43 protein-coding genes (1 of these 43 running past the window's edge) are annotated in these 57,671 nt (G+C 71.5%); 21 read left to right on the top strand and 22 right to left on the bottom strand.

Translation table 11 applies throughout. From position 1 onward, the window contains the following. Both ACIQU6_RS22295 and ACIQU6_RS22290 read left to right on the top strand, forming a co-directional pair. Positions 1–721, top strand: the 3' portion of a protein-coding gene (locus ACIQU6_RS22295) for a TIGR04222 domain-containing membrane protein (protein ID WP_403483402.1). Its footprint begins 92 nt before the window's first position; 721 of the gene's 813 nt are visible here — the last part of the coding sequence; its start codon lies beyond the left edge, outside the window; its stop codon occupies positions 719–721. 127 nt (positions 722–848) lie between these two features. Next, on the top strand, positions 849–2,561 hold the full coding sequence (locus tag ACIQU6_RS22290) for an alpha/beta hydrolase (RefSeq protein ID WP_403483401.1): 1,713 nt from the start codon (positions 849–851) through the stop codon (positions 2,559–2,561). A gap of 86 nt (positions 2,562–2,647) precedes the next feature. On the opposite strand, the gene hemQ is transcribed toward ACIQU6_RS22290, so the two are convergent. Together hemQ and hemG are read right to left on the bottom strand one after the other, a co-directional pair. Continuing rightward, positions 2,648–3,385 carry a hydrogen peroxide-dependent heme synthase gene (hemQ, locus tag ACIQU6_RS22285; RefSeq protein WP_403483400.1) on the bottom strand — a complete coding sequence of 246 codons (738 nt, stop codon included), beginning with the start codon at positions 3,383–3,385 and terminating at the stop codon, positions 2,648–2,650. Between the two features lie 2 nt (positions 3,386–3,387). Next, entirely contained in the window at positions 3,388–4,935 is a 1,548-nt protein-coding gene (hemG, locus tag ACIQU6_RS22280; protein ID WP_403483447.1) for a protoporphyrinogen oxidase, read from the bottom strand. 313 nt (positions 4,936–5,248) lie between these two features. Between hemG and ACIQU6_RS22275 the strand changes: the two genes are divergently transcribed. The 3 genes from ACIQU6_RS22275 to ACIQU6_RS22265 all read left to right on the top strand — a co-directional run bounded on the left by ACIQU6_RS22275 (position 5,249) and on the right by ACIQU6_RS22265 (position 9,501). Next, a complete protein-coding gene (locus ACIQU6_RS22275; RefSeq protein WP_403483399.1) occupies positions 5,249–6,457 on the top strand; it encodes a thiolase family protein in 1,209 nt (402 codons plus the stop codon). A gap of 106 nt (positions 6,458–6,563) precedes the next feature. Beyond that, positions 6,564–8,018 (top strand): aldehyde dehydrogenase family protein, encoded by a 1,455-nt coding sequence (locus ACIQU6_RS22270; RefSeq protein ID WP_403483398.1) that lies wholly within the window; start codon positions 6,564–6,566, stop codon positions 8,016–8,018. A 100-nt stretch (positions 8,019–8,118) separates the two neighbouring features. Continuing rightward, positions 8,119–9,501, top strand: coding sequence for an FAD-dependent oxidoreductase (locus ACIQU6_RS22265; RefSeq protein WP_403483397.1), 1,383 nt, complete (start codon positions 8,119–8,121; stop codon positions 9,499–9,501). A 21-nt stretch (positions 9,502–9,522) separates the two neighbouring features. On the opposite strand, the gene hemE is transcribed toward ACIQU6_RS22265, so the two are convergent. After that, positions 9,523–10,590, bottom strand: a complete 1,068-nt coding sequence (gene hemE / locus ACIQU6_RS22260; RefSeq protein WP_403483396.1) for a uroporphyrinogen decarboxylase — start codon at positions 10,588–10,590, stop codon at positions 9,523–9,525. 102 nt (positions 10,591–10,692) lie between these two features. On the opposite strand from hemE, the gene ACIQU6_RS22255 reads away from it, so the two are divergent. The 6 genes from ACIQU6_RS22255 to ACIQU6_RS22230 all read left to right on the top strand — a co-directional run bounded on the left by ACIQU6_RS22255 (position 10,693) and on the right by ACIQU6_RS22230 (position 17,797). Beyond that, positions 10,693–11,346, top strand: coding sequence for a DUF3000 domain-containing protein (locus ACIQU6_RS22255; protein ID WP_403483395.1), 654 nt, complete (start codon positions 10,693–10,695; stop codon positions 11,344–11,346). Positions 11,347–11,649: 303 nt separating this feature from the next. Next, positions 11,650–12,312, top strand: a complete 663-nt coding sequence (locus tag ACIQU6_RS22250) for a response regulator transcription factor (RefSeq protein ID WP_274912735.1) — start codon at positions 11,650–11,652, stop codon at positions 12,310–12,312. An 81-nt stretch (positions 12,313–12,393) separates the two neighbouring features. Next, positions 12,394–13,668 carry a ribonuclease D gene (locus ACIQU6_RS22245; protein WP_403483394.1) on the top strand — a complete coding sequence of 425 codons (1,275 nt, stop codon included), beginning with the start codon at positions 12,394–12,396 and terminating at the stop codon, positions 13,666–13,668. Between the two features lie 267 nt (positions 13,669–13,935). Next, the gene (locus ACIQU6_RS22240) at positions 13,936–15,156 is read left to right on the top strand and encodes a thiolase family protein (protein WP_403483393.1); all 1,221 of its coding nucleotides are present in this window, start codon (positions 13,936–13,938) and stop codon (positions 15,154–15,156) included. Beyond that, positions 15,153–17,282, top strand: coding sequence for a 3-hydroxyacyl-CoA dehydrogenase NAD-binding domain-containing protein (locus ACIQU6_RS22235; protein WP_403483392.1), 2,130 nt, complete (start codon positions 15,153–15,155; stop codon positions 17,280–17,282). The genes ACIQU6_RS22240 and ACIQU6_RS22235 overlap by 4 nt, the downstream gene beginning before the upstream one ends. Before the next feature lie 116 nt (positions 17,283–17,398). Beyond that, the gene (locus tag ACIQU6_RS22230; protein WP_403483391.1) at positions 17,399–17,797 is read left to right on the top strand and encodes an NTP pyrophosphohydrolase; all 399 of its coding nucleotides are present in this window, start codon (positions 17,399–17,401) and stop codon (positions 17,795–17,797) included. Between the two features lie 72 nt (positions 17,798–17,869). Here the strand turns inward: ACIQU6_RS22230 and ACIQU6_RS22225 are convergent, their stop codons facing one another. The 9 genes from ACIQU6_RS22225 to ngcE form a co-directional block, all read right to left on the bottom strand. Beyond that, complete coding sequence (locus tag ACIQU6_RS22225) at positions 17,870–19,444, bottom strand: amino acid permease (RefSeq protein WP_403483390.1); 1,575 nt, start codon at positions 19,442–19,444, stop codon at positions 17,870–17,872. 217 nt (positions 19,445–19,661) lie between these two features. Beyond that, a complete protein-coding gene (gene dxs / locus ACIQU6_RS22220) occupies positions 19,662–21,629 on the bottom strand; it encodes a 1-deoxy-D-xylulose-5-phosphate synthase (RefSeq protein ID WP_403483389.1) in 1,968 nt (655 codons plus the stop codon). A gap of 393 nt (positions 21,630–22,022) precedes the next feature. Beyond that, on the bottom strand, positions 22,023–23,297 hold the full coding sequence (locus tag ACIQU6_RS22215) for a sugar ABC transporter permease (RefSeq protein ID WP_403483388.1): 1,275 nt from the start codon (positions 23,295–23,297) through the stop codon (positions 22,023–22,025). Beyond that, positions 23,294–24,109, bottom strand: coding sequence for an ATP-binding cassette domain-containing protein (locus tag ACIQU6_RS22210; RefSeq protein ID WP_403483387.1), 816 nt, complete (start codon positions 24,107–24,109; stop codon positions 23,294–23,296). The genes ACIQU6_RS22215 and ACIQU6_RS22210 overlap by 4 nt, the downstream gene beginning before the upstream one ends. A 131-nt stretch (positions 24,110–24,240) precedes the next feature. Further along, on the bottom strand, positions 24,241–25,332 hold the full coding sequence (locus ACIQU6_RS22205; protein WP_403483386.1) for a substrate-binding domain-containing protein: 1,092 nt from the start codon (positions 25,330–25,332) through the stop codon (positions 24,241–24,243). Positions 25,333–25,460: 128 nt separating this feature from the next. Next, entirely contained in the window at positions 25,461–26,669 is a 1,209-nt protein-coding gene (locus ACIQU6_RS22200) for an ROK family transcriptional regulator (RefSeq protein ID WP_274912745.1), read from the bottom strand. A gap of 227 nt (positions 26,670–26,896) precedes the next feature. Next, entirely contained in the window at positions 26,897–27,772 is an 876-nt protein-coding gene (locus tag ACIQU6_RS22195; RefSeq protein ID WP_403483385.1) for a carbohydrate ABC transporter permease, read from the bottom strand. 11 nt (positions 27,773–27,783) lie between these two features. Continuing rightward, entirely contained in the window at positions 27,784–28,707 is a 924-nt protein-coding gene (locus tag ACIQU6_RS22190; protein WP_403483384.1) for a carbohydrate ABC transporter permease, read from the bottom strand. 64 nt (positions 28,708–28,771) lie between these two features. Continuing rightward, entirely contained in the window at positions 28,772–30,205 is a 1,434-nt protein-coding gene (ngcE, locus tag ACIQU6_RS22185) for an N-acetylglucosamine/diacetylchitobiose ABC transporter substrate-binding protein (protein WP_403483383.1), read from the bottom strand. 454 nt (positions 30,206–30,659) lie between these two features. On the opposite strand from ngcE, the gene ACIQU6_RS22180 reads away from it, so the two are divergent. Continuing rightward, positions 30,660–34,097 carry a GH92 family glycosyl hydrolase gene (locus ACIQU6_RS22180; RefSeq protein WP_403483382.1) on the top strand — a complete coding sequence of 1,146 codons (3,438 nt, stop codon included), beginning with the start codon at positions 30,660–30,662 and terminating at the stop codon, positions 34,095–34,097. Between the two features lie 117 nt (positions 34,098–34,214). Here ACIQU6_RS22180 and ACIQU6_RS22175 read toward each other — a convergent pair whose 3' ends face one another. The 4 genes from ACIQU6_RS22175 to ACIQU6_RS22160 all read right to left on the bottom strand — a co-directional run bounded on the left by ACIQU6_RS22175 (position 34,215) and on the right by ACIQU6_RS22160 (position 39,088). Next, the gene (locus tag ACIQU6_RS22175; RefSeq protein WP_403483381.1) at positions 34,215–35,582 is read right to left on the bottom strand and encodes a phosphomannomutase/phosphoglucomutase; all 1,368 of its coding nucleotides are present in this window, start codon (positions 35,580–35,582) and stop codon (positions 34,215–34,217) included. A 115-nt stretch (positions 35,583–35,697) separates the two neighbouring features. Further along, positions 35,698–37,128, bottom strand: coding sequence for a hypothetical protein (locus ACIQU6_RS22170; RefSeq protein WP_403483380.1), 1,431 nt, complete (start codon positions 37,126–37,128; stop codon positions 35,698–35,700). Beyond that, complete coding sequence (locus ACIQU6_RS22165; protein ID WP_403483446.1) at positions 37,125–37,850, bottom strand: polyprenol monophosphomannose synthase; 726 nt, start codon at positions 37,848–37,850, stop codon at positions 37,125–37,127. Before ACIQU6_RS22165 ends, ACIQU6_RS22170 begins: the two co-directional genes overlap by 4 nt. A 155-nt stretch (positions 37,851–38,005) precedes the next feature. Continuing rightward, positions 38,006–39,088 (bottom strand): sugar phosphate nucleotidyltransferase, encoded by a 1,083-nt coding sequence (locus ACIQU6_RS22160; protein ID WP_403483379.1) that lies wholly within the window; start codon positions 39,086–39,088, stop codon positions 38,006–38,008. Positions 39,089–39,203: 115 nt separating this feature from the next. On the opposite strand from ACIQU6_RS22160, the gene ACIQU6_RS22155 reads away from it, so the two are divergent. Next, positions 39,204–39,707 carry a GtrA family protein gene (locus ACIQU6_RS22155; protein WP_403483378.1) on the top strand — a complete coding sequence of 168 codons (504 nt, stop codon included), beginning with the start codon at positions 39,204–39,206 and terminating at the stop codon, positions 39,705–39,707. A 412-nt stretch (positions 39,708–40,119) separates the two neighbouring features. On the opposite strand, the gene ACIQU6_RS22150 is transcribed toward ACIQU6_RS22155, so the two are convergent. After that, positions 40,120–40,497: a hypothetical protein gene (locus ACIQU6_RS22150; protein ID WP_403483377.1), complete on the bottom strand. Its 378-nt coding sequence runs from the start codon at positions 40,495–40,497 to the stop codon at positions 40,120–40,122. A gap of 485 nt (positions 40,498–40,982) precedes the next feature. Further along, on the bottom strand, positions 40,983–43,697 hold the full coding sequence (acnA, locus tag ACIQU6_RS22145; RefSeq protein WP_403483376.1) for an aconitate hydratase AcnA: 2,715 nt from the start codon (positions 43,695–43,697) through the stop codon (positions 40,983–40,985). A gap of 376 nt (positions 43,698–44,073) precedes the next feature. Here acnA and sigJ point away from each other — a divergent pair, with 376 nt between their 5' ends. Continuing rightward, positions 44,074–45,030 (top strand): RNA polymerase sigma factor SigJ, encoded by a 957-nt coding sequence (gene sigJ / locus ACIQU6_RS22140; RefSeq protein ID WP_403483375.1) that lies wholly within the window; start codon positions 44,074–44,076, stop codon positions 45,028–45,030. 127 nt (positions 45,031–45,157) lie between these two features. Here the strand turns inward: sigJ and ACIQU6_RS22135 are convergent, their stop codons facing one another. Beyond that, the gene (locus ACIQU6_RS22135) at positions 45,158–45,517 is read right to left on the bottom strand and encodes a GntR family transcriptional regulator (RefSeq protein ID WP_403483374.1); all 360 of its coding nucleotides are present in this window, start codon (positions 45,515–45,517) and stop codon (positions 45,158–45,160) included. 1 nt (position 45,518) lies between these two features. After that, a complete protein-coding gene (locus ACIQU6_RS22130) occupies positions 45,519–46,502 on the bottom strand; it encodes a DUF1648 domain-containing protein (RefSeq protein WP_403483373.1) in 984 nt (327 codons plus the stop codon). Positions 46,503–46,593: 91 nt separating this feature from the next. On the opposite strand from ACIQU6_RS22130, the gene ACIQU6_RS22125 reads away from it, so the two are divergent. Further along, a complete protein-coding gene (locus tag ACIQU6_RS22125) occupies positions 46,594–48,123 on the top strand; it encodes a helix-turn-helix domain-containing protein (protein WP_403483372.1) in 1,530 nt (509 codons plus the stop codon). Between the two features lie 70 nt (positions 48,124–48,193). Here the strand turns inward: ACIQU6_RS22125 and ACIQU6_RS22120 are convergent, their stop codons facing one another. Both ACIQU6_RS22120 and ACIQU6_RS22115 read right to left on the bottom strand, forming a co-directional pair. Beyond that, positions 48,194–49,384 carry a methionine adenosyltransferase gene (locus tag ACIQU6_RS22120; protein WP_403483371.1) on the bottom strand — a complete coding sequence of 397 codons (1,191 nt, stop codon included), beginning with the start codon at positions 49,382–49,384 and terminating at the stop codon, positions 48,194–48,196. Between the two features lie 195 nt (positions 49,385–49,579). Further along, entirely contained in the window at positions 49,580–50,629 is a 1,050-nt protein-coding gene (locus tag ACIQU6_RS22115; protein ID WP_403483370.1) for a radical SAM protein, read from the bottom strand. 327 nt (positions 50,630–50,956) lie between these two features. On the opposite strand from ACIQU6_RS22115, the gene ACIQU6_RS22110 reads away from it, so the two are divergent. The 6 genes from ACIQU6_RS22110 to ACIQU6_RS22085 all read left to right on the top strand — a co-directional run. Continuing rightward, positions 50,957–52,042 carry a hypothetical protein gene (locus ACIQU6_RS22110; protein WP_403483369.1) on the top strand — a complete coding sequence of 362 codons (1,086 nt, stop codon included), beginning with the start codon at positions 50,957–50,959 and terminating at the stop codon, positions 52,040–52,042. 56 nt (positions 52,043–52,098) lie between these two features. Then, positions 52,099–53,274 (top strand): non-hydrolyzing UDP-N-acetylglucosamine 2-epimerase, encoded by a 1,176-nt coding sequence (wecB, locus tag ACIQU6_RS22105; RefSeq protein WP_403483368.1) that lies wholly within the window; start codon positions 52,099–52,101, stop codon positions 53,272–53,274. Continuing rightward, positions 53,271–53,921 (top strand): histidine phosphatase family protein, encoded by a 651-nt coding sequence (locus ACIQU6_RS22100; protein ID WP_403483367.1) that lies wholly within the window; start codon positions 53,271–53,273, stop codon positions 53,919–53,921. Before wecB ends, ACIQU6_RS22100 begins: the two co-directional genes overlap by 4 nt. Then, positions 53,918–55,468 (top strand): GMC oxidoreductase, encoded by a 1,551-nt coding sequence (locus ACIQU6_RS22095; RefSeq protein ID WP_403483366.1) that lies wholly within the window; start codon positions 53,918–53,920, stop codon positions 55,466–55,468. The genes ACIQU6_RS22100 and ACIQU6_RS22095 overlap by 4 nt, the downstream gene beginning before the upstream one ends. Then, positions 55,465–56,691: a glycosyltransferase gene (locus tag ACIQU6_RS22090; protein WP_403483365.1), complete on the top strand. Its 1,227-nt coding sequence runs from the start codon at positions 55,465–55,467 to the stop codon at positions 56,689–56,691. The genes ACIQU6_RS22095 and ACIQU6_RS22090 overlap by 4 nt, the downstream gene beginning before the upstream one ends. A gap of 18 nt (positions 56,692–56,709) precedes the next feature. After that, positions 56,710–57,671 (top strand): aminoacyl--tRNA ligase-related protein (locus ACIQU6_RS22085; RefSeq protein ID WP_403483364.1); only part of this gene is annotated, 962 nt, incomplete at its 3' end.

Below are 57,671 nucleotides of genomic sequence, written 5' to 3'. Positions count from 1 at the left end.
CCGGCACGGCGGGCCGTCCGCACCGGCGGACGACGCGCCCGCGGACGGCACCCCGGCCGCCGGCGACGGCGGGCTCTCCCTCTACGAGACCGCCTACCTCTCCGGCGGCCCGCACCGCCTCGCCGACGTGGTCCTGGTCCTGATGGCCCAGCAGCGGCGACTGCATCTGGCCCACACCGGCTGGGCCACGGTCGTCGACCCGGTCGGCCTGGACCCGGTCGAGCGCGCCGCCCTCACCGCCATCGGCCCGGAGGGGCAGTGCGAGATACCGGCCGTGCGGCACGCCCTGTCCGGCGCCCAGGCGGTCCACGGGCTGGCCGACCGGCTGACCCTCGCCGGCCTCGCGGCACCCGCCGCGGCCCGTAAGGAGATCGGCGCCGCGGTCCGCCAGGTACAGGGCGCCGCCCTTCTGGTGGCGCTGGCCGCCGGCGCGGCCTACTGGATGGTGCCCTCCGGCGCGCAAGCGGGGCCGGTGCTGGCCTGGTTCGCGCTCCCGCTGGTCCTCACCCTGGGCACCTGGGCCATCGCCCGCTTCGAGGTCCAGCCGTCCACCGGCTGGGCGACCGAGGCCGGCGAGGCGGTGTTGCGGCGCGCGCGTCGGGCTCTTCGGGGCAGGCTCCCGGGGGCGACTTCGGGCGGGCTGACCGGGTTGGCGCTCCATGGGCCCGACGCGCTCGCGGATCCGGGTTTGCGCGCGGCCCTCCACTCTTCCGGGGCATAGCGCCCGACACCGCCGTACGGTGCTTTACTTCGCCACCAATCGGCCCAACTATCCCTTTTGTATGCCCACCGTGCGGCCCGCTGCGGCGGACCCCGCGCGCACCGCGCACCATACGAAGGGACGGCTCGTGAGAGCACTTGCGTTGTACGGCGCCCTCGGGTCGCTGGTCCTGACCGGCCTCGCCGCCCCACCGGCCGGCGGTGCCGTCCACGACCCGGCGGCGCCCCCCGCCCCCGTCCACCCCCTGGCCTTCGGCCGGTGCGCCGCCGGGGAGCACCTCCCGTCCTCCGTCGAGTGCGCCACCCTCACCGTGCCGCTCGACTACGCGCGCCCCAACGGCAAGAAGATCAGGCTGATGGTCAGCCGGGCCCGGGCCGCCGCGCCCAACGAGCGGCAGGGCGCGCTGGTCTTCAACCCCGGTGGCCCGGGCGCCTCCAGCATGCAGTTCCCGCTCTACGGGGCGCTGCCGACCTGGCGCCGGTCCGCCCGCGCCTACGACTTCGTCGGCTATGCGCCGCGCGGGGTGGCGCCCAGCGATCAGCTGTCCTGCCAGGACCCGGAGAAGTACACCCTGGCACCCACCGACAGCCCGCGCTTCCCCAGCGCCACCTTCAAGCAGAAGAAGATCGCGGAGGCGAAGGCGTACGCCCGCGGCTGCGCCCAACGGGCCGGCGCCGACCTGCCGTTCTACAACTCGGTCAACAACGCCCGGGACCTGGACATGCTGCGGGCGGCGCTCGGTGAGAAGAAGCTGACGTTCATGGGCGCGTCCTACGGGACGTACTTCGGGGCGATCTACGCGACGCTCTTCCCCGGCCACGTCCGTCGGATGATCTTCGACAGCGTGGTCAACCCCGAGCCCCGGCAGATCTGGTACCGCAACAACCTCGACCAGAGCAGCGCCTTCGAGCGGCGCTGGGGCGACTGGCTGCGCTGGGTCGCCAAGCACCACGCCACCTACCGCCTGGGCGACACCCCGCAGGCCGTGCAGCGCTCCTACGACAGCGCCACCGCGCGGCTGCGCGACAAGCCGGCCAACGGCAAGATCGGCCCGGGCCAGCTCCAGTCGGCGTTCCTCAAGACCGGCTACAACGACGCGTTCTGGCCGATGCGCGCCGACGCGCTGTCGAAGTACCTGCACGGCGACGCCAAGCCGCTGATCGCCCAGGCCCTGCCCGGCGGCGACGCCAAGGCCGAGGAGAACTCCAACGCCGTCTACACGGCCGTCGAGTGCAACGACGCGGCCTGGCCGCGCGACTGGCGCACCTGGGACCGGGACAACACCCTGCTGGCCCGCACCGCGCCGTTCGAGACCTGGGACAACGTCTGGATGAACCTGCCGTGCGCGTTCTGGCCGGACCGCCGGGAGTCGGCGGCCCGGGGCATCGAGGACGCGGCCCACAACGCGGCCGACCAGGCCGCCAAGGGCTCCCCGTCGGACAGCGAACTGGCCGACGCCTCCCAGCAGGTCGCCGCCACCGACCTGGACGACGCGCTGCAGGGCCGGCGCGGCCCGCTCGACATCCACACCGAGCCGGGCGCGCTGCCGCCGGTACTGCTGCTGGCCGCCGAGCGGGACGCGGCCACGCCGTACACGGGCGCGCTGGAGCTCCAACGGCGGCTGCCGGGCTCGTCGTTGGTCACCGAGCGGGGCGCGGGCACCCACGGCATCGCGCTCGGCGACAACGCCTGCGTGAACACCTACGTCGAGACGTACCTGCTGCGCGGGAAGGTCCCCGGGCACCGGGTGTACTGCGGCCCGCGGGCCGAGCCGGTGCCGGGGCAGGGGCTGCGGCGCTCCCGGCAGGCGCTGGTGCAGCAGGTCAAGGGGAAGAAGTAGCCGGCACCCGGGAAGGCCACGGCCGCACGGGCCGCCCCCTCGTCAAGGGGCGGCCCGTGCGGCCGTGTTCAGGGGCGTGCGGTCGGTCAGGCCAGGCCGGCGATCAGCTCGGCGACCGGCTTGCGGCGGCCCGTGTAGAAGGGGATCTCCTCGCGGACGTGCCGGCGGGCCTCGGAGGCGCGCAGGTGGCGCATCAGGTCGACGATGCGGTGCAGTTCGTCGGCCTCGAAGGCGAGGATCCACTCGTAGTCGCCGAGCGAGAAGGAGGCGACGGTGTTGGCGCGGACGTCGGGGAAGCCGCGGGCCATCTTGCCGTGGTCGGCGAGCATCCGGCGGCGGTCCTCGTCGGGGAGGAGGTACCAGTCGTAGGAGCGCACGAAGGGGTAGACGCTCACGTAGTCGCGGGCGTGCTCGTCGGCCAGGAAGGCCGGGATGTGCGACTTGTTGAACTCGGCGGGGCGGTGCAGCGCCATGTTCGACCACACCGGCTCCAACGCGCGGCCCAGACGGGTGCGGCGGAAGCGGTTGTACGCCTCCTGGAGGTCGTCGGAGTTCTCCGCGTGCCACCAGATCATCACGTCGGCGTCGGCGCGCAGGCCGGAGAGGTCGTAGGTGCCGCGGATGACCACGTCCTTGGCGGCGAGCTGGGCGAACAGCTCCTCGACCTCGTCGGCGTAGCCGGACCGGTCCTCGGGGAGGACGTCGCGCAGCTTGAAGACCGACCAGAGGGTGTAGCGGATGACCTCGTTGAGGTCCTTGGCCTTCTTGCCGGCGTTGGGGATCTTGTCGGAGGCGGGGGCGGAAACGTCTGTCATGTCGTCCATTCTCACTCGCGGCCGGCGGGACCCGGCGTCAGGGTCGGGAGGAGCTCGTCGGCGGCCCGGTGGGCGGAGGAGATGCAGGCCGGGATGCCGACGCCGTCGTAGAGCGCGCCGCAGACCCGCAGCGGGCCGGGCAGGCCGGCGACCGCGGTGCGGATGCGCGCGACGCGGTCCACGTGGCCGACGACGTACTGCGGCAGCCCGCCGGTCCAACGGGTGACGGCGGTGGCCACCGGGCGGGCGGCCAGGCCGACCGCCTCGCCGAGGTCGGTCAGGGAGAGCTTGACCAGGTCGTCGTCGTCGCGGGCCAGGTCGGCCTCGTCGCCGTGGCGGCCCAGGGAGGTGCGGAGCACGAAGAGGTCCGGGTCGGCCTCGGCGATCCAGTTCCACTTGTGGCTGGCGAAGGTGGACGCCTTGATGCGGTGGCCGTCGACGGGCGGGACGAGGAAGCCGCTGCCACTGGGGACGGCGGCCAGGTCGGCGCGCCGGAAGGCCATGGTGACCAGCGCCATCGAGGCGTACTCGACGGGGTCCAGGGCGTCGGCGGCGGCCGGGCAGTCGGCACGGAGCAGGCGGGCCGCGGCCGGCGCGGGCGCGGCCAGGACCACCGCGTCGGCGGTGAGCGTGCGGTCCCCGGCCCGGACGCACCAGCCGTCCGGCCCGGTCCAACGCAGCTCGTGCACGGGCGTGTCCAGCAGGATCTCGCCGCCGGCGCGGCGGACCGCGTCGGCGACCGCGCCGGGGAGGGTCCCGATGCCGCCGGCGATGCCCATGAAGACCGGGCCGGTCGCGGCGGGTCCCCCGGGGACGGCGGCCGCGGCGCGCTCCTGGAGGGCCCGCACGCCCTCGATCAGCGAGCCGCCGCGCCGCGCCGCGTCGAAGAGCTGCGGGACGGCGGCGCGCATCGAGATGCGGTACGCGTCGCCCGCGTAGACCCCGCCGAGCAGCGGCTCGACGAGCCGGTCGACGACCTCGCGGCCGAGCCGGGCGGCGACGTACTCGCCGACCCCGACGTCGGCGCCGGCGTCGGTCGTCGGCAGCGTCCGGTCCTCCTCGATGCGGGCCAGTCCCTCCGGGGAGAGCACGCCGGAGGCGGTCAGCCGCGCCAGGTCGCCGGGGACGCCCATCACGTGGCCCTTGGGCATGGGGCGCAGCGCACCGCGGGTCCACAGGGAGGCGGTGGCGGTGCCGGGCGGCTGGAGCCGGTCGCCCAGTCCCACGGCCCGCGCCAGGTCGACCGCCTCCGGGCGCCGGGCCAGCATCGACTCGGCGCCGAGATCGACCGGGACGCCGGCGATCTCGCCGGCCAGCAGCTTGCCGCCGAGCCGCTCGGACGCCTCCAGCAGGGTCACCCGGGCCCCGCCCTGGAGCAGCCGGTGCGCGGCGGCCAGGCCCGCGATCCCGCCGCCGACGACCAGGACATGACCGGGCGCCCGGTCCGTACCGCTGTGCGCTGTGCTCATGTCCTCCACTCTCTCAGAGGCCGTTCGGCCCTCCCGGAGCCGGGCCGTTCGGACGCCCCTGCCGGACCTCCGGACCGCGCCCCCTTCCAGCCCCCGAACGGCAGCCCGGCTCCGGCGCACCCGTCCAACCGGCGTCGCGTTCAGGCCACTTGGGGCCGCCCGGTTACGGCACGCTCCTACGGGGAGGGAGGTCGGTCATGCTCCTACGGAATCCAGCCGGCACTCCCCTCCCCCGGTCAACGCCGGGCAGGCCCCCCGCCCGCTCCCCCGAGGCTGGCCGGTCACCCCGTTGACAGCGGGCGGTGCCGGGCAAAGACTCGGTGCGGCGGGTGGCGATCTTCGTACCGCCCGGCCGCCGAGCCGGTACCGCGAGGATGAGCGACGACAGCGAGGACACAGCCTGATGACCGAGCCACACCTACCGGACGCCGTGCGGGACGTCTACGTCGTCGACGCGGTGCGGACCCCCGTCGGCAAGTACGGGGGCGCGCTCGCCGGGGTGCGCCCCGACGACCTCGCCGCCCACGTGGTGCGCGCCCTGGTGGACCGCACCCCGGACCTCGATCCGGCGCGGATCGACGACGTCTACTTCGGCGACGCCAACGGCGCGGGCGAGGACAACCGCAACGTGGCCCGTATGGCGGGGCTGTTGGCGGGGCTCCCGGTGAGCGTGCCGGGCGTGACCGTCAACCGGCTGTGCGGGTCCGGGCTGGAGGCCGTCATCCAGGCGTCCCGGGCCGTCGCGCACGGCGACGCCGAGATCGCGGTGGCCGGCGGCGTGGAGTCGATGAGCCGCGCTCCGTACGTGCTGCGCAAGCCGGACCGGGCCTTTCCCGCGGGCCATCAGGAGATGTTCTCCTCGACGCTGGGCTGGCGGATGGTCAACCCCAAGATGGCGCCGGAGTGGACGGTGTCGCTGGGCGAGGGCGCCGAGCTGATCGCCGACCGGCACGGCCTCAGCCGGGAACAGCAGGACGTGTTCGCGCTGGCCAGTCACCAGAAGGCGGTGCGGGCCTGGGCGGCGGGCGACTACGACGCCGAGGTGGTGCCGCTGCCGGGGGTGGAGCTGGCCCGGGACGAGACGATCCGGGAGAACTCCTCCCTGGAGGCGCTCTCCAAGCTGAAGCCGGCCTTCCGCGCCGGGCGAGGCACGGTCACCGCCGGGAACTCCTCCCCGTTGAACGACGGCGCGGCCGCGCTCCTGTTGGTCAGCGAGGAGGGGCTGCGGGCCACCGGGCGGGAGCCGCTGGCCCGTATCCGGGCGAGCGCGGTGTCCGGCATCGAGCCGCAGTTGTTCGGGCTCGGCCCGGTGGAGGCGGTCCGGCGGGCGCTGGGCCGGGCCGGGCGGGGCTTCGGTGAGCTGGCGGTCTGCGAGCTCAACGAGGCGTTCGCGGCCCAGGCGTTGGGCTGCCTCGCCCAGTGGCCGGACCTCGACCCCACAGTGGTCAATCCGCGCGGCGGAGCGATCGCCATCGGACACCCGCTGGGCGCCTCCGGGGCCCGGCTCGCCGGCGCGGTCGCCCACCAGCTCGCCGCGCGGGGCTCGGGCACCGGCCTGGCCGCGCTCTGCATCGGCGTGGGGCAGGGGTTGGCGATGGTGCTGGAGCGCTGACGGGTCGGGCCGCCCGCCCGGATCGCCGTCCGGCGGGCGCGCTCCGCCGCCATGGGGCACACTCGTTGACCACTCAACAGTCTTCGTTCTCCCGGAGGTTGGCGCGATGGCCCTGCTCGATTCCAAGGACTGGCGCTCCCTGCGCGGCGGCCCGGCCGAGGCGGTGGAGCCCGCGACGGGCCGGGCGCTGGCGGAGCTGACACTGGCCGCGCCCGTCGATGTCGCGGACGCCGCCGAGGCCGCCGCGGCGGCCCAGCGGGACTGGGCGCGCAGACCGTACGCGGAGCGGGCCGCGGTGCTGCGGCGGGCCGGCGACCTCGTCCACCGGCACGCCGCGGAGATCACCGAGTGGCTGGTCCGGGAGGCCGGCAGCGTCCGGGGCAAGGCGGAGTTCGAGATCCGCACCACGGCCGAGGAGTGCTACGAGGCCGCGGCGCTGGCCCACCGCCCGCTCGGCCAGGTGCTGCCCTCGGCCGCGCCGCGGCTGTCGTACACCACGCGGGTCCCGGCCGGCGTGGTCGGCGTGATCGCCCCGTTCAACGTCCCGTTGGTGCTCGCCGCCCGGTCCGTCGCCCCGGCGCTGGCGCTCGGCAACGCGGTGGTGCTCAAGCCCGACCCGCGGACGGCGGTGTGCGGCGGCCACGTCCTGGCGGCGGTGTTCGCCGAGGCCGGGCTGCCGGCGGGACTGTTGCACGTGCTGCCCGGGGGCGCGGACGCCGGGCGGGCGCTGGTCGAGGACCCGCGGGTGCGGATCGTCTCGTTCACCGGCTCGACCGCGGCCGGCCGCAGCGTCGGCGCGCTGGCCGCGCGGCACCTCAAGCGCGCCCATCTCGAACTGGGCGGCAACAGCGCCTTCTTGGTGCTGGACGACGCCGATCTGGACGCCGCGATGCCCACCGCCGCCTGGGCCTCGTTCTTCCACCAGGGCCAGGTCTGCATGACCGCCGGCCGGCACCTCGTGCACGCCTCGCTCTACGACGAGTACGTGGCGCGGCTGGCCGCGAAGGCGGACGAGCTGACCGTCGGCGACCCGTTCCGCGCGCAGGTCCACCTCGGCCCGGTCATCGACCGCGGGCAGCTCGACAAGATCGACGCGCTGGTCCGGGAGAGCGCCGCGGCCGGTGTGCGGATCGCCGCCGGCGGCACCCACCAGGAACTGTTCTACCGGCCGACGGTCCTCGCCGACACGGGCGCGTCGGCCGGGCCGAGCCTGGTGGGCGCCTCCCCCGCGTACGGCCAGGAGGTGTTCGGCCCGGTGGCCCCGGTCCGCGCCTTCGGCTCCCTCGACGAGGCGGTGGCGCTGGCGAACGAGTCCTCCTACGGGCTGGCGCTGGGCATCGTCACCCGCGACGTGGCCCGCGCCCTGGAGCTCGCCTACCGGATCCCCACCGGCCTGTTGCACATCAACGACCAGACCGTCAACGACGAACCGGTGGCCGCCTTCGGCGGGTTGGCCGACTCCGGGACCGGCTCCCGCTTCGGCGGCGAGGCCAACCTCGACGCGTTCACCGAGACCCGCTGGACGACGGTGCGCGCGACCCCGGCCCCGTACCCGTTCTGAACCGGCCAGCGGCGCCGGTCCCGCGCCCCGGAGCGCCGCCGCACGATCATGGGCCGAGGACGACAACGCCGACGAGGGCGAGCGAGAGGACGTGGTGAGGATGGCGGAGCGACTGGTGGTCGTCGGCGGCGATGCGGCGGGAATGTCCGCCGCCTCGCAGGCGCGTCGGCTGAAGGGCCCGGACGAGCTCACCATCACGGCCTTCGAGCGCGGCCACTTCACCTCGTACTCCGCCTGCGGCATCCCGTATTGGGTGGGCGGCGAGGTGGCGGGGCCGGACGCGCTGATCGCCCGGACGGCCAAGGAGCACCGGGCCCGGGACATCGACCTCCGGATGCGCACCGAGGTCACCGAACTCGACCTGGACCGCGGCCGGGTGCGCTGCCGGGACCTGGAGGACGGCGGCCGCGAGTCGTGGACCGGCTTCGACGCACTGGTGCTGGCCACCGGGGCGCGCCCGATCCGCCCGCCGCTTCCGGGCGTCGACGCGCCGGGCGTGTACGGGGTGCAGACGCTGGACGACGGGCAGGCGCTGCTGCGGGGCCTCCAGGGGGCCCCGGGCCCGCGGGCGGTGGTGATCGGCGCCGGCTACATCGGCGTGGAGATGGCCGAGGCCCTGATCCACCGCGGCTTCGAGGTGACGGTGCTGGACCAGGCCGCCCAGCCGATGTCCACGCTCGACCCGGACATGGGCGCCCTGGTGCGCGCCGCGATGTGCGAGATGGGCGTCGAGGTGGTGACCGGCGCGCGGGTCACCGGGGTGCTGACCGGCGCGGACGGCCGGGCCCGCGCGGTGGTGACGGAGGACGCCGAGTACCCGGCGGACGTGGTCGTGCTGGGCCTCGGCGTCCGCCCGGAGACCACTCTGGCCGAGGCGGCCGGGCTGCCGCTGGGCGCGTCCGGGGGCCTGCGCACGGATCTGGCGCTACGGGTGTCCGGCCAGGACCACATCTGGGCGGGCGGTGACTGCATCGAGGTACGCGATCTGCTCACCGGCGAGTACCGGCACATCGCGCTGGGCACCCACGCCAACAAGCACGGCCAGGTCATCGGCGCCAACGTGGCCGGCGGCTATGCGACGTTCCCGGGCGTCGTCGGCACCGCCGTCAGCAAGGTCTGCGACCTGGAGATCGCCCGCACCGGGCTGCTGGAGAGCCAGGCCCGGGCCGCGGGGCTGCGGTACGTCACCGTCACCATCGAGTCCACCAGCCGCGCCGGCTACTACCCCGGCGCCCGCCCGATGCACGTCAAGATGCTCGCCGAGCGCCGCACCGGGCGGCTGCTCGGGGTGCAGATCGTCGGGCGCGAGGGCGCCGGGAAGCGGGTGGACATCGCCGCCGTGGCGCTCACCGCGGGGATGACGGTTGCTCAGATGACCGCCCTGGACCTGGGCTACGCCCCGCCGTTCTCGCCGGTCTGGGACCCGGTGCTGGTCGCGGCCCGCAAGGCGGACGCGGCGGTGCGGGCGGCCGGGACCGCCTGACGGGCCCGGCCGCGGCCCGCCTCAGCGCCCGGTCTGGGTGTGGACGTACTCCACGAGCCGGGTCAGGGCGTCCGGGTCGGTGGTGGGCAGCACGCCGTGGCCGAGGTTGAAGACGTGGCCTTCCAGGCCGGCGGCGGCGTCCAGGACCTCGCGGGCCTTGGTCTCGACGGCCTCGCGGGGGGCGAAGAGCACCGCCGGGTCGATGTTGCCCTGGAGCGCCTTGCCGGGGCCGACCCGGCGGGCCGCCTCGTCCAGCGGGACCCGCCAGTCGACGCCGACCACGTCCGCGCCGGCCTCGCCCAGCAGGCCGAGGAGTTCGCCGGTGCCGACGCCGAAGTGGATCCGCGGGACGCCGTAGGAGGCGACCGCGTCGAAGACCTTGGCGGAGGCGGGCATGACGGAGCGCCGGTAGTCGGCCGGGGCGAGCGCGCCGACCCAGGAGTCGAAGAGCTGGACGGCGCTGGCGCCGGCCTCGATCTGCACCTTGAGGAAGGCGGCGGTGATGTCCGCGAGCCGGTCCAGGAGGTCGGCCCACAACTGCGGGTCGCCGTACATCAGGGCCTTGGTGTGCTCGTGGTTGCGGGACGGGCCGCCCTCGACGAGGTAGCTGGCGAGCGTGAACGGGGCGCCGGCGAAGCCGATCAGCGGGGTGCCGCCGAGTTCGCGGGTGAGCAGGCCGATGGCCTCGGTGACGTAGGGGACGTCGCCGGGCTCCAACGGGCGCAGCCGCTCCAGGTCGGCCCGGCTGCGGATGGGGTTCTCGACGACCGGGCCGACGCCCGGCTTGATGTCGAGGTCGATGCCGATGGCCTTCAGCGGCACCACGATGTCGCTGAAGTAGATGGCGGCGTCGACGCCGTGCCGGCGCACGGGCTGGAGCGTGATCTCGGTGATCAACTCGGGCCGCGTGCAGGAGTCCAGCATCGCGATGCCCTCGCGGACCTTGCGGTACTCGGGGAGCGAGCGCCCGGCCTGACGCATGAACCACACCGGCGTGTGCGGCACCGGCTCGCGCCGGCACGCCTTGAGGAAGGCCGAGTCGTACGTCGCGGTCTGCGGGTGGCCCGTAAGGGCGTCGTTGGCACTCACGCGGCAAATCTTCGCACGCGCCCCGGGACACCTCCGAATGGGCGACGCGCGCACCGGGTGTCCTCCCCGTATGAGCGCCGTCTTCCGCCTACCCTTCCGGGCATGGCTGCGGCTCAAGAACACCTCGCGGACAGCGCGGACGAGACCCCGATCCCCTTCCGTCAGGCGGTCGAGGCGCTCCGCGCGGCACGACTGCGGCCGGAGATCGAGACCGGCCCGACACCCGCACCGAAACGGCTCGCCCCGTATGCCTACGCGCTGGAGGCCGCGGTCGTCGAGCGCGGGGCGGGCCCGGACGGCGAGGACCGGGACCTGGCGGACGGCCGGTTGGTGGTACTGCACCAGCCGGCCGGCGACGAGACCTGGCACGGCACGTTCCGGGTGGTGACGCTGGCCCGCGCGGAGCTGGAGCCGGAGATGGGCACCGACCCGCTGCTGCCGGAGGTGTCCTGGTCCTGGCTGACGGGGGCGCTGGAGGCGCGCGGGGTCCACTACGGCGCGCCGAGCGGCACGGTCACCCGGGCCGGTTCGCACTACTTCGGCGAGCTGGCGGCGCGGGAGCCGGCGACCCAGATCGAGATCCGGGCGTCGTGGACGCCGGCCGAGGGGCCGGGCGGGGTGCCCGACCTCGCGGCGCACCTGGCGGCGTGGTGCGACCTGCTGTGCCAGGTGGCGGGGTTGCCGCCGGCCTCGGAGCCGGCGCCGCGGGGCGGGGTGGTGGCGCTGCCGCAGCGCCGCGGCCCGCAGCCCCGCTGACGGGGCGACCCGACGACGAACGACAAGGTGCCGCGCACCCGGACGGTCCGGGTGCGCGGCACCTTGTCGTTCGTCGCTTCCGCTTCCGGACGGCATCGCGTACGCCTGTGATCACCTCGATGCGCACTCGTGCCCACCTTGATCGCTCACGCATCCGATTTGCCCGAATTGCCCCTAACTAAATCGTGATCAAAGTCTAAAGTCCCGCCGGATTGCTGCCGAAGAGGTCAGTGACCCTTCAAACACGGATCATTCCGGCTTTCCCCAGTCGGCTTCCGTCCCCGCCACTCCCCAGGAGGCCCGGTGTCAGTTCTCCTTGAGCAGCCTTCGAGCCTGGTCGCCTACCGCCCGAACAAGCCGACCGCCATGGTCGTCGTGGCCGACCCTCGCGTCCGCTCCACCGTCACCCGTCACCTGTGGGCCCTCGGCGTGCGTGACGTGATCGAGGCGTCGTCCATCGCGGAGGCCCGTCCCCGCGTCGGCAACCCGCGCGACATCTGCGTGGCCGACGTCCACCTTCCCGACGGCTCCGGCCTGACCCTGCTGTCCGAGACCCGGGCGGCCGGCTGGCCCAACGGCCTGGCGCTGTCCGCCGCCGACGACATCGGCGCGGTGCGCAACGCGCTCGCCGGCGGCGTCAAGGGCTACGTCGTCACCGGCACCCGCACCAACCTGGGCCTGCCGGGCCGGCCGGGCGCCACGCCGATCGGCGCCAACGCGGCCCGGATGCAGCGCCGTCCGCCCGGCGCCCCGGGGCACCCCGGCGGCTACCGCGAGCTCTCCGGGCGCGAGGTGGAGGTGTTGCGGCTGGTGGCGGAGGGTCAGTCCAACAAGGCCATCGGCGTCTCGATGGGGCTGTCGGCGCTGACCGTGAAGAGCCACCTCGCCCGCATCGCACGCAAGCTGGGCACCGGCGACCGCGCCGGCATGGTGGCGGTCGCCCTGCGCACCGGCATCATCCACTGAAAAACCGCCGCCCGACCCGTCTCGCCCGTCGAGGGAACATTCCCCCGACGGGCGACGTGCATCCACAGATACCCTTGACTGGTGACCGACGCCCAAAAGACCGCAGCAGACATGACACTGCGAGCACCCGGAGAATCGCCTCCGGATTCCCGACCGGCGCCGGTACCCCTACTGGAACCCCGTGAGGGCATCCCCCCGGTGACCGCCAGCGGCGAGGCGCTCGCCGACATCGTCGCCGCCTTCGCCGCCGGCCGCGGACCGGTCGCGGTGGACGCCGAGCGCGCCTCCGGCTACCGCTACGGACAGCGCGCCTATCTCGTCCAGCTTCGCCGTGAGGGCGCCGGCAGCGTGCTGATCGACCCGGTCGGTTGTCCCGACCTGGCCGCGCTGGGGCAGGTGATCACCGACGCCGAGTGGGTGCTGCACGCCGCCACCCAGGACCTGCCCTGTCTGCGCGACATAGGGATGGTCCCCGCCCGGATCTTCGACACCGAGCTGGCCGGGCGGCTGGCCGGCTTCGCCCGGGTCGGCCTGGGCGCCATGGTCGAGAACGTCCTCGGCTACGCCCTGGAGAAGGGCCACTCCGCCGTCGACTGGTCCACCCGCCCGCTGCCCGAGCCCTGGCTGCGCTACGCCGCGCTCGACGTCGAGCTGCTGGTGGACCTGCGCGACGCGCTGGAGGAGGAGCTGGACCGGCAGGGCAAGTTGGAGTGGGCCCGGCAGGAGTTCGCGGCGATCGCGGCCGCTCCCCCGGCGCCGCCCCGCAAGGACCCCTGGCGCCGCACGTCCGGGATGCACAAGGTGCGCAGGCGCCGGCAGATGGCGGTCGTGCGGGAGCTGTGGACGCTGCGCGACCAGGTCGCCCAGCGGCGCGACGTCTCGCCCGGCAAGGTGCTCGGCGACGCCGCGATCGTCGAGGCCGCGCTCCAACTCCCGCCCAACGCCCATGCGCTGGCCGCGCTCTCCGGCTTCGGGCACCGGATGGGCCGGCGTCAGCTTGAACAGTGGCAGGCCGCCGTCGACCGCGCCCGGGCGCTGCCGGAGAGCGAGCTTCCGCAGCCCGGCCAACCGCTCAACGGCCCGCCGCCGCCCCGCTCGTGGGCCGACAAGGACCCCGCCGCGGCGGCCCGGCTGACCGCCGCCCGCGCGTCCGTGACGGCGCTCGCCGAGCAGTTGAACCTCCCTCAGGAGAACCTCATCACCCCGGACACCGTGCGCCGGGTGTGCTGGGAGCCGCCGGCCGGCCCGACCCCGGAGACGGTCGCCGAAGTCCTCACCGGACACGGCGCCCGTCCCTGGCAGATCGAGCTGGTCGCGCCGCTCCTCGCCGAGGCACTGCTGGGCAACGACTCCTGACCCGGGCCCCGACGCCCCCGACCGACGGCCCCGGTCGCGCTCCCACGGCGCGACCGGGGCCGTCGGCGTTCCCGGCGTGCCCCCGGTGCGGAGTCCGCCGCGCGCGGTGTACCGGGCCCGGAGGGTTCCGGCCGGTGGGCGGTGTGACGTTCGCCGCTCCCGGCGAGGGGGGTGTGCAGCATGGTTACCCGTAAGTAGCATGTGGGTGTGACGCGTCCTCCGGGCGCGCCCGCAGCAGTGCCATCCCGCACCTGGAGGAGAGCCAACGTGCCTCGTACCGCTAGGGACGTCGTCTTCGTCGACGGCGTCCGCACCCCGTTCGGCAAGGCGGGCCCGAAGGGCATCTACCACGAGACCCGCGCCGACGACATGGTCGTCAAGTGCATCCGGGAGCTGCTGCGCCGCAACCCGGACCTGGACCCGGCCAAGATCGACGAGGTCGCCCTCGCCGCCACCACCCAGATCGGCGACCAGGGCCTGACCCTGGGCCGCACCGCCGCCATCCTGGCGGGGCTGCCGCAGTCGGTGCCCGGTTTCTCCGTCGACCGGATGTGCGCCGGCGCGATGACCGCGGTGACCAGCATCGCCGGCGGGGTGGCCTTCGGTGCGTACGACGTCGCGGTGGCCGGCGGTGTCGAGCACATGGGACGGCACCCGATGGGCGAGGGTGTGGACCCCAACCCGCGGTTCGTGAGCGAGAAGTTGGTCGACCAGTCCGCCCTGTTCATGGGCATGACGGCGGAGAACCTCCACGACCGGCTGCCGCAGATCACCAAGCAGCGCGCCGACGAGTACGCGGTGCGCAGCCAGGAGAAGGCCGCGAAGGCGTACGCCGACGGCAAGATCCAGGCCGACCTGGTGCCGATCTCGGTGCGCCGCACCAACGCCGAGGGCGGCGAGACCGGTTGGGGCCTGGCCACCGCCGACGAGCCGATGCGCCCGGGCACCACGCTGGAGAACCTCGCCGGTCTGAAGACCCCGTTCCGCCCGCACGGCCGGGTCACCGCGGGCAACGCCGCCGGCCTCAACGACGGCGCCACCGCCTCGCTCATCGCCGCCGAGGACGTCGCCCGCGAGCTGGGCCTGCCGGTCAAGATGCGCCTGGTGGACTACGCGTTCGCCGGCGTCGAGCCCGAGGTGATGGGCATCGGCCCGGTCCCGGCGACCCAGAAGGCGCTGGCCAAGGCCGGTCTGACGATCGACGACATCGGCCTGTTCGAGATCAACGAGGCGTTCGCCGTCCAGGTGCTCTCGCTGCTCGACCACTACGGCATCGACGACGACGACCCGCGCGTCAACCAGTACGGCGGCGCCATCGCCTTCGGCCACCCGCTGGCCTCGTCCGGCGTGCGCCTGATGACGCAGCTCGCGCGACAGTTCGAGGAGCAGCCGGAGGTCCGCTACGGCATCACCACCATGTGCGTCGGCTTCGGCATGGGCGGCACGGTCATCTGGGAGAACCCGCACTTCGAGGGGGCAGGCAAGTGAGCACCACCGCTGAGCTGTTGAAGGGCGCGGCCGAGCTGTTCCCGGACGAGGTCGTGACGCAGGCGCACGTGCGCCACCTCGACCTCCCCAAGGGCGCGGGCCGGTTCGCGCTCATCACGCTGGACAACGGCCTGGACCACACCAAGCCGACCACCTTCGGACCGCAGTCGCTGGCGAACCTCAACGTCGCCATCGACCAGGTCGAGAAGGAGGCCGCGGACGGCGCGATCGTCGGCGTCGGCATCACCGGCAAGCCGTTCATCTTCGCCGTGGGCGCCGACCTCAAGGGCGTCGAGCTCCTCAAGCGGCACGAGGACGCGCTGGCCATCGGCAAGGGCGGCCACGACGTCTTCAAGCGGCTCTCCGCGCTGGCCGTGCCGACCTTCGCGTACTACAACGGCGCGGCCATGGGCGGCGGTGTCGAGGTCGGTCTGCACTGCACCTACCGCACCGTCTCCAAGGCGCTGCCGGCCTTCTCGCTGCCCGAGGTCTTCCTCGGCCTGGTGCCCGGCTGGGGCGGCTGCGCGCTGCTGCCGAACCTCATCGGCGCGGACAAGGCGATCTCGGTGATCATCGAGAACTCGCTCAACCAGAACAAGCAGCTCAAGGGCCAGCAGGTCTTCGACCTCGGCATCGCGGACGCGCTGTTCGAGGGCGCGGACTTCCTGGAGCGGTCGCTGGACTGGACCGCGTCGGTGCTGACCGGCCGGACCGAGGTCAGCCGGACCGAGGTGGACCGCGGCGAGGCGTGGGACGCGGCCGTGCAGCGCGGCAAGGAGATCGCGGACGGCAAGGTGCACGGCGCCGCCCCGGCCGCCTACCGCGCGCTGGACATCATCGCGGCCGCCAAGAACGGCGACCTGCGGCAGGGCTTCGACGCCGAGGACCAGGCGCTCGCCGACCTCATCATGGGCGGCGAACTGCGCTCCGGCATCTACGCGTTCAACCTGGTGCAGAAGCGCGCCAAGCGGCCCGCCGGTGCGCCGGACAAGTCGCTGGCCCGTCCCGTCACCAAGGTCGGCGTGGTCGGCGCGGGCCTGATGGCCTCCCAGTTGGCGCTGCTGTTCGCCCGCCGCCTGGAGGTCCCGGTCGTCCTCACCGACATCGACCAGGCCCGGATCGACAAGGGCGTGGCGTACGTCCACGGCGAGATCGACAAGCTGCTGCTCAAGGGCCGGGTCAACCAGGACAAGGCGAACCGCCTCAAGGGCCTGGTCTCCGGACACCTCGACAAGGCCGCCGCGTTCGGCGACGCGGACTTCGTCATCGAGGCCGTCTTCGAGGAGATGGGCGTCAAGCAGCAGGTGTTCGCGGAGGTCGAGGCGGTGGTGCCGGAGCACGCCGTGCTCGCCACCAACACCTCCTCGCTGTCGGTCACCGAGATGGCCTCGAAGCTCAAGCACCCCGAGCGGGTCGTGGGCTTCCACTTCTTCAACCCGGTCGCGATCCTGCCGCTGCTGGAGATCGTCCGGGCCGAGAAGACCGACGACGCGTCGCTGGCCACCGCCTTCTCCGTGGCCAAGTCGCTGAAGAAGACGGCGGTGTTGGTGAAGGACGCCCCGGCGTTCGTCGTCAACCGCATCCTGACCCGCTTCATGGGCGAGATCCAGAACGTCATCGACGAGGGCACCCCGGTCGCCACCGCCGAGAAGGCCGTCGAGCCGCTCGGGCTGCCGATGTCCCCGCTGGTGCTGCTGGAGCTGGTCGGTCCGGCGATCGGCCTGCACGTCTCCGAGACGCTGCACGGCGCCTTCCCGGAGCGCTTCACGGTCTCCCCGAACCTCAAGGCCGTCGTCGAGGCCGGCAAGCGCGGCTTCTACGTCTACGACTCCGGCAAGCCGGAGTTGGACCCGGAGGTCGCCGCGCTGCTCAAGCAGGGCGACGCGGTGCTGACCGAGGAGCAGGTCCGCGACCGGGTGCTGGACGCCGTCGCGCAGGAGATCGGCCTGATGCTGGACGAGGGCGTGGTGGCCGAGGCGCAGGACATCGACCTGTGCCTGATCACCGGCGCCGGCTGGCCCTTCCACCTGGGCGGCATCACGCCGTACCTGGACCGTGAGGGCGTCTCCGAGCGGGTGACCGGGAAGAAGTTCCTGGCCCCGGGGGTCGCGAGCGTTCCGGCGTAACGGACCGCCACAGCAGGGAAGTTGGCGCGCGGACCGGCTCGGTGGAGCCGGTCCGCGCGTCGTTCGCGTCCCGGGCGCGGGGCGGTCGGCGGCGCCGCGCGTGGCAGGCTGGCGGTATGGATTCCTTGGTCGTCGTCGATGCCGCGAACGTCGTCGGTTCGGTGCCGGACGGCTGGTGGCGGGACCGGCGCGGGGCCGCCGAGCGGCTGCGGGACGCGCTGGTCGGGTACGCCGCGACGGGGCTGCCCGGGCTGGTCGAGCCGCCGCTGGAGCTGGTCCTGGTCGTGGAGGGCGCGGCGCGCGGGGTGGCGTCCGTGCCGGGCGTCCGGGCGGTGTCCGCGGACGGCAGCGGCGACGACGCGATCGTGGCGCTGGTGGCCGACGAGGGCGCGGGGCGGGACTGTCTGGTGGTGACCGCGGACCGCGGGCTGCGTCAGCGCGTACAGGCGCTGGGCGCCCGCGTGACGGGCCCGCGGGCGGTCCGGGGCGGCTCGGGACGGCCCGGCGCCTCGTAGCCGCGTAGCACGGCGCCTGCGGCCGCGCGGGGCCGGCGGGGGTCCGTACCGCCGGCCTTGGTCGGCGAGGGGCTACGGCCGGGCGCCGGCCGCGTCCCGCTGTCGCTGGCGGATGGCGAGGCGGCTGTGGCGCTGCCCGTAGACGGCGTAGAGGACGAAGCCGGCCGCCATCCAGATCGCGAAGCGGATCCAGGTCTCGGCGGGCAGGTTGAGCATCAGCCAGAACGAGGCGAGCACCGACAGCAGCGGCACCGCCGGGACGAACGGGGTGCGGAAGGCGCGCGGCAGGTCCGGGCGGGAGCGGCGGAGCAGGACCACGCCGATGGCGACCACGGCGAAGGCGAACAGCGTCCCGATGTTGACGAGTTCGGCCAGCACGTCGATCGAGGTGAAGCCGGCGACCACCGCGACCACGACGCCGAGGGCGATGGTCGACCGGTGCGGGGTGCCGAACCTCGGGTGCACGCGGGAGAAGACCTGGGGCAGCAGCCCGTCCCGGCTCATCGCGAAGAACACCCGGCTCTGGCCGAGCAGCAGGATCATGCAGACCGACGTCAGGCCGACCGCCGCGCCGAAGCTGATCAGGCCCGCGTAGAAGGGGTGGCCGACGTGCTTGAAGGCGTCGGCGAGCGGGGCGTCGACGGAGAGCCGGTCGTACTTCTCCATGCCGGTGACGACGATGGAGACGGCGACGTAGAGCAGGGTGCAGATGGCCAGTGAGCCGAGGATGCCGCGCGGCACGTCGCGCTGCGGGACGCGGGTCTCCTCGGCCGCGGTCGCCACGATGTCGAAGCCGATGAAGGCGAAGAAGACCACCGCGGCCGCGGCGAAGATGCCCATCACGCCGAAGTGGGACGGGGTGAAGCCGAAGAGCAACTGGGAGAGCGGCGCGGCCAGTCCGCCGCCGGCGGGGGTGGGCTTGCTCGGCGGGATGAAGGGCCGGTAGTTGGCCCCGGTGATGAAGAACGAACCGGCGATGATCACCAGCAGCACCACGGTCACCTTGACGCCGACGACCACCGTCGTCACCCGGGAGGAGAGCTTCATGCCGAGCACCAGGACGGCCGTGATGACCAGGACGAGGATGCAGGCAAGCAGGTCGAAGCCGAAGTGCCCGCCGTGGCTTCCGGAGAGCGCCGGCGGCACGTGCAGCCCCGCGGAGTCCAGCAGCGAGCGCACGTAGCCGGACCAGCCGACGGCCACCACCGCGCAGCCCAGGGCGAGTTCGAGGATCAGGTCCCAGCCGATGATCCAGGCGGGCAGTTCGCCGAGGGACGCGTAGGCGAAGGTGTAGGCGGAGCCGGCGACCGGCACGGTGGAGGCGAACTCCGCGTAGCACAGCGCCGCCAGCGCGCAGACCACGCCGGCGACGACGAAGGAGAGGGCGACCGAGGGCCCGGCCTGCTCCTTGGCGATCTTCCCGGTGAGGACGAAGATGCCGGTGCCGATGACCACACCGACGCCGAAGACGGTCAGGTCCAGCGCCGAGAGGGACTTCTTGAGGGCGTGCTCCGGCTCCTCGGTGTCCCGGATCGACTGCTCGACGCTCTTCGTCCGCAGGACGCCGCGGTCACGGCGCGTGCGGTTGCGGGGCGCGAGCGGCCCGTTTCCGGGCCCCTCTCCCCGTGGTCCCTGCTGTGTGCTCATGGGCGAACCTCCGCCTGGACGGCCCTCGCGACTCTCCTGAACTGCCCGAGTGTCTGCAATGTCCCTAATGGGGCTGCGGCGGCGGGCCCTCCGGGGTCGGGGATTCACCCGATGGGGTGGGCACCAGATGGGGTGGGAACCGCGAAGAGGCCGATGGGCCGGCCGGAACATCCCTGGGGACGTCCGGCCGGCCCATCGTCGGCGGTGCGGGGCGCGGTCAGTCGCGCGCCGCCTCGGCGGACGCGGTCGCGGCCGCGCCGCCGGTGGCCGCGCCGGCGCCGGCGGTGCGGCCGGCGTCCTCGTCGCGGTTGTCCATCTTGGCGACCAGGCCGGTCACCTGGCGGGCGATGTCCGGTGCGGTCAGCCCGATCTCCGCCATGACCTCCTTGCGCGAGGCGTGGTCCAGGAAGCGCTCGGGGATGCCGAAGTCGCGCAGCGGGACGTCTACGCCGGCGTCCCGGAGCGCCTGCGCGATCGCCGAACCGACGCCGCCGGTACGGATGTTGTCCTCGACGGTGACCACCAGTCGGTGCCCGGCGGCCAGGCCCGGCAGCGCCTCGTCGACCGGCTTGACCCAACGGGGGTCGACGACGGTGGTGGAGATGCCCTGCTTGTCGAGCAGGTCGGCGACCTCCAGGCACATCGGGGCGAGCGCGCCGACCGACACCAGCAGGACGTCGGGGCGGCCCTCGGTGCCGGCCTCGCGCAGCACGTCCATCCCGCCGACCCGTCCGACCGCCTCGACGGCCGGGCCGACCGCGCCCTTGGAGTAGCGCACCACGGTGGGTGCGTCGTCGACCTCGACGGCCTCGCGCAGCTGGGCGCGTACCTGGTCGGCGTCGCGCGGCGCGGCGAGCCGCAGGCCGGGGACGACCTGGAGGAGCGACATGTCCCACATGCCGTTGTGCGAGGCGCCGTCGGTGCCGGTGACGCCGGCCCGGTCCAGGACGAAGGTGACGCCGCACTTGTGCAGCGCGACGTCCATCAGCACCTGGTCGAAGGCGCGGTTGAGGAAGGTGGCGTAGACCGCGAAGACCGGGTGCAGTCCGGCGGTGGCCATGCCGGCGGCGGAGACCGCGGCGTGCTGCTCGGCGATGCCGACGTCGTAGACCCGGTCCGGGAACTGCTTGGCGAACTTCTCCAGGCCGACCGGCTGGAGCATGGCCGCCGTGATGGCGACGATGTCCTCGCGCTCCGTGCCCAGCGCGACCATCTCGTCGCCGAAGACACCGGTCCAGTCCTTGCCGCCGGAGGAGATCGGCAGGCCGGTGTCCGGGTGGATCGGGCCGATGCCGTGGAAGCGGTCGGCCTCGTCCTGCTCGGCGGGCTTGTAGCCGCGACCCTTCTCGGTGAGGCAGTGGACGATCACCGGGCCGCCGAAGCGCTTGGCACGGGCCAGCGCGGACTCCAGCGCCTCGATGTCGTGGCCGTCGATCGGGCCGACGTACTTCAGGCCCAGGTCCTCGAACATGCCCTGCGGCGCGATGAAGTCCTTCAGGCCCTTCTTGGCGCCGTGCAGGGTCTCGTAGAGCGGCTTGCCGACGACCGGGGTGCGCTCCAGGATGTCCTTCCCGCGGGCCAGGAAGCGCTCGTAGCCGTCGGTGGTGCGGAGGGTGGCGAGGTGGTTGGCCAGGCCGCCGATGGTCGGGGCGTAGGAGCGCTCGTTGTCGTTGACGACGATGACCAGCGGGCGGTCCTTGGCGGCGGCGATGTTGTTCAGCGCCTCCCAGGCCATGCCGCCGGTGAGCGCGCCGTCGCCGATGACGGCCACCACGCGGTCGTCGGTGCCGCGGACCTCATGGGCCTTGGCGATGCCCTCGGCCCAGCCGAGCACGGTGGAGGCGTGGCTGTTCTCGATGACGTCGTGGTCGGATTCGGCGCGCGAGGGGTAGCCGGAGAGGCCGCCCTTGGCCTTGAGCTTGGAGAAGTCCTGGCGGCCGGTCAGCAGCTTGTGGACGTAGGACTGGTGTCCGGTGTCCCACAGGACCTTGTCCTTGGGGGAATGGAAGACGCGGTGCAGGGCGATGGTCAGTTCGACCACGCCGAGGTTCGGGCCGAGGTGTCCGCCGGTCTTGGAGACCGCGTCGACGAGGAAGCTGCGGATCTCCCCGGCCAACTGCGCGAGCTGCTCCGGCGAGAGCCGGTCCAGATCGCGCGGCCCCTTGATACGGGTCAGCAATGCCACCCCATGCCTCCTTGCTGCCGTAGGTCGAGCTTGCCGATCAGATGAGTCTAATGTTGCGTCCGCCGCCGGCGCGGCCGGGCCTCGCGATGCATGCCACTCGGGTGACAACCGCGTCGGGCGGCGATTTCCGGCCGGGGTCCGGGGCGTGACGTGGCGCTGTGCAGGGGACGGGGCATGGCGCGGCCCCCACCGGGGCGCCTCTGGCGAGCGCCCGATGAGGGCCGTTTCCTACCGTTTTGCACTGCGACGTTGCGCACTTGTGTGCGCCGGGGGCGCTGCCGCGGACGCACCACCGCCCGTGCCTACGCGCGCCAGGGCACTCCCGCAGGCGCACCGCCGCACGCGCCTACGTGCGCCAGAGGCGCTGCCGCGGATACCTCACCACCCGCGCGCTCACGTGCGCCCCGCGGTCTTCTGGGTGCGGCGGGAGAGGGAGTCGATGACCACGGCGGCCAGCAGGACCGCGCCGGTGATCATGTACTGGATCTCGCTGGCCATGCCGAGCAGGTTCAGGCCCTGCTGGATCGACTGGATGACCAGCATGCCCAGCAGCGCGGACCAGATCTTGCCGCGGCCGCCGAAGAGGCTGGTGCCGCCGATGACCGCCGCCGCGATCACGTTCATCAGGGTGTTGCCGGCGCCGAGGTTCTTGGTGGCGCCGCCGGAGAGGCTGGCGATGAACAGGCCGCCGAAGGCGGCGAGCATCCCGGAGATCGCGAAGACGGTGATCCGGACCCGGGCCACGTTGATGCCGGCCCGGCGGGCCGCCTCGGCGTTGCCGCCGACCGCGAAGATCTGCCGGCCGTAGGCGGTGCGGCGCACCACGAAGTCGGCGAGGACCAGGACGGCGAGGAAGAGCACCAGGGCCAGCGGCAGGCCGCGGGCGCCGGCCGGCTCGTTGAGGACGTAGGCGACAGCGAAGGCGATCACCGCGACCACGCCGGTGCGCAGCAGGACCTCGCTGAGCGGCCGCGCCGGCAGGGCGGCGGCCTTGCGGCGCCGGGTGTCCAGCAGCAGCGAGCCCGCGTAGGCGAGGACCGCGACCAGCGCCAGGCCGTAGGCGGCGGCCTTGTCGTCGAAGTAGTAGCCGGTGAGGCTCTCGACCACGCTGCCGCTGGGCGTGTTGATGGAGCCTTCCTTGCCCATCAACCAGATCTGGAGGCCGCTCCAGCCGAGGAATCCGGCCAGGGTGACGACGAAGGCGGGCACCCCGATCTTGGCGAAAAAGAACCCGTGGAGGGCGCCGATGGCGGCGCCGGCGACCACCGCGAGCACGACCGCCAGCCAGTCGTTGACGCCGTGGCTGACGCTCAGCACCGCCCAGACGGCCGCCCCCACGCCGGCGACCGAGCCGACCGAGAGGTCGATCTCGCCGAGCAGCAGGACGAAGACGATGCCGACCGCCATGATGCCCAGGCCGGACGTGTAGACGCCGATGTTGGCGAGGCTGTCCGCGGACAGGAAGCTGCTGTTCTTGAACTGGAAGACGACCGCGATGACGACCAGGCCGACGATGACCGGCAGGGAGCCCAGCTCGCCACCGCGGATCCGGCGGGTGAACTCGTCGAGATAGCCGGCGAATCCTTTCTCCCTGACCAGCAGGCGGGGATCGACGGCGGCCGGTTGCTGCGGCTGCGGCGCGGTCTCGGTGGTCTGCTGCTCACTCACGCCCCGGCCTCCTTCTTCGTCAGGTCGGTGCACGCCTGGTCGGTGCGCGCCCGGCGGCGGGTGACGGCGTTGTCCGAGGCGCCGGTGATGGCGGCGATGATCTCTTCGTGGCTGGTCTCCGCGACGTCGAAGACGCCGTTGTTGCGGCCCAGTCGGAGCACCGCGACCCGGTCCGCGACGGCCAGCACGTCGGCCATGTTGTGGCTGATCAGGATGACGCCGAGGTCCCGCTCGCGGAGCCGCTCGACGAGGTCGAGGACCTGGGCGGTCTGCTCGACGCCGAGGGCGGCGGTCGGCTCGTCGAGGATGACCACCTTCGGCTCGCCGATCAGGGCACGGGCGATGGCGACGACCTGCCGCTGGCCGCCGGAGAGCGAGGCGACCGGGATCCGGACGCTGGGTATCCGGATGGACAGGGTGTCGAGCAGTTCCTTGGCCCGCTTCTCCATGGCGATCTCGTCGAGGACGCCGGCGGTGCGGAGTTCGCTGCCGAGGTAGAGGTTGGCGACCACGTCGAGGTTGTCGCAGAGCGCGAGGTCCTGGTAGACGGTGGCGACGCCGAGCTGTTGGGCGTCGTGCGGCTTGCCGATGCGGACCGGGGCGCCCTGCCACTCGATGCCGCCGTCGTCGACGGGGTGGACGCCCGAAATGGTCTTGACCAGGGTGGACTTGCCGGCGCCGTTGTCGCCGACGAGGGCGACCACCTCACCGGCGTGGATCTCCAACGTGACGTCGGTGAGCGCCTGGACGGCGCCGAACCGCTTGGAGACCCCGCGCAACGCCAGCACGGGCGGAGCGGACACGTGAATCATCTCCTTCACCGCCGTCGCTGCGGCGGGGAAAACGGTGGTGCGGGTGCGGGGTGCGGGCCCCGGCGCGGCGACCGGTCGGCGGCCGTGCCGGGGGTGGGGCGGCGCGGGCCGCAACGGGCCCGCGGCGCGGACTACTTGATGCCCGCCGCCGCACAGGCCGCCTTGACGTCGGCGGTGCAGATCTGGCCGGCCTTGTAGACCTTGTCCTTGATGATCGTGCCCTCGATGTTGTCCTTGGTCACGATCTGGGCGTCGTAGAGCTTGGCGGGGATGCCCTTGACCTCGCCGCTGATGCTGTCGACCTTGGTGGGGGCCAGGGAGTCGATGCTCTCGCCCTTGAGCAGCCGGACCGCGATCTCGGCGCTGGTGTCGGCCTGCGGCTGGATCTGCTTGTAGATGGTGAACGCCTGATCACCCTTCAGAACCCGCTGGAGGCCCGCGAGTTCGGAGTCCTGGCCGCCGACCGGCACGGAGATGCCCTGCTGCTTGAGGGCGGTGATGATGCCGCCGGCCATGCCGTCGTTGGCCGAGTAGACGCCCTGGAAGCCGTCCTTGCCCAGGGAGTTGATGGCGGCGCCCATCTTCTTGTTGGCCTCGTCCGGCGACCAGTCCGGGATGTCCTGCTCGTAGACGACCTTCTTGACCTGCTTGTCGAGGACGCTGTGCGCGCCGCGCTTGTAGAGCGGGGCGTTGGGGTCGGTCGGCGAGCCGTTGATCATGACGACATTGCTGTCCTTGGCCTTGTCGCCGAGCGCCTTGACCAGCGCCTGGCCCTGGAGGCGGCCGATCTTCTCGTTGTCGTAGGAGACGTAGGCGGAGATCTTCCCCTCGGCCAGCCGGTCGTAGGCGACGACCTTGACGCCCTTCTTGGCGGCCTGGTCGATCCAGGACTTGGTGGCCTTGTAGTCGACCGGGTCCAGGACGATCACCTTGACGCCCTGCGTGATCAGGGCGTCGAACTGCTTCTTCTGCTGCTGGGTGTCCTGGTCGGCGTTGTTGTACTTGACCTTGCAGTCGGGGCAGAGCGCCTCGATCTTCCTGGTGATCAGCGGGCGGTCGAAGGTCTCGTATCTGGTGGTCTTGTTCTCCGGCAACAGCAGACCGATGGTCTTGCCGTCACCGCCGCTCTTGCCACCGTCGCCGGCCTTGCCACAGGCGGCCACGGAGAGCGCCATCGAGACGGCTGCGGTGCCTATGACGACGCGACGCGTCCACACGTTCATGGGGAGCCTCCAGACGTGGCCGCGTCGTTGCGGCCGAGGTGGCTGGAAGTCAACTCGGCCGCCAGCCGACCGTCAAGGAGTAAATCCTTAACGAGATGACAACGGTGCCATGCGTTCTGGAGGTGAACCTATGCCGGTCGCGCTATGGCGGCCGCGTCCGCGTCCCGCACCCCGTCGAGCAGGCTCGAATCGCCCATCTCGCTCAGCACCAGGGCCAGCGCCCCCAACACCTCGGCGCGACCCCCGAGGGTGCCCGGCACGATGCTCAACTGCCGTGCGGCGCTGGGGATCGCGTACCGCGACACCGACTCCCGGATCGGGCCGAGCACCAGCTCGCCGGCCTCGGCGAGGTCGCCGCCCAGCACCACCCGGCTGGGGTTGAGGAGGTTGCAGAGGTTCGCCACGCCGCTGCCGATGTGCCGGCCGACGTCCGCGATGACCCGCCGGCAGCCGGGGTCGCCCTCACGGGCCAGTTGGACCACCCCCGCCATGGTCAAGTCCGGTCCGTGACCGGGCTGGAGCAGCGGCAGGACGTAGCGGGCGGCGGTGAAGGTCTCCAGGCAGCCGCGGTTGCCGCAGCGGCAGACCGGGCCGGTCTCGTCCAGGGTGATGTGGCCGATCTCGCCGGCCGTGCCGCCCGGGCCGCGGTAGATCTGGCCACTGATCACCAGCCCGGCGCCGACGCCGCTGGCGACCTTGATGTACGCCAGGTCCGCCGCGCCGCGGCCGCCGCCCCACACCAACTCGCCGAGCGCGCCGAGGTTGGCGTCGTTGTCGACGTAGACGGGCACGCCGAGCCGCTCGGAGAGCTCCTCGCCGGGCTTGGTGCCCGCCCAGCCCGGCAGGATCGCGGTCGAACCGAGGGTGCCGGACTCCACGTCGATCGGGCCGGGGACGCCCAGGCCCACGCCGATGACCTTGCCCGGAGTGACGGCGGTCCGCTCGATCAGCCGGCTGACCAGCCGTTCCGCCCGGTCGAAGCCCTCGGCCGCGGAGGCGTCCACGTCGAACGGCTCGGCCTCCTCGGCGAGCACCTCGTGGGCGAGGTTGCCGACCGCCACCCTCAGGTGGGAGTGGCCGAAGTCGACGCCGACGACGATGCCGGCGTCGCCGGAGAGCGAGACGCTGCGTGCCCGGCGACCGCCCGCGGAGGTGGGCGTCACCTCGACCGTCCCGCCGTCCTTCAACTCGCGAACGATGTTCGAGACGGTGGCCGCGGACAGCCCCGTGCTCCGGGCGATCTCCGCCTGGGTGAGCGAGCCCGCCATGCGCACCGCCCGGACGACCCGCTCCAGATTGGCCCGGTGCAGCGAGGACTGCGACCCCGGAGTCTCCATCGACTCATCCACTCCCGCCTGGGGTGGGCAGTGCGACGACTGCCCGCCGGCCGCACCCACGTCGTCGGAGGGGCGGCAACCGATTTCAACATGTGAACTCTAAGCAGAACTCCAGGGAGGAAGTTACGTCAAGGCGTTGAGTCCGGGGGCAACCGGGAGGCGGTGGGGCAGGCGGACAGGGCGGTTCCGCCGGGTGCGGAACCGCCCTTCCGACGCGGCGGTCGGCGCTACTTCAGCGCGCCGGCCGTCAGCCCGGCCTGTACCTGCCGCTGGAAGATGACGTAGACGAGCAGCACCGGCAGCATCGCGATCATCATGCCGGCCATCAGTCCGCCCCAGTCGCCCTGGTAGCCCTGCTGGAGCGCGAGGTTGGCCAGGCCCTGGGTGAGTACGTACTTGCTCTCGTCCTGGTTGAGGACCATCGGCAGCAGGTACTGGTTCCACTGGCCCAGGAAGTTGAAGATCCCCACGCTGATCAGGCCCGGCTTGGCCATCGGCAGCATGACCTGGAAGAACGTCCGCACGTGCGAGGCACCGTCGATCATCGCCGCCTCCGCGATGGACGTCGGCAGGGTGCGGAAGAACGCCGTCATGAAGAAGACCGTGAACGGCAGCGAGTAGGCGATGTAGACGGCGATCAGGCCCTGGTACGTCGCCAGCAGCGGGACGCCGGGGAAGTCCCGCAGCACGAAGAAGAGCGGGATCACCAGCATGAAGACCGGGAAGGACATGCCGGCGACGAAGAGGTAGTAGATGAGGCGGTTGCCGGGGAAGTCGAAGCGGGCCAGGACGTAGCCGGCCATGGACCCCAGCACCATCGTGCCGGTGAGCGAACCGCCCACCACGATCAGGGTGTTGAGGAACATCCGGCCGATGTTCGCCTTCTGCCAGGCGTTGACCCAGTTCTCGAAGTGCAGCTTGCCCGGCAGCGACCAGGGGGCGGTGAGGATGTCACCGCTGCTCTTGAAGGAGCTCCACAGCACCCACAGCAGCGGCAGGCCCACCATCAGCGCCCACACCACGAGGATGCCGTGCGAGAAGACGTTGAGCGTGCCGCCCTCGGCGGTCCGGCGCGCCCGCGCCGGCGTGGTTGAAGTCGTCATGCGCCCTGTCCCTAGAACTCGATCCGCTCACGGCGCGCGAAGCGCATCGTGAGGGCGGCGAACAGCAGCGTGACGACGAGCATGGCGACGCCCATCGCCGCCGCGTAGCCGAACTGACTGTCGCGGAAGGCGGTCAGGTAGAGGCGGAGCGGGACGACGTCGGTCGCGCCGTCCGGGCCGCCCATGTTGACGGACATGATCTGCACCAGCGCGAACGCGTCCATCGCGATGATGCCCATGTAGACCCAGCCGGTCTGCACGGTGTCCCACAGCAGCGGGAGGGTGATCCGGAAGAAGGTGTGGAAGCGGCTGGCGCCGTCCAACAGCGCGGCCTCGTAGATCTCCCGGGGAATGGAGGCCATGGCGGCGGAGAACAGCACGACGTAGAAGCCGACGTTCGCCCAGACCATCACGACCATGATGCAGGCCAGGGCCAGGCTCCCCTCCCCCAGCCAGGCGCTCTGGAAAGAGCCCAAACCCACCGCGCCCAGCAGCGAGTTGAGCATGCCGTCGTGCGGATCGGGATTGTAGATGTTGAACCAGATCACCGAGATGATGGTGATCGAGATGACCTGCGGGAAGAAGTAGACGAATTTGTAGAACCGCGCGCCGCGGACGCCGGTGATGACCGCGCCGCGCCGGGACCGGCCGCCGACGTTCAGCATGAACGCGAAGAACAGCCCCAGCGCCAGCGTCACGATCGGCACCAGCACCAACATGACGACGTTGTGCTTGAGCGCGTTCCAGAATTCGTCGCTGTGCAGCAGTTTCGTGTAGTTGGCCAGCCCGACGCTCTTGGCGGTGCCGCGCAGTCCGCTCCATTCCGTGGTGGAAATCTGGAATGCCTGGACGAACGGCGAGATCACGAAGATGCCGTAGAGCAGTAGGGGCAGGGCCAGGAACCCCACGATGAATCGGTACTTGCCGTGTCGCATGCGCTCCCCGGCCCTCCCTCGTCAGCGGTGGTGCGTGGACTTGCGTCCCGGTCGGGAAGCCCGGTCAGGCGGAGCGGTGGAACTTGGTGACGGAATCGTCCTTGGCGATGGCGTCCGCGTACGCCTGCGCCTTCTTGATCCAGTCGGCGGCCTTGAGGTCGCCGGTGAGCAACTGGCTGGTGATACCGCCGAGCTTTTCGTCGGTGAGCTGCGGATACCACTCCTGGAGCTGGATCATCAGCAGGTTCTGCCCGCCGGCCTTGACCGCCTTGGCGGCGGAGGCGAGGCCCGGCGAGAGCTGCATTCCGTCGGTCGCGTCGCGGACGGAGGTCAGCGACTTGACCTTGGTGGCGAAATTCTGCGCGTGCTTCTTGGAGAGCATGATGCGCAGCAGTTCCATGCCGCCGACGGGGTTCTTGCCGCCCTTGGCGACGATGAACGGCTCGCTGGGCTCGGCGCGCAGCGTGCCGTGCGGCATCTTGTCGCCGCTGCCGCCGTTGAACAGCGGGCCGACGGCCATGTCGAAGTCGGCCGGGGTGGTGGGCGCGGCCTCGTTCTCCACCCAGGAGCCGTTGGGGATGAAGGCGGCCTTGCCGCGGGTCCAGGCGGTCTGCGACTGGATGTGCGTCATGCCCTGACTGCCGGCCAGGAAGTACCCCTTGGCGGCCAGTTCCTCGTAGTGCCCGATGACCTGCCTGACCGCGTCGTTGGAGGTCCAGGCGCGGGGTTCGAGGTTGTCGATGGCGATCCACTTGTCCAGCCCGCCGATCTTGGCGATCTGGGCGAACATGTTGAAGTGGACGTAGTAGGGATAGTGCCCCGGATACGTCCAGGGCGCGATTCCGGCCTTCTTGATCTCGGCGCAGAGGCTGATCATCTCGTCGAAGGAGGTGGGGTACTGCCAACCCCGGTCCTTCAGCAGCTTGTTGGAATACCAGGTGCCGTACACCGTGAAGGCGTAGTAGAAGACGTCGAAGGCGTCCTTGTGCTTGCCCTTTTCGATGGTGCTGGGGTAGAGCGTGTCCCGGACCTTCTTCTTCGGATCGTCCACCGACGGGGCGTCGAGCAGCGGCGTGAGGTCCTGCAACTGCCCCTGTGCGGACAGCTTGTTCATGTCGAGGTGGTCGGCGCCGGAGTTGTCGATCACGTCGGGCGGATTGCCGCCGGCGAAGCGCGGCTGGAGTTTGGGACCGATCTGTTGGGTGCCGGTGTGCTTGACCGTGGTGCCGTAGGTCTTGTGGTAGTCCGCCTCGGCGTCCTTGGCGTACTGGTCGCCCAGCCCGCCCTTGAAGATGAACGCCTCCAGCGGTACGCCGTTCTTCACGCCGAGCGGATTCTTGGCGGAGGTGGCGCCCTTGTTCTTGGTGCCCTCGTCGGAACCGCCGCCGCCTCCGGTGGCACAGGACGAGAGGGCCCCCATGGCCGGTACCGCGAGAATTCCCAGTGCGGCGGCTCTCTTGACCAGATCGCGACGGTTGACTTCAAAGGTGGAGCCCATGCTCAAGTCCTCGCCTTCTCCGGGACTGAACGCGGTGTACCGGAGCCACCCCGGCACCGCGGGTCAGTTGAAGCTGAGTCGTGCGGGATGTGCAACCGGGCGAGCTAGGGACAGGCAGGGGAATTCTCCGTTCCCCCGCTTTCCCCCCGGATTCCGTGCCGACAGTCGTACGGCCGGGTTCGGACGCCGATAGGTATAGTCCACTTCCGGCCGAACAGGCAAGATCGGATACCGAGTTGGCCGGCAGTCTTTCTCTAGTTGAGACCTCGTCGGTATGCGCCTTCGGCGCCCCGTCCGGGGGCATCGGCGAGGAAAAGGCGCCGGTGGCGGGAGCCGGGCGCGACACGGCCGCACCGGCTCCCGCCGCACCCTTGACACCCACCTCCGCGCGCACCTTACTTATCTCTGCACTACGCAACTGACAACGATGTCAATCCCGTTGAGAGGGTCTCGCGTGCGGCACCGGCACAGACACCGGCACAGTCCACTGCGGGGAATCGCCCGCCCCGCCGCCCTCGTGGCGGCCGCCCTGCTCGCCCTGACCGCGCCGGGCACGACCGGCCCGGCGCGGGCCGTGACGCCCCAACCACCGCGCGGAACGGCGGAGTTCCGGTCCTCCTTCGAGCCCGGCCAGCCGGCGCCGGACTGGACCGACACCGTCGAGACCGGCCCGGACGGCCGCCCGAAGACCTCCGGCGTCACCCCGGAGAAGACTCCCGGCGCGCCCGGGATGAACACCGCCACCGGGACCGGCCCGGCCGACTCCCCCACCGCGAAACCGCACGCCGGCTTCACCGGCGGCCACGCCCTGCGCTACGCCGGCACCCACACCGCCGCCGGCCGGGCCTCCTCGTACAACAAGCTGTTCGCGGTCCACCTGCCCGTCACCCCCGCCACCACGCTGTCGTACAAGCTCTTCCCGGAGTTGGCGGAGACCGACCTGGACTACCCCGCCACCCATGTCGCGGTCGACCTGGCCTTCACCGACGGGACGTATCTGAGCGAGCTGGCCGCGACCGACCAGTACGGGGCGCCGCTGACCCCGCAGGGCCAGGCGGCCGCCAAGACGCTCTACGTCAACCAGTGGAACAACCGCGAGGCCCGGATCGGCGCGGTCGCCGCCGGCAAGACCATCGCCCGGATCCTGCTCGCCTACGACGCGCCCCGGGCGCCGCGCACCGCGCCCGCCTTCCGCGGCTGGCTCGACGACCTCGTGATCGCGCCCAAGGCGCCCGAGAAGCCGCTCGCGCACCTCTCCGACTACGCCGTCACCACCCGCGGCACCCTCTCCAGCGGCAGCTTCTCGCGCGGTAACACCTTCCCCGCCACCGCGGTCCCCAACGGCTTCACGTTCTGGACGCCGGTGACCAACGCCGGCTCCACGGACTGGCTCTACGAGTACGCGCGCAAGAACAACGCCGACAACCTGCCCACCCTCCAGGCGTTCGGCGCCAGTCACGAGCCGAGCCCCTGGATGGGCGACCGGCAGACCTTCCAGGTGATGCCGTCCACCGCGGCCGGCACCCCGGACGCCTCGCGCACCGGGCGCGCGCTGCCCTTCCACCACGAGCGCGAGTCCGCGCGCCCGTACCGGTACGCGGTGACCTTCGACAACGGACTGCGGGCCGAGGTCGCGCCGAGCGACCACGCCGCGATGATGCGGTTCACCTTCCCCCGCTCGGACGCCAACCTGCTCTTCGACAACGTCAACGACAAGGGCGGGCTCACCCTGGACGCCCGACACGGCGTCGTCAGCGGCTACTCCGACGTCCGCAGCGGGCTCTCGGTCGGCGCCACCCGGCTGTTCGTCTACGGCGTGGTGGACGCGCCGGTCACCGCGAGCGGGCGGCTCACGGGGGGAGGCGGCAAGAACGTCACCGGCTATCTGAAGCTGCGACCGGGCGCCGACCGGACCGTGACGCTGCGCCTGGCCACCTCGCTGATCGGCGTCGACCAGGCGAAGGCCAACCTGGCCCGGGAGATCCCCGGCGGCACCTCCTTCGCCACCGTCCGGGACCGCGCCCGCGCCCAATGGGACGCCCTCCTGGGCCGCGTCGAGGTGCAGGGCGCCACCCAGGACCAGCTGACCACCCTCTACTCCAACCTCTACCGGCTCTACCTCTACCCCAACTCCGGCTCGGAGCAGGTCGGTTCGCGGGTCCGCTACGCCAGCCCGTTCTCCCCGCCGGCCGGCCCGGACACCCCCACGCACACCGGCGCGAAGATCGTCGACGGCACGGTGTACGTCAACAACGGCTTCTGGGACACCTACCGCACCACCTGGCCCGCCTACTCCCTGCTCACCCCCGGGCGGGCCGGGAAGATGGTCGACGGCTTCGTCCAGCAGTACAAGGACGGCGGCTGGATCTCCCGTTGGTCCTCGCCCGGTTACGCGGACCTGATGACCGGCACCAGTTCGGACGTCGCGTTCGCCGACGCCTACGTCAAGGGCGTGAAGTTCGACGCCGCCGCGGCCTACGACGCGGCCGTGAAGAACGCCACCGTCGCCCCGCCCTCCGCCGGCGTCGGCCGCAAGGGCATGACCACCGCGCCGTTCCTCGGCTATACCAGCACCGACACCCGCGAGGGCGCGTCCTGGGCGCTGGAGGGCTACCTCAACGACTTCGGCATCTCCCGGATGGGGCAGGCCCTCTACGCCAGAACCCACAACCCCCGCTACAAGGAGGAGTCGACGTACTTCCTGGGCCGGGCCCAGAACTACGTCCGGCTCTTCGACGACCGCGTCGGCTTCTTCCAGGGCCGGGACGCCAAGGGTGCCTGGCGACTGCCCCCGGACCGCTTCGACCCCCGGGTCTGGGGCTACGACTACACCGAGACCAACGCCTGGACGTTCGCCTTCGCCGCCCCGCAGGACACCCGCGGGCTGGCCGACCTCTACGGCGGACGGGCCGGCCTGGCCGGGAAGTTGGACGCCTACTTCGGCACCCCGGAGACCGCCGCCAAGCGGTTCGCCGGCTCCTACGGCGACGTCATCCACGAGATGACCGAGGCCCGCGACGTCCGGATGGGGATGTACGGGCACAGCAACCAGCCCGCGCACCACATCGCGTACCTCTACGACGCGGCCGGCCAGCCGTACAAGACCCAGGCAAAGGTCCGCGAGGCGCTCTCCCGGCTCTACCTCGGCAGCGAGATCGGCCAGGGGTACCCGGGCGACGAGGACAACGGCGAGATGTCCGCGTGGTACGTCTTCAGCGCCCTGGGCTTCTACCCGTTGGTGATGGGCCAGGGCGAGTACGCGGTGGGCTCACCGCTGTTCACCAAGGCCGTCGTCCACCTGGAGAACGGCCGCGACCTGGTGATCAACGCGCCCCACAACAGCCCCCGGAACGTCTACGTCCAAGACCTCCGGGTGAACGGCAGACCCTGGAACTCCACCGCCCTCCCCCACGCCCTCCTCGCCCACGGCGCCACCCTCGACTTCACCATGGGCCCCCGCCCCTCCCCCTGGGCCAACGGCCCTGACGCGGGGCCCACTTCGCTCACACGGGGCGACCGGGCGCCGTCCCCGCCCCGCGACGTGACGACGCCCACGGGTCCGCTGTTCGACGACTCCTCCGCCACCTCCGCGGAGTTCAGCTCCGTGGAACTACCGGTGGCGGGGCCGGTGCGGGCGGTGCAGTACACCCTCACCTCGGCGGACCGGGAACGGGCGCCGACGGGATGGGTACTTGAGGGCTCCCAGGACGGCAGGTCCTGGACGGCGCTGGACCGCCGGACCGGCCAGTCCTTCGCCTGGGACCGCCAGACCCGCCCCTTCAGCCTCCCCCACCCGGCCAGCTACCGGCACTACCGACTCGTCCTGGACACTCCCGAAGACCGGCACACGCTGTCGGAAATTGAGCTACTGGGGAGCCGCCAGGCCGGTTGACCCGCATCGCCGTTGCCTGACGATCCGTGAGACTCAGCGCCGGCCGTGTCGGGGCGGCAACCCCGGCCGCCCCGACATGGTTCCTGCCTACCGGACGCTTACCGGGTCGCGGACCGCTCAAGACGTCCGGTCGGGCTCCCGGACCAGGCCCAGCACCTCGTCCCGCAGGGTCGCCATCGACGTCGGGTCGGGGGCCTCGACGTTCAGGCGCAGCAGCGGCTCGGTGTTGGAAGGGCGGAGGTTGTACCAGCGGCCGTCGCCGAAGGCGACGGTCAGGCCGTCCATGCGGTCGGTGGTGACCTGGTCGCGGTCGCGGTACGCCGCCTCGACCGTGCTGAGGGTGGCGGTGGTGTCGGCGACCCTGGAGTTGATTTCGCCGGAGGCGGCGTAACGGGAGTAGTCGGCGACCAGTTCGGACATCGGGCGGTCCTGTTCGCCGAGGGCGGCCAGGACGTGCAGGGCGGTGAGCATGCCGGTGTCGGCCCTCCAGAAGTCCCGGAAGTAGTAGTGACCGGAGTGCTCGCCGCCGAAGACCGCGTCGTGGTCGGCCATCAGCGCCTTCATGAAGGAGTGTCCGACGCGCGAGCGGACAGGGATGCCGCCGTGTTCGCGGATGATCTCCACTGCGGCGGCCGAGGTGATGACGTTGTGGATGATCGCCGAGCCGGGGCTCTTGGCCAGTTCCCGAGCCGCGACCAGGCCGACGATCGCCGAGGGGGAAACGGCCGCGCCGGTCTCGTCGATGAAGAAGCAGCGGTCGGCGTCGCCGTCGAAGGCCAGTCCGATGTCGGCACCGGACTCCTTGACCAGTGCCTGGAGGTCGAGGAGGTTCTTGGGGTCGAGGGGGTTGGCCTCGTGGTGGGGGAAGGTGCCGTCCAGTTCGAAGTAGAGCGGCACCAGGTCGATCGGCAGGCCGTCGAAAACGGCGGGGACGGTGTGTCCGGCCATCCCGTTGCCCGCGTCGACGGCGACCTTCAGACGGCGGATGCCGCCCAGTCCGACCAGGGAGTTCAGGTGGGCCGCGTACTCGGCGAGCAGTTCGCGGCGGACGGTGGTGCCGGGCACCGGCGCCTGCTCCGGGATGTCGTCGTCCTCCAGCCAGGTACGGATCTGCGCCAGTCCGGTCTCCTCACCGATCGGGGCGGCGCCGGCCCGGCAGAGCTTGATGCCGTTGTCCCCGGCCGGGTTGTGGCTGGCGGTGATCATCACGCCCGGCAGGTCCAAACTGCCCGAGCAGTAGTACAGGTAGTCGGTGGAACCGAGCCCCGCATCGATCACCTCGGCCCCGGCGCGGTTGGCCCCGGCCGCGAACGCCTCCGCCAGCGCCGGCGAGGTGTCACGCATGTCCCGTGCGGTGACGATCCGTTCGGCACCGGTCAGGCGGATGAACACGGCACCGGCCTTGGCGGCGATGTCGGTGTTGAGCTCGGAGGGGACTGCGCCGCGGATGTCGTACGCCTTGACGAGGCGGGAGTAGTCGGGCATGGGGTGTCTTCCAGGTCTGTGGGGGGTTGAAGTGTGGGGCGTCGAACGGGTGCTGACCGCCGTGCCGTTGGGCCGGCCTGGGCCGGGGCACGGGGCAGCCGGGCCGCGGGGCCGGTTACGGCGCTGAACGCTCCGGCGAGGGCGAGGCCGTGCGGGAACCACCGCTGGCCACCCGGACGGTCTCCAGCGCGTCGGCCCGGTCGAGCCCGGGGGTCTCGGCCGAGCCCCCGCAACGACGCCGGACCGCGCGTTGAACGGCCACGTCCACCAGAACCGGCAGTCCGGCGGCGACGATCAGCCAAACCGCCGCGTACAGGCGCTCCGTCTGGAAGTAGACAGGGTGGGCGACGACCGTGGCGATGCCCGTGGCGCCCAGTCCGACGACCGTCAAGGCGAGCGGTACGGAGCGCCGCCACAGTCCCCACAGGGCCAGCCCCAGCGGGAGGACGAGCACGGGAGCGAGAGCCTGGTGCTGGGCCCACTGCCACCAGAAGTTGACGTTGAGGTGCACCAGGTCGTGCCAGGGTGCAGCCACCTCGGGCTTGGTCCAGTGCTTACTGAAGGTGTCCTGGAGGGTGGCCGAAGTGCCGGGCAGCGCCAGGAGTTTGCTGATCGACGTGACGGCCGCCACGGTGCCGGCCGACAGACCGAAAAGCCACCAGGTGCCCCGGTGCCGTGTGCGGCGTACACAGAGAAGCATGGCGCCGGCGGCCAGGGTCATGGTGACCGCGGCCATCTGGGCACTGGAGTACTTCACGCCCGCGGACACCGCCAGCGACGCCGTGTAGACCAGTGCTCCCGTACGGATCCGGCCCTGGAGCAGGCACACCGCGCCGTACAGCATCGATGCCAGCATCGCGAGCAGCGGGCCTTCGGCCAGCGGGAGGGTGCCCCAAGTCGCCAGTGGGGTCGCGTAGTAGAGGACTTGGCCGAGCAGGGCGAGTCCAGGGGAGAGCCCGACCCGGCGCAGGGTGGCGAGAAGGAAGAAGCCGCCGGCGGTGGTGAAGATCAGGGATACCGCGCTCAGTCCGGACTTGGCCCCCATCACGCCGACGAAGGGCGCCGCGAGCAGCGGGTAGAGGGGCCGGGTCTCGAAGATCCGCTCATAGCGCGGGTCGTTGGGCTTGAGCCCCGTGGCCTCGGTGGCCTTCATGCACTGCTGGTACGCCTTGGGGTCGCGCGGCCCCTTGAACTTCATCTCGTCGAGGAGCTGGGCGCGGTACTTGCGGTTCGCCTCGTCCTTGCAGTACGCCACCAGCGCCTTGTGCTGGGCCTCCGGGCGGGTGTCGCCGAGGTACTCGTACGCCTGGCGGGCGTAGCGGTAGGAGTCGTTGGAGAAGAGCGAGGCCGGGAAGGCGAAGACGTGCAGGACGACGAAGAGCACGGCTACCAGACCGGGCATCGCGAGCCCGGCCAGCCGGCGGTCCACGCGGCGGTGCCGGGACCGTTGCCGGTCGGCGGACGGCCGGTCCGGCGCCGGGCGCGCGGTCCGGCCGGGCTTCCGGTCCTCGACCCGGTCGGGTATGTGCTCGGTTCCGACGCTCACTGGCCGGCCCTCCGCCGGGGGGTGCCCAGGGAGCCGAACCGGATGCACCAGGGCATGATCGCGGACTCGACCTGTACCGCCATCGACATCTTGGAAGCACCGATCTGGCGCTCCTCGAAGTGGATGGGTATCTCCAGGGCGGTGAACCCGTTGCGGACTGCCTGGTACTTCAGCTCGACCTGGAAGCTGTAGCCGCTGGAGCGGACCTGGTCCAGGCGGGCGGCGCGGACCGCGTCCGCGCGCCACAGCACGAACCCGGCGGTGGCGTCCCGCAGCCCGGTCCGCAGCACGCCGCTGACGTAACGGTTCGCCCAGCGGGAGAGCAGCCTGCGGTGCAGACCCCACTCGGGGGCGAGCCGCCCGCCGCAGACATAACGGCTACCGATGGCCAGCCCCGCGCCGGCGGACAGCGCACCGCCCAGCAACTGCGGCACGTACTCGACGGGGTGGCTGCCGTCCGCGTCCATCTGCAGGACGTACTCGGCGCCGTCCTCGACGGCCTTGTTCATGCCGGCCGCGTAAGCCTTGCCCAGTCCCTCCTTCGCGGTGCGGTGCAGTACGTCGATGCGGCCCGGGTACTGCTCGGCGAGCCGCTCGGCGACCTGGCCGGTGCCGTCCGGGCTGTTGTCGTCAACGACCAGGAGCCGCAGGCCCTCCAGGCCGAGGTCCATCAGGTCCTTGGCCATACGGGGCAGGTTCTCGGCCTCGTTGTAGGTCGGCATCACGACGGTCAGGGCGGTGCGGGCCCAGGCGTCGGGGAGTCTGGCGGTGTCGCGCGCGGAGTGCGGGGCGGCGGCGGAGAGGGAGGGGGTAGGCACTAGCTTGTTGCTTTCGTTGAAGGCAGAGGATCGCTGGGGCTCGGTGCGGGCGGCCGGTCTCAGCAGTCGGCCGAGAAGCGCACCGAGATGTCCGGCAGGTGTGTGTCGCACCACACCCGCACTCCCTGGCGCAGTTCGTTGTCCGCGCCGACCACGGCTCCGTCACCGACCACGGCTCCGTCGACGATCGTGCGCGGGCCGATCCGGGCACCCGCGCCGACGAGGCTCTCGCCGATCCACGCGCCCTCCTCGACACACGCGCCGTCGAGGAGGATCGAACCCTCGACCACGGCGCCCGGAGCCACCTCGGCGCCGGCGCCCACGACCGTGCCACCCCCGAGCTTGGCCCCGTCGGCGACCTTGGCCCCGGGCAGCACCAGGTACTCGTCGGGCACACCGGGCAGGGCGGCCGAGCGAACCACTCCGCGCACGAGGTCCGCGGACGCCTGAACGAAGGAGTCGGGACGGCCAAGGTCCAGCCAGTAGGTGCGGTCGACGACGCCCAGCAGATGGGCCCCGTCGGCCAGCAGGCCGGGGAAGACCTCGCGCTCCACGGAGACCGCCCGGCCCGCGGGGATGGCATCGATCACATCCCGGCGGAACACATAGCACCCGGCGTTGATCTGGTCGGTGATGATCTCGTCCGGGGTGGTGGGCTTCTCGGTGAAGGCGAGCACCCGGCCGGCGCTGTCGGTGGGCACCAGGCCGAAGGCGCGCGGGTCCTCGACCCGGGTCAGGTGGAGGGTGACCGCCGCCTGGGCCGCTTGGTGCCGGCGCACCAGGTCAGCGGTGTCGAGACCGGTGAGGATGTCGCCGTTCAGCACGAGCACGGGATCGGCCGGGCCGGACTCCAGGGCGTCGGCGGCGGATCGAATGGCCCCGCCCGTGCCCAGCGGCTCCTTCTCGGTGATGTAGGTCAGCCGCATTCCGAGCGCCGCGCCGTCGCCGAAGTACGGCTCGAAGACCTCAGCCAGGTAGGACGTGGCGAGCACCACGTGATCCACCCCTGCCTCCTTGAGGCGGGCCAGCTGATGCGCCAGGAACGGCACACCGGCCGCCGGAACCATCGGCTTGGGGGTGTTCATCGTCAGCGGTCGCAGGCGCGTCCCCTTGCCGCCTACGAGCAGTACCGCTTCCGTCACTCGCTACTCCTCATGACATAAGTTAACGTCATATTGGTTTCACCAACCTTTGCGCTCTTTTTACAGTAAATCGATCAAGTGCAGCAAATCGCTCTTAAGTAGCAAGTAAGGCCACATGAGATCCACCCCCTCCACACACACTCGTGCCGGCACGCGAGTGCGCCGCCTGATCGGCGAACTGGCAAAGTTCGGCGCGGTGGGCGGATTCGGCGTCCTGGTCAATCTGGGCGTCTTCAACCTGTGCCGGGCAGCGACCAACCTCGCGGTGGTTCGATGCAGCGTCATCGCCACCGTCGTCGCCATCGCCTTCAACTACCTGGGGCTGCGGTACTTCACCTACCGCGACCGTCAAAAGGGCGGCCAGACGAGGGAGTTGACGCTGTTCGCCGCGTTCAGCGCGGTCGGCCTGGTCATCGAGAACGGCGTGCTCTACACGGCGACCTACGCCTTGGAATGGAACAGCCCGCTTCAGAACAACATCTTCAAGTTCCTCGGCATCGGCATCGCCACACTCTTCCGCTTCTGGACCTACCGCACTCTGGTGTTCAAGCTCCCCGCGCCACCCGAGCCTGCCCAGCTGCCAACTCCCCGAAGGGAGACGGCAGATCAACTGAGGTGAGTCGGGCCGGGGCGTGGCGGTCATCACCGTCGCAGGCACCTGGGACCGTCACCGACGCCCGGGCGACCACCGGTCCCCGCCCTCGGCCGGCCGTACCGCCCCCGCCCGGTGTCCGACCACAACGAGCTCCGACGCGGGGCGCGTTGACCCGAAGGGGCCTGGTGCGCGCCGCAGGGTTCATCTGAACGGCTTCTTCGCCGGCCCCGCGCCATCGCGTGCATCCGTCCACACGCCCAAGAGGGCTGTGCCATTGGACCGAAACCGACGGGCTTCCTCCTGGAGCGCGCAGCGGACGCGTGGGGCGGCGAAGTAGTCGCAACCGATGTGGAGTTGGCGCTGTCTGAGGGAGGGACAGCGGACAGGATCCGGCCCTCGCCCAGAAAAGATGAGGACCGGATCCTTCGCCGCCCGCTCATCCACCGAGAGGTTGTCCGGGTCCGAACGGCCGATCAGGTCGTCCTTGCGTGAAGTACGCGTGCAGCGTGCCGTCCTGGTGGATTGCGGTGACATCCGTGCGGCTGTCGCCGTTGGAGTCGGCCGTGGTGACGGAGTTCTCCATGACGTGTCCGGCCTTGGTGACGGCCCGGATCTGCTGAATCCAGCTGTTCACGTCGTCCACGCGGGGGTTGACCGCGCCGGTGCGGGTCTCCGTCTCGCCGAAGCAACCTCCCTGCCGGGTCAGGCTGTTGATGCCGACCAGCTCGACCTCCCTGGCCCGGCAGAAGCCGGTTCCGCTCGGCTTCTCGCCTTTGGCGGGGGCGTTGGCGCTGACGGCGATCGGGGGAGCCAAGCGCCCCTTCGACCAGGGCCATCACCAGGTCGCGGTCCTGATGGGAACGAGCCGTATGATCCTGGGCCCGAACTGCCCCGGCGAGGTGCCTCTCCTGCGTGGTGGCCTCAAGGCAGTGCAAGACCGCGTCGAGCCGTACCGTCCTCGGCGGCCTAACAGACAACTGTGCTCGCCGGAGTGACGGCGAAAGCCCCTGCGGCAACAGCCCTTGCGGCAAAGCCTGTTGTCCGTCGCGTGTGACTACGGCCTGGCCGAGTCGCTGGAGCTGTTCGTACGGGCACGGCCGGCCTGGCGCTGCTGATCGTTCTCGGGCGTCCTCAGATCAGGCGGAATGAACTTCGGGCGACCGGAAGGCCGATGGAGCGACCATCTTCGCCGTACATGCTGACCTGACCGGCTCGGCGACACTGCCAACGGCATACAGCACGAGGGCCGCACCCCCCTTCCGGGGAGTGCGGCCCTCGTCTACTGCCGTGCCGTACCGCTTACTTGCGGATCAGGTTGCGCAGCACGTACTGCATGATGCCGCCGTTGCGGTAGTAGTCCGCCTCGCCGGGGGTGTCGATGCGGACCACCGCGTCGAACTCCACGCCGGAGTCGGTGGTGACCTTCACCGTGCGGGGGGTGGTGCCGTTGTTCAGCTCGGTGACACCGGCGAAGGAGAAGCTCTCCTCACCGGTGAGGCCGAGGGACTCCGCCGAGGCGCCCTCGGGGAACTGGAGCGGCAGCACGCCCATGCCGATCAGGTTGGAGCGGTGGATGCGCTCGTAGGACTCGGCGATGACGGCCTTGACGCCGAGCAGCGCGGTGCCCTTGGCCGCCCAGTCGCGGGACGAGCCGGAGCCGTACTCCTTGCCGGCCAGGACAACCAGCGGGATGCCGGCGGCCTGGTAGTTCTGCGACGCGTCGTAGATGAACGAGACCGGGGCGTCGGCCTGGGTGAAGTCGCGGGTGAAGCCGCCCTCGGTGCCCGGCGCGATCTGGTTGCGCAGGCGGATGTTGGCGAACGTACCGCGGATCATCACCTCGTGGTTGCCGCGGCGGGAACCGTAGGAGTTGAAGTCGCGGCGCTCCACGCCGTGCTCGGTCAGGTACGTGCCGGCCGGGGTGTCGGCCTTGATCGCACCGGCCGGGGAGATGTGGTCGGTGGTGACCGAGTCGCCCAGCTTGGCCAGCACGCGGGCACCGGCGATGTCCTGCACCGGCGCCGGCTCCATCTGCATGCCCTCGAAGTACGGGGGCTTGCGGACGTAGGTGGACTCGGTGTCCCACTCGAAGGTGTTGCCGGTCGGGATCGGCAGCGCCTGCCACTGGGCGTCGCCGGCGAAGACGTCGCTGTAGGACTTGTTGAACATGTCCTCGCCGATGGCGTTGGCGACGACGTCGTTGACCTCGGCCTCGGTCGGCCAGATGTCCTTGAGGTAGACCGGCTTGCCGTCCTGGTCGGTGCCCAGGGCCGCCTTGGTGATGTCCACCTTCATGGAGCCCGCGAGGGCGTAGGCGACGACCAGCGGCGGGGACGCCAGGTAGTTCATCTTGACGTCGGGGTTGATCCGGCCCTCGAAGTTGCGGTTGCCGGAGAGGACCGACGTCACGGCCAGGTCGTGGTCGTTGACGGCCTTGGAGACCTCCTCCGGCAGCGGGCCGGAGTTGCCGATGCAGGTGGTGCAGCCGTAACCGACGAGGTTGAAGCCGACCTTGTCGAGGTAGGGGGTCAGGCCCGCCTTGTCGAAGTAGTCGGTGACGACCTTCGAGCCCGGGGCGAGGGTGGTCTTGACCCACGGCTTGCGGGTCAGGCCCTTCTCGACCGCCTTCTTGGCCACCAGCGCGGCGGCGACCATGACGTACGGGTTCGAGGTGTTGGTGCAGGAGGTGATGGCCGCGACGGTGACCGCGCCGTGGTCCAGCTCGTAGGTGGAGCCGTCGGGGGCGGTGACGGTGACCGGGTTGGACGGCACGCCGTCGACGGAGGCCGGGGCGTCGGAGGCCGGGAAGGACTCCTTGCCCGCCTCGTCGGCGGTGTCGACGTAGTTGCGGACGTCCTGCTTGAACTGCTCGGCGGCGTTGGCCAGCACGATGCGGTCCTGCGGGCGCTTGGGACCGGCGATCGACGGGACGACCGTGGCGAGGTCCAGCTCCAGCTTCTCGGAGAAGTCCGGCTCGGCGGCCGGGTCCAGCCAGAGGCCCTGCTCCTTGGCGTACGCCTCGACGAGCGCGACCTGCTGCTCGCTGCGGCCGGTCAGCTTCAGGTAGTTGAGGGTCTCGCCGTCGATCGGGAAGATCGCGGCGGTGGAGCCGAACTCCGGCGACATGTTGCCGATGGTGGCGCGGTTGGCCAGCGAGGTGGCGGCCACGCCCTCGCCGTAGAACTCCACGAACTTGCCGACGACACCGTGCTTGCGCAGCATCTCGGTGATGGTCAGCACCAGGTCGGTGGCGGTGGTGCCGGGCCGCAGCTCGCCGGTCAGCTTGAAGCCGACCACGCGCGGGATCAGCATCGAGACCGGCTGGCCGAGCATCGCGGCCTCGGCCTCGATGCCGCCGACGCCCCAGCCCAGCACGCCCAGGCCGTTGACCATGGTGGTGTGCGAGTCGGTGCCGACGAGGGTGTCCGGGTACGCCTGGCCGTTGCGGACCATGACCGTGCGCGCCAGGTGCTCGATGTTGACCTGGTGGACGATGCCGGTGCCGGGCGGGACGACCTTGAACTCGTCGAAGGCGGTCTGGCCCCAGCGCAGGAACTGGTAGCGCTCGCGGTTGCGGCCGTACTCCAGCTCCACGTTCTGGCCGAACGCGTCCTTGGTGCCGAACTTGTCGGCGATGACGGAGTGGTCGATGACCAGCTCGGCCGGCGCCAGCGGGTTGATCTTCGCCGGGTCGCCGCCCAGTTCCTTCACGGCCTCACGCATGGTCGCGAGGTCCACGACGCAGGGGACGCCGGTGAAGTCCTGCATGATCACGCGGGCCGGCGTGAACTGGATCTCCTGGCTGGGCTGGGCCTGGGAGTCCCAGTTGCCGAGCGCGCGGATGTGATCGGCGGTGATGTTGGCGCCGTCCTCGGTGCGGAGCAGGTTCTCCAGCAGCACCTTGAGGCTGTAGGGCAGACGGGCGGAGCCCTCCACCTTGTCCAGCCGGAAGATCTCGTACGACTCGTCGCCCACCTGCAGCGCGCTACGGGCGTCGAAGCTGTTCGCCGACACGACAGTCTCCTTCAATGATTTCTCGCGTACCACCGCAATCCTGCCGTCACGGGTTCATCGCCGATCCGCTAAGGTGAACCTAAGTTAGGTATGCCTCACTAGTACGGCAGCAGTACGCCTCTCGGCAGATATCTCGATGTCGAGATAACTCTAGTACATCGCTGCTGCCGGGTCATGCCCTGGCCGCCCCGACCGCGCCGTCCCGCCTCCCCCGACAGCGGCCGCGCGGGCCCCGGCGCGGCGCGACGGCCGGCGCGTGTCACATCCGCGCCCTCCCCGCCGTCATCACCATGGGACGCGGCGCGGGAATCGGCCGCGCACGGGACGCGCCGGGTGGGCCGGGTCGCGCCGACGCCCCGCGACGGAGGAGCACGTGATGAACGACAAGCGCACCGGGCCAACCACCGGCGACGGGTCGGAAGAAGGGGGTGGCCGGGAGGAACGGGACCACCGGGAGTGGTTGACCGCCCGCTTCGAGGAGGAGCGCGGTCAACTGCGCGCGGTCGCCTACCGGATGCTCGGCTCGCTCAGCGAGGCGGACGACGCGGTCCAGGAGACGTGGCTCCGGCTGAACCGGTCCGGGGCGCACGGGGTGGAGAACCTCGGCGGGTGGCTGACCACGGTCGTCGGCCGGGTGTGTCTGGACCAGCTCCGCACCCGGCGGGCGCGCCGCGAGGACCCGCTCGAACCGGCGGTGCACGTGCCCGAGCCGGTGGTCGGCCCGGCGGCCGGGGTCGACCCGGAGCAGGAGGCGCTGCTGGCGGACTCGGTGGGGCTTGCGTTGCTGGTCGTCCTGGAGGCGCTGTCGCCGGCGGAGCGGCTCGCCTTCGTCCTGCACGACATGTTCGCCGTCCCCTTCGACGAGATCGCCCCGATCGTCGGCCGCACCCCGGCCGCCGCCCGGCAACTCGCCAGCCGGGCCCGCCGCCGCGTCCAGGACGCCGTGCCGCCGCCGGACACCGACCCGGCCCGCCAGCACGAGGTGGTCGACGCCTTCCTCGCCGCCTCCCGCGCGGGCGACTTCGAGGGCCTGCTGGCCGTCCTGGACCCGGAGGTGGTGCTGCGCGTCGACGGCGGCGCCGCGGCGCGGGGCGCGACCAAGCTGGTCCGCGGCGCCGCCGCGGTCGTCGAACAGGCCCTGTTCTACGCCCGGTTCGTACCGGCCGGGCGCCCGGCGCTGGTCAACGGGGCGCCGGGCCTGGTCACCCTGCGGAACGGCCGCCTGTTCTCCGTGATGGGCTTCACGGTGGCGCACGGGAAGATCGTGGAGATCGACGTCCTGGCCGACCCGGTGCGGCTGGCGCGGTTGGACCTGTCGGGCGTGGAGGGGTGAGGGCACGGGCGGTTGGGGGCGGACGGACGAGGGGGCGGTGGGCACTTGCTCACCGGCCGGCGACGTCCCGGCCGACACGCCAGTCTCCCCCTACGTCAACGCCCCACCACCGCCCGGGCGTTGGCGCTCACCCACCGCCCAACCCCAACCGCACCACCCGCACGATCTCCTCGTCGGTGAGACCCAGGTCGCGGGCCTCGGCGATGAGGCGTTCGGTGGTCTCGCCGAGGCGGGCCCGGGCCGGGGAGGCCGCTCCGGTGACCACCGCGCCCCGGCCGCGGCGGAGTTCGATCAGGCCCTCCTCCTTCAGCCGCTGGTAGCCGCGCAGCACGGTGTGGACGTTGACGCCGAGGGAGGTGGCGAGCGCGCGGGCGGCGGGCAGCCGTTCCCCGGCGCGGACCGAGCCGTCGGCGATGGCGCCGCGGACCGAGCCGGCGATCTGGTCGCCGAGCGGCACGGACGAGCCGGGGTCGACGCGGAACAGCACGTCAGCCTCCTTCGCCGGAACGCCGGCGGTCCAGATAGGTGTTGAGCAGGGCGGCGGCGGTCGCCGAGTCGTCGATGGTGACCACGAACTCCCGGCCGCTGGTGAGCCGCAGCACCACGCCCTCCCCCGAACGGAGCAACAGGCCGCTGCCGCCGGGCCGGATGCGGTACCCCCAGCCACCGTACTCGGCGAGCGACGAGACCCGGCGGCTGGTGGCCTCGGCCACCTCGCCGAGCGGTATGCGGTGCAGCGGCACCGGCAGCAGCGTCGGGGTCAGGGTCAGCCCGCGCCGGTCGACGGTCACCCGCATGGAGCAGTGGGCCGCGACCGCCAGGCCGCCGAGGACCGTGACGACGCCGGCGACCCAGCCGGTGGACGCGCCCACCACGATCCCGGTACACGCCATGACGCCCGCCAACACGGCCAGCGGCAGCGAGCTGACGGTGCGGGTCCAACCGGCGCGGGTGCCGGCGGGGAGGTGGAGGCGGCGCGCGGTGCCGGCCTCCGGGCGGGGCGGCTCCGGGTCGGCCCCGGCGAGCAACCAGCCCAGCCAGCCGACGGCGACGCCCACCGCCAGGGCCACGGCGAGCTGCCAGCCCGACAGTCGGACCCCGGCGGGGGCGGCGCCGGCGTTGCGCAACAGGGTCAGGACGCCGAGGTAACCGAGGAGCCCGGCGGTGAAGTAGCCCGTCACGATCGTCCAGCGCACGCTGCGCGCGGGCAGCTCCCGTTGGACGAGCAGGACGACGCCGGCCCCCAGGACGAGCAGCGGCACCAGGCAGGCCAACACGAAGACCTGGGGCGAGGAGTAGCCGTCGGGCCGGCCGTCGAAGGCGAAGTGGGTCGCCATCCGTTCGGGCAGGCGGCCGGCGAGCAGGGCGTAGCAGCCACCCAGCAGCACGGTGGTCAGGATGAACGGTAAGGCGGCGATCCAGCCCCGTGGGCGGGCGTTGGCCGGTGGGCCGGACGGCGCGGATCGGTTCATGGCAACCTTCATGGCAACCTCCAGTTGTTTGCATAGTAGTAGAACAACTGGCGATGGCGCATGCATCTCATATCTGAGATACGGTCACCCCATGGCAGACGACTACCTCGTACGCATCGGCAGGCTCATCCGTGACGCACGGCAGCACCGTGGCTGGACACAGACGCAGCTGGCCGACGCGCTGGGCACCAGCCAGAGTGCGGTCAACCGCATCGAGCGCGGTAACCAGAACATCAGCCTTGAGATGATCGCCCGCATCGGCGAGGCCCTGGACAGCGAAATCGTCTCGCTCGGGTACGCCGGGCCGATGCATCTGCGGGTGGTCGGCGGGCGCCGGCTGTCCGGCAGCATCGACGTCAAGACGAGCAAGAACGCCTGCGTGGCGCTGCTGTGCGCGACGCTGCTCAACGCCGGACGGACAACTCTGCGCCGGGTGGCCCGCATTGAGGAGGTCTACCGGATCCTGGAGGTGCTGGGCAGCATCGGCGTCCGCACGCGCTGGATCAACGACGGCAACGACCTGGAGATCGTGCCGCCGGCCCAACTCGACCTGGCCGCCATGGACCTGGAGGCGGCGCGCCGGACCCGCAGCGTCATCATGTTCCTCGGGCCGCTGCTGCACCGGATGGACCACTTCAAGCTGCCGTACGCCGGCGGCTGCGACCTCGGCACCCGCACCGTCACGCCGCACATGACGGCGCTGCGCCACTTCGGCCTGGAGATCACCGCGACCGACGGCACCTACCTCGCCGAGGTCGACCGGACCGTCGCCCCCAAGCGCGCCATCGTCCTGACCGAACGCGGCGACACCGTCACCGAGAACGCCCTGCTGGCCGCGGCCCGGCACGACGGCGTCACGGTCATCCGCAACGCCTCCTCCAACTACATGGTCCAGGACCTCTGCTTCTTCCTGGAGGAGTTGGGCGTCCGGGTCGACGGCATCGGCACCACCACGCTCACCGTCCACGGCGTCGCGAAGATCGACCGCGACGTGGACTACGCGCCGTCCGAGGACCCGGTCGAGGCGATGAGCCTGCTGGCGGCCGCGGTGGTCACCGAATCGGAACTGACCATCCGTCGGGTCCCGGTGGAGTTCCTGGAGATCGAGCTGGCCGTCCTGGAGGAGATGGGGCTGGACCACGAGCGCAGCACGGAGTACCGCGCCGACAACGGCCGTACCCGCCTGATCGACCTGACGGTCCGCCCCTCCAAGCTCCAGGCCCCGCTGGACAAGATCCACCCGATGCCCTTCCCGGGCCTGAACATCGACAACGTCCCCTTCTTCGCCGCCATCGCGGCCAGCGCCCAGGGCCAGACCCTGATCCACGACTGGGTCTACGACAACCGCGCGATCTACCTCACCGACCTCAACCGGCTGGGCGCCCAGGTCAAACTGCTCGACCCGCACCGCGTCCTGGTCGACGGCCCCACCCGCTGGCGCTCCGCGGAGATGATGTGCCCCCCGGCGCTCCGCCCCGCCGTGGTGGTCCTGCTCGCCATGATGGCCGCCGAGGGCACCTCGGTCCTCCGCAACGTCTACGTGATCAACCGCGGCTACGAGGACCTCGCCGAACGCCTCAACTCGATCGGCGCCCAGATCGAGATCTTCCGGGACATCTAGGCCCACAACACCCGGCTCCCCACATGCCGTTGACGGGCCTGGGGAGCCGGGGCGACGGGGCCGGGAGCGGTCAGGCCAGCAGGACGCCCCGGTTGACGAGTTCGTCGGTGAGGGCGGGGAAGGCGTCCAGCGACTCCATGACGATCGCCTGGATCTTGTCGGTCTGGATGTCGGCGTCGGCGGTGCGGACCAGGACGCGCCAGGGGCGGTCCAGGCGCTGGCCGGTGGCGCTGACCAGGTGGACCTCGGTGTAGGAACCGGTCTCCTCGGCCAGGCGGTTGGCGAGGCGGGTCGCGGCGAGGTTGTAGAGCTTGCCGACGTGGTAGACCGGGTTCTTGCCGCTCGCGCCCTCCATGTTCATCGGGCGCAGCGGGGTGATGAGGCCGTTGACGCGGTTCCCGCGGCCGACCACGCCCTCGTCGCCGGACTCGATCGAGCTGCCGGTGTAGGTCAGGTACAGCTCGTCCTTCTCCGGGATGTCGCGGACGTTGATGCGGAAGTGCACGGTCGTCTCCGGCAGCAGCCGGTCCGCCAGCTTCCGACACTCGGCCAGCACGGTCTCCTTGTTGGCGAGGTACTCCTCGCGGTCGGCGACGTACCGGGACTTCTGCGGGACGCAGAGCACGACGTCGACCTCTTCGCCGTCGGCGTAGCCCATGAGCTTGACGTCCGAGCCGCACCAGGGGTGGGCGCGGGTGAACTCGCTGTCGCCGGAGAGGTGGTCCACCAGCTCGCGGACGAAGGACTCGAAGGCGTTGGCGGGACCCCAACCGGTGCCGAGCGAGGTGTCGTTGGCCACCAGGACCCGGCGCTCGCGCAGGTCCTCGACGGAGCTGGGCGCGAACCAGCGGGTGCGCTCGCCGGTGTTGGACTCGGTGACGACGGCACCGGGGCTGGAGTTGCTGGTGATGTTGAACTCGATGCTCAGTCGGCCGTCGAGCTCGGGCAGGCGCTCGTCGAAGAAGGCCCGTACGGTGTCCTCGATCAGCCGGTGGACCGGGATCTCCTCGCCGCCGCAGGCGTAGGCGGCCCGGCCGTTGACCAGCACCCGGACCGGATCGCGCATCTCCCCGCCGCCGTACCGGACTTCGCTCGACCCGCCGAGCAGCGCCAGCTTGTCGAAGTTGTGGTGCAGCACGGCGCCGAACCGCTCGCGGGTGTAGTGGCTGTAGACCTGCGAGAGGCGCTCGGCGAGGTGGTCGGAGAGCGTGTCGGGGTGGCCGAGCCCCTTGCGCTCGACCATGGAAACGCGGCTGGGCACACAGCCCCCCAGCTCAATGACAACGTGGCTGCCGTCGATTTCGTTCGTGGTGCGGCGCAAGGCAGTTCTCCCAGAGTTCGAAGGAGGATGTTTCGACTACGTTGGAATCCGCCCGGGATGGAAGGTGTTGGACGGGATGAGTTGCCCTCGGAAGCCGGTCGGTTCACACGGCAAAGTGGTCGATCTCATGGCGCGTCAAGAAGTGCCCGCGGACTCGTACTCGATGCTCTCCATGGCCTGGCAGTCCGTCCAGCAGATCGCGCAGTTGTCCTTGCCGATTTTGTCGCGGCTGTCCTGCGCCTGCCGGCTGTTCCAGACCGGGAGGATATCGAGGTCGTGGTCCCTGACGTTGCCGAGGACGTCTTCGGTCATGGTGACGCAGGGCGCCACCCCGCCATAGGGGTCGATCCACATCGAGGCGAACATCGCATAGCAGGGGAGAATCATCCGGCCGGGTTCGGTGACGCTCTGCGGAATCTTCTCGATGAACGGGAGGGTGCGCTTGAAGTCGTATTTCTCACGCAGCTCGTTCACGGTCCGCACCAGCTTGTCGCGGTTCTCGACGTTGTTCTCCTGGGCGTAGTAGTGCCCGGAGGCCACCGGCCGGAAGGTGAAGTCGTCAGGCACGCGGATCAGCCCGCTCTCCAGCGCGTACGCCATGAGGTCGGGCAGCTCGTCGACGTTGGAGTCCATGATGGTGAAGCTGATCTGCTGGTTGAGCTGGGGATACCGTTCACGCAGCTTGCCGAGGCCGCGCAGCAGCCGTTCGGCGCGGGCGAAGCCCTTCTTGACCCCGCGGATCTCGGCGTAGGTGTCGGCGAAGCCGTCCAGCGAGACGCTGACCACGAACAGCGAGTCGGCGGGCGCCTGGGCCAGCACCGACTCCACCATGCCGAGGATGCGCACCGGTTGGAGCGCGTTGGTGGTCACCGCGGTGAAACCGGTCCGTCTGACGATGAGGGACAGCAGGTCCACCACCCCTTCCTTGAGGAAGGGTTCGCCTCCGGTGATGTCGATGGACGTCACGCCGTGGTCGATGGCCCGGTCCACGACCCGGAACCATTCCGCACCCGTGAGTTCCTCGTGATAGAGCCCCTTGTTCTGCCGGTAGATCTCCCAGATCGAGCACATCGTGCACCGGGAGTTGCACAGATTGGTGATCTGGACACTCATGCGCTTGGGCACCGGACGGGGCAGGCCGACAATGCGAAGCTCCCGCACTTTCGCCGCGAGTGGATCCGTCATGCCCCCGACACTACCCACCGTCGGTATAACCGCGGTATAGCGGCGGGATATCGGCGGTATATCTTCGCAATACCCCTGGTATAGCCGGTATTTGGGCCGTCGATCAACGCTTGACATAGGCATCGGCGATCTGTCGAGAATTATTGTGCGCTCCTCGACGAATAACCGCACCGCCCGACGCGGCGACAACTCCGCCGGCAGCGCGGACCGGTATCGCGTCGAGGCCACCGTCAAGTCCGTGATGTCGCAGGGCCCGCCGGCCGCCGGTGGTGCCCTGACTGGCTCGCCCCGGCCGACGCACCCGGCCGGGCCGGAGAGAGAGCGGTAATGGAAACTCACACCAGCGCGTTGCGCCGCTGGCTGCTGGACCGTCCGCAGATCACCCGGGGCTCGCACGCCGGCGGCGTCGTCGGCGGGCGCGGCGCCAGCGCCGCGGGCGAGTACGTCTATCCGGAGATCACCGGCTACTACCTGAGCTGGCTGGCGTTCGTCGCGGAGAGCGAGCCGGGCACGGACGAGGACATCGCGCGGCGGTACGGCGCGGCCGCCTACTGGCTCCAGCGGGAACTCGGGCGCCCCGGCGGGCCCCGTACGCGCGACTACCTCGGCACCGGCACCGAGCCGGAGGTCGACTGGCGCAACACCGCACTGTTCGCCTTCGACCTCGGCATGGTCCACCGCGGCCTCGCCGCCACCGGGGCACCGGACCTGCCGGCCGTCCGGCACGCCCGCGCCGACGCCACCGCCCTCCTGGATTCCCTGCGGGACGCCGACGGCTCCTGGCTCTCCTGCCTGCCGCACGTCAACGCCGGTGCGCCGCCGGACCGTTGGTCCACCGCGCCCGGGCCACACCTGCTCAAGGTCGCCGGCGGCGTCCTCGCGCTCGCCGGGCCCGGCGAGGACTCCACGACGGTGCGGGCCGCGCGGGCGACGCTGGCCCGGCACGCGCCCGGCCTGAAGGGGAGGCTGCCCGCGATGAGCCACCCCGCGCTCTACGCGCTGGAGGGCCTGCTCCAGGCCGAGGTGGCCGGGCACGCCGAGTACCACGACGAACTCCGGCACGGCTACCACGAGTTGCTCGACCACGCGGACGGCGGAGTGCTGCACGAGGTGGCCGCGGACCCGTCCAGCCGGGTGCGCAGCGACGTGCTGGCGCAGGCGCTCCGGGTGGGCTCGGTGCTCGCCGGACGGGGCGAACTCGACGGGCGGCACACCGACCGCCTCGACGAGATCGCCCGGGTGCTGGTCAGCCACGTCGACCCGCACGGCGGGACGTGGTTCGACCGCACCGGCGACGCGGGGGCCCGTTACAACACCTGGTGCGCCATGTTCGCCCACCAGGCGCTCGCGTTCCTCGGCCGCGTCAAGACGGGCCGACCGATTCCCGAGAACTGGATCCGCCTGCTCGTCTGACCGACCGGCCCACGAGAACGGACGTCGGGTCACCCGTGGCACACAAGGGAGCACCCATGCAACGCCGTGTCGCACTGGTCGTGGGTACGCGGCCGGAGGCGATCAAAATGGCCCCCCTCATCCGGGAGTTCGGCCGGAACCCGGACTTCGATCCGGTCGTGATCTCGACCGGGCAGCACACCGACCTGCTCGACCAGGTCCTCGCCGAGTTCGCCATCGCCCCCGACCTCGACCTCGGCGTGCGCCGGGTCACCCGGACCCTGGCCGAGCTGACCGGCGCGATGCTCGGCGCCGTCGACGAGGCCCTGGAGAAGTGCCGGCCGCACACCGTCCTGACCCACGGCGACACCACCACCACCTTGAGCACCAGCCTCGCGGCCTTCTACCGGATGGTGCCGCTGACGCACGTCGAGGCGGGCCTGCGGTCGGGCAACCGATGGGCGCCCTACCCGGAGGAGATCAACCGGCGGGTCACCTCGCTGGTCACCGACCTGCACCTGGCGCCCACCCCGGAGGCCAAGGCGAACCTGCTGGCCGAGGGCGTGGCGCCGGACACCGTCGTGGTCACCGGCAACACCGTCATCGACGCCATGCGGGAGATGCTCGACACCGCCCCGGGCTGGACCAACCCGGACCTGGCGGCCCTCGACACCGACCCGCGCCGGCTGTTGCTGTTCACCACCCACCGCCGCGAGTCGTGGGGGGCGTCCATGCAGCGCGTCGCGCAGACCGTGGCCGAGGTCGCCCACCGCCACCCGGACATGCTGGTGGTCGCCTGCGTCCACCCCAACCCCGCCGTGCAGGCCGCGCTGATACCCGCACTGCGCGACCGCGACAACGTCATCGTGGTCCCGCCACAGCCCTACGCCACCTTCCTGAAGCTGATACAGCGCGCCCACCTGGTGGTCACCGACTCCGGCGGGGTGCAGGAGGAGTGCACGGGCCTGGGCACGCCTGCGCTCGTCCTGCGCGAGGTGACGGAACGTCAAGAAGGTGTGGCCTCCGGGGGCGTGGCGCTGATCGGCACCCAACCGGCCCGGGTGCGCGACGGCATCGAGACGCTCTGGCGGGACGCCGCCCGGCACTCCGCCATGGCCAACGCGATCAGCCCGTACGGCGACGGTCACGCGGCCCGGCGCTGCGTCGCCGCCGTAGCCCGCCTGCTCGGCCTCACCGACGAACCGGTGTCCGAGTTCCAGCCCGTGTCGATGGCCGAAGGGGACCCCCTGTGAACAGCGACGCCAACACCACCTATCTCGTGCGCCACGCGCAGACCGCCTACAGCGCCCATCACGTCGTCAACGGCGCCCTGCACGTGGACATCCCGCTCGACGACGCCGGGCGCGCCGCCAGCCGGCGGTACGCCGAGGCCGACTGGCTCGCCGGCATCGCCTCCTGCCGCACCAGCGGCTTCGGCCGCACCCTGCAGACCGCCCAACTGCTGCTGCCCGGCGACCGGGTGCCGACGACCCCCGACCACCGCCTCAACGAGATCGACTACGGCTCCTTCGAGGGCGGGCCCTGGCTGACGTACGGCGCCTGGCTGGTCGAGGCGGGCTGGGACGCGGTGCCACCGGGCGGCACCGAATCCTGGCGGGGCTGCGTACTGCGCATGCTGGACGGCCTGTTGGACTGTCTGACGCTGCCCGGTCCGCGGCTCGTGGTCGGCCACGGGCTGCTCGGGTCCGTGGCCCGTTGGCTCGCCGGCCCGCACCCGCCCAGCGGCGCCACCACCGCGCTCCCCGTCTTCCCCGAGGCGCCCTACTTGGAGCCGCTGGTCCTGGACGAGGAGGAGTTGCGGCGCCTGGTGGCGGAGGGCCGGCGCCAGTTCGACCGGCCCGTCGACCGCAGCAACGCCGGCCGGGCGGTGGCACGATGACCGCCGACGCCCTGGTCGTCGGCTCCGGCGCCGCCGGCGGCTGGGCCGCGAAGACGCTCGCCGAGCGCGGGATCGAGGTGCTCGTCCTGGAGGCCGGCCCGTTGGTCGCCGGCGACCTCCGGGTGGACCGCGCCGCCCACGACGGCAGCCGACAGCCGGTCCAGTCCCGCTGCTCCGCCTACGAGCCGGCCAACAGCCATCTCTTCGTGGACGACCTCGACAACCCCTACCGGACGCCGGACGGGCTGCCGTACCACTGGTTCCGCTCCCGCCAACTCGGCGGCCGGCTGCCGCTGTGGGCCGGGGTGTGCCTGCGGATGTCCGACCGGGAGTTCGGCGGTGCCGCCACCGAGGTCGCCGGCCGGGACCGCTGCGCCTGGCCGATCCGGCACCACACCCTGGACCCGTACTACTCCCGGGTCGAGGCGTTCCTGGAGGTCACCGGCGGCGGCGAGCACACGCCGGCCGCGCCGCCGCCCACCGCGGGCCGGCGGCAGCCGATGACCCGCGGCGAGGCCCGGTTGGCCGCGGCCGTCGAAGCGCGGTGGCCCGAACGGCAGTTGGTCACCAGCCGGGTCGCCCGGGCCGAGGCCGGGGCCGTGCTCTCCGCGGCGCAGCGCACCGGACGGGTACGGCTGCGCCCCGACGCGGTCGTCTCCCACCTCGAACTGGACGCAACCGGCGCTCGTGCCACCGGAGTTGTCTTCGTCGACCGCCGCACCGGCGCCACCCACCGCGAGCGGGCCGGGGCCGTCGTGCTGTGCGCCTCCGCCATCGAGACGGTCCGCATCCTGCTCAACACCCGCACCCGGCATCACCCCGAGGGGCTCGGCGGCGAATCCGGCCGCCTCGGCCGCTACTTCCTCGACCACCTCGCCGGGGCCGCGGTCAGCGGCACCGTCCCCGGCCTGGACGCGGCACCCCGCCCCCGCACCGGGCCGGGCTTCGTCCCGGTGTGCCACATCCCGGACTTCGCCGCCGGCGCGGACCGCGGCTTCCCGGGCGGCTACGGCATCACCGTCTTCGCCCCGGAGACGCTGCCGCTCAACTCCGGGAGCGCCCGGTGGGCGTCGGCCAGCGGCGGGGTGCCGTTTCGCATGTGGGCCAGCGGCGAGGTGCTCCCCCGGGCCGACAACCGCATCACCCTGGCGGACACCACCGACGCCTGGGGCATCCCGCAGGCCCACGTCCGACTCGCCCACCACGCGCCGGAGCGCGCGATGTTCGCCCACCAGACCGCCGCGATGACCGAGATGGCCGAGGCGGCCGGCTTCCACCTCACCGAGGTCGCCGACGCGCCGCTGGCGCCGGGGTCCTCCGTCCACGAGATGGGCGGCGCCGCCATGGGGGACGACCCGGACACCTCCGTCGTGGGCCCCGACAACCGGCTCTGGCGGGTCCCCAACGTCCTCGTCGCCGACGCCGCTTGCTTCCCGACGGCCGGCTGGCAGAACCCGACCCTGACCACCATGGCCCTCGCCGCCCGCGCCTGCGACCTGCTCGCAGACCGCGCCCGCGGCGGGGAGTTGGAGCGTGAAGCGGCATGAAGATCCTGCTGATCAGCGACGTCGACGTGGAGAGCGGTCGCGGCCCGGTCACCCGACTCGCCAGCGTGCTACCGGAGTTGAGCCGGCGCGCCGAGGTCGTGGTGGGCATGCTCGGGGAGGCCGACGAGACCTGTCGTCGCGCCGTCGAGACCAGTCAGGTCCGCGCCCATCCCCTGCCGTTCGCGATGCGCGGCTGGAACGTGGTCGACCTGCCCGGGCTCGTCGGCCGGATCGAGGGCCTGGTCCGCCACGAGCGGCCCGACCTCGTGGTGCTCTACCGGGAGATCTGGGACCTGATGCACGCGCTGCCGCCGGTCCTGGCGCGCGCGGGCGTCCCGTTCCTGGTGATGCCGCACTCGGTGCCGTTCCTGGACGCGATGGCCCGCCCGACCCGGTCGTTCGCCTGGGACCTGTGCCGCAGGGTGGCCACCGAGCGCCGGGGCCATGCGCTGCGCTACCTCCTCACCCATGTCCACCAGGTGCGGCTGTTGCGGACGTTGCCCCGGGTGATGATCAATCAGACCGTCAGCGTCTATCTGCACGGCTACTTCCCGCAGGCACCCACCGTCCACGCCCTGCCGGGATACGCCGTCGACCTGGACGCCATCCGGTCCGCCGCCGACGTCGAGAAGACCTACGACGTGGCCTTCATGGCCAAACTCACCGCGGGCAAGGGGCTGTTCCACCTGCTCGACGTGATGCGCCGGCTGCGCCGACTGCGGCCCGAGGCCCGCATGATCGTCATCGGTTCCTTCGAGAACGCCGCCGTCGAACGGAAGTTCCTTGCGGCCCGGGACCGTTACGGTCTGCGCGACGCGATCCACCTGGCCGGATGGCTGACCGGCGAGGAGAAATACCGCGCCCTTGGCTCCGCCAGAACTTTCTGTTACCCGTCGATCTCGGCTGATACCTTCTCTCTGTGCCTGCTCGAAGCGCTGGCCGGTGGTCTGCCGGCGGTCTGTTACGACGTGCCGTTCACCCGCGCGGTCTACGGCACCACGCCGGCGGTCCGTCGAGTGCCGTTCGCCTCCCGCTCGCTCATGGCGGGGGAACTCCACACCCTTCTCGCAGCGCACACGCTGGAGTCCGCCAGCACCGCGGCCACGGAATTCGCCACCGGCTACAGCTCCTGGGGTGCCGTCGCCGACGCCGAGTTGGCCGCTTATGGGAACTTTCTCGGCCTGGTCGGCGCTGAGCCCCGTGCCGAGACTGAACATCGTTAGGGTAAACCGTTGCTTGACTTGAAGTTCATTCTCCAGAATCCGGATGCCGTCGCCGAGAACTGTGCGCGCCGCGGATACGAAGTGGACATCGAGCAGATCGTCTCGCTCGATCAAGAACGCCGCGAGACGACCGGCCTCCTCGACGAAACTCGGCACAACATCACGGCACTTGGGCGTGAGTGGAAGAACGCCACCGACAAGGACGAGCACCGGCGCAAGGCCAACGCCCTGAAGGAGGACCGGTCGCGGCTGGAGGCCCAATTGGAGGGCATCGAGGAGAAGCTGGGGCACATCCTGGAGCGGCTGCCCAACATGCTGGACCCGCGGGTCCCGGTGGGCGGCGAGGAGAAGAACGAGGTCGTCCGGGTCGTCGGGGAGCCGACCAGCTTCGACTTCGCCCCCCGCTCCCACGAGGAACTCGGCCGGCTCACCGCCACCATCGACATCCCGCGCGGGGTGAACGTCGCCGGCTCCCGCTTCTACCTGCTGATGAACGAGGCGGTCCAGATGCGCATGGCGCTGACCGACCTGTTCACCAAGCGCGCCCGCGAGCAGGGCTTCGACCTGGTCTCCCCGCCCTACCTGGCCCGCCGGGAGACCCTGTTCGCCTCCGGCTACCTGCCGTTCCAGGACAAGGACAACTTCACGGTCAACGACTCGGACCTGTCCCTGATCGGCACCAGCGAGCAGTCCCTGCTCGGCATGCACGTCGGCGAGATGCTCACCCAGCTCCCGCTGCTCTACCTCGGCGACTCCATGTGCTTCCGCACCGAGGCCGGCAGCTACGGCCGCGACACCGCCGGGATCCTGCGGGTGCACCAGTTCTACAAGCTGGAGCAGCTCATCTACTGCCACCCGTCCGAGAGCGAGCGCTACCACCAACTCTGCCTGGAGAACGAGGAATGGCTGATGCGTGAGCTCGGCATTCCCTACCAGGTGGTGCTCACCGGCTCGCAGGACCTGGGTGCGCCCGGCCGCAT

Origin of the sequence: Streptomyces sp. NPDC090442, assembly GCF_044769405.1 — a bacterium.
Taxonomy (GTDB): domain Bacteria; phylum Actinomycetota; class Actinomycetes; order Streptomycetales; family Streptomycetaceae; genus Streptomyces.
This window is presented reverse-complemented; position numbering and strand designations above follow the sequence as displayed.

Excerpts from the sequence above, each read along its gene's own strand:
- ACIQU6_RS22200 (WP_274912745.1), bottom strand. The coding sequence starts at position 26,669 with ATGGAGACTCCGGGGTCGCAGTCCTCGCTGCACCGGGCCAATCTGGAG.
- ACIQU6_RS22210 (WP_403483387.1), bottom strand. The coding sequence starts at position 24,109 with ATGATTCACGTGTCCGCTCCGCCCGTGCTGGCGTTGCGCGGGGTCTCC.
- ACIQU6_RS22155 (WP_403483378.1), top strand. The coding sequence starts at position 39,204 with ATGAGATCCACCCCCTCCACACACACTCGTGCCGGCACGCGAGTGCGC.
- ACIQU6_RS22265 (WP_403483397.1), top strand. The coding sequence starts at position 8,119 with ATGGCGGAGCGACTGGTGGTCGTCGGCGGCGATGCGGCGGGAATGTCC.
- ACIQU6_RS22230 (WP_403483391.1), top strand. The coding sequence starts at position 17,399 with ATGGATTCCTTGGTCGTCGTCGATGCCGCGAACGTCGTCGGTTCGGTG.
- ngcE (WP_403483383.1), bottom strand. The coding sequence starts at position 30,205 with ATGGGCTCCACCTTTGAAGTCAACCGTCGCGATCTGGTCAAGAGAGCC.
- ACIQU6_RS22275 (WP_403483399.1), top strand. The coding sequence starts at position 5,249 with ATGACCGAGCCACACCTACCGGACGCCGTGCGGGACGTCTACGTCGTC.
- ACIQU6_RS22205 (WP_403483386.1), bottom strand. The coding sequence starts at position 25,332 with ATGAACGTGTGGACGCGTCGCGTCGTCATAGGCACCGCAGCCGTCTCG.
- ACIQU6_RS22270 (WP_403483398.1), top strand. The coding sequence starts at position 6,564 with ATGGCCCTGCTCGATTCCAAGGACTGGCGCTCCCTGCGCGGCGGCCCG.
- ACIQU6_RS22190 (WP_403483384.1), bottom strand. The coding sequence starts at position 28,707 with ATGCGACACGGCAAGTACCGATTCATCGTGGGGTTCCTGGCCCTGCCC.
- ACIQU6_RS22115 (WP_403483370.1), bottom strand. The coding sequence starts at position 50,629 with ATGACGGATCCACTCGCGGCGAAAGTGCGGGAGCTTCGCATTGTCGGC.
- ACIQU6_RS22130 (WP_403483373.1), bottom strand. The coding sequence starts at position 46,502 with ATGAACCGATCCGCGCCGTCCGGCCCACCGGCCAACGCCCGCCCACGG.
- ACIQU6_RS22195 (WP_403483385.1), bottom strand. The coding sequence starts at position 27,772 with ATGACGACTTCAACCACGCCGGCGCGGGCGCGCCGGACCGCCGAGGGC.
- ACIQU6_RS22165 (WP_403483446.1), bottom strand. The coding sequence starts at position 37,850 with ATGCCGACCTACAACGAGGCCGAGAACCTGCCCCGTATGGCCAAGGAC.
- ACIQU6_RS22225 (WP_403483390.1), bottom strand. The coding sequence starts at position 19,444 with ATGAGCACACAGCAGGGACCACGGGGAGAGGGGCCCGGAAACGGGCCG.
- ACIQU6_RS22175 (WP_403483381.1), bottom strand. The coding sequence starts at position 35,582 with ATGCCCGACTACTCCCGCCTCGTCAAGGCGTACGACATCCGCGGCGCA.
- ACIQU6_RS22090 (WP_403483365.1), top strand. The coding sequence starts at position 55,465 with ATGAAGATCCTGCTGATCAGCGACGTCGACGTGGAGAGCGGTCGCGGC.
- ACIQU6_RS22125 (WP_403483372.1), top strand. The coding sequence starts at position 46,594 with ATGGCAGACGACTACCTCGTACGCATCGGCAGGCTCATCCGTGACGCA.
- ACIQU6_RS22095 (WP_403483366.1), top strand. The coding sequence starts at position 53,918 with ATGACCGCCGACGCCCTGGTCGTCGGCTCCGGCGCCGCCGGCGGCTGG.
- sigJ (WP_403483375.1), top strand. The coding sequence starts at position 44,074 with ATGAACGACAAGCGCACCGGGCCAACCACCGGCGACGGGTCGGAAGAA.
- hemQ (WP_403483400.1), bottom strand. The coding sequence starts at position 3,385 with ATGGACGACATGACAGACGTTTCCGCCCCCGCCTCCGACAAGATCCCC.
- wecB (WP_403483368.1), top strand. The coding sequence starts at position 52,099 with ATGCAACGCCGTGTCGCACTGGTCGTGGGTACGCGGCCGGAGGCGATC.
- ACIQU6_RS22255 (WP_403483395.1), top strand. The coding sequence starts at position 10,693 with ATGGCTGCGGCTCAAGAACACCTCGCGGACAGCGCGGACGAGACCCCG.
- ACIQU6_RS22110 (WP_403483369.1), top strand. The coding sequence starts at position 50,957 with ATGGAAACTCACACCAGCGCGTTGCGCCGCTGGCTGCTGGACCGTCCG.